43 protein-coding genes, 1 tRNA gene, 1 rRNA gene, 1 pseudogene and 1 riboswitch (1 of these 47 running past the window's edge) are annotated in these 57,671 nt (G+C 48.0%); of the genes and pseudogenes, 5 read left to right on the forward strand and 41 right to left on the reverse strand.

Features of this window, described 5'->3' with window-relative positions; genetic code table 11:
- The 22 genes from DW965_RS12265 to DW965_RS12375 all read right to left on the reverse strand — a co-directional run.
- Window positions 1-211: ribosomal RNA gene (locus DW965_RS12265) — 16S ribosomal RNA — on the reverse strand; the annotation flags it as partial.
- A 579-nt stretch (window positions 212-790) separates the two neighbouring features.
- Complete coding sequence (locus tag DW965_RS12270; RefSeq protein WP_118720701.1) at window positions 791-3,058, reverse strand: hypothetical protein; 2,268 nt, start codon at window positions 3,056-3,058, stop codon at window positions 791-793.
- Between the two features lie 212 nt (window positions 3,059-3,270).
- Window positions 3,271-4,095 carry a TolB family protein gene (locus tag DW965_RS12275; RefSeq protein ID WP_199681653.1) on the reverse strand — a complete coding sequence of 275 codons (825 nt, stop codon included), beginning with the start codon at window positions 4,093-4,095 and terminating at the stop codon, window positions 3,271-3,273.
- Window positions 4,050-4,910, reverse strand: a complete 861-nt coding sequence (locus DW965_RS12280; RefSeq protein WP_158582845.1) for a sugar phosphate isomerase/epimerase family protein — start codon at window positions 4,908-4,910, stop codon at window positions 4,050-4,052. The genes DW965_RS12275 and DW965_RS12280 overlap by 46 nt, the downstream gene beginning before the upstream one ends.
- A gap of 206 nt (window positions 4,911-5,116) precedes the next feature.
- Complete coding sequence (locus DW965_RS12285) at window positions 5,117-5,290, reverse strand: DUF4250 domain-containing protein (protein WP_022461670.1); 174 nt, start codon at window positions 5,288-5,290, stop codon at window positions 5,117-5,119.
- On the reverse strand, window positions 5,287-7,893 hold the full coding sequence (gene clpB, locus DW965_RS12290) for an ATP-dependent chaperone ClpB (RefSeq protein ID WP_117510089.1): 2,607 nt from the start codon (window positions 7,891-7,893) through the stop codon (window positions 5,287-5,289). The genes DW965_RS12285 and clpB overlap by 4 nt, the downstream gene beginning before the upstream one ends.
- Window positions 7,894-8,081: 188 nt before the next feature.
- Entirely contained in the window at window positions 8,082-9,164 is a 1,083-nt protein-coding gene (locus tag DW965_RS12300) for a hypothetical protein (protein ID WP_119198430.1), read from the reverse strand.
- Window positions 9,165-9,335: 171 nt separating this feature from the next.
- On the reverse strand, window positions 9,336-10,280 hold the full coding sequence (locus DW965_RS12305; RefSeq protein WP_118720199.1) for a CobW family GTP-binding protein: 945 nt from the start codon (window positions 10,278-10,280) through the stop codon (window positions 9,336-9,338).
- 32 nt (window positions 10,281-10,312) lie between these two features.
- Entirely contained in the window at window positions 10,313-11,374 is a 1,062-nt protein-coding gene (locus DW965_RS12310; protein ID WP_118720201.1) for an NAD(P)-dependent alcohol dehydrogenase, read from the reverse strand.
- Window positions 11,375-11,517: 143 nt separating this feature from the next.
- Window positions 11,518-11,937, reverse strand: a complete 420-nt coding sequence (locus DW965_RS12315) for a hypothetical protein (RefSeq protein WP_158582847.1) — start codon at window positions 11,935-11,937, stop codon at window positions 11,518-11,520.
- Window positions 11,862-12,203 (reverse strand): hypothetical protein, encoded by a 342-nt coding sequence (locus DW965_RS12320; protein WP_119198432.1) that lies wholly within the window; start codon window positions 12,201-12,203, stop codon window positions 11,862-11,864. Before DW965_RS12320 ends, DW965_RS12315 begins: the two co-directional genes overlap by 76 nt.
- Window positions 12,200-12,919, reverse strand: coding sequence for a GntR family transcriptional regulator (locus DW965_RS12325; RefSeq protein WP_022461676.1), 720 nt, complete (start codon window positions 12,917-12,919; stop codon window positions 12,200-12,202). Before DW965_RS12325 ends, DW965_RS12320 begins: the two co-directional genes overlap by 4 nt.
- Window positions 12,920-13,213: 294 nt before the next feature.
- Window positions 13,214-13,669: a hypothetical protein gene (locus tag DW965_RS12335; protein WP_119198433.1), complete on the reverse strand. Its 456-nt coding sequence runs from the start codon at window positions 13,667-13,669 to the stop codon at window positions 13,214-13,216.
- The gene (locus DW965_RS18960) at window positions 13,648-13,914 is read right to left on the reverse strand and encodes a hypothetical protein (RefSeq protein ID WP_147398790.1); all 267 of its coding nucleotides are present in this window, start codon (window positions 13,912-13,914) and stop codon (window positions 13,648-13,650) included. Before DW965_RS18960 ends, DW965_RS12335 begins: the two co-directional genes overlap by 22 nt.
- 240 nt (window positions 13,915-14,154) lie before the next feature.
- The gene (locus DW965_RS12340; protein WP_117510092.1) at window positions 14,155-15,510 is read right to left on the reverse strand and encodes a C40 family peptidase; all 1,356 of its coding nucleotides are present in this window, start codon (window positions 15,508-15,510) and stop codon (window positions 14,155-14,157) included.
- Between the two features lie 197 nt (window positions 15,511-15,707).
- Window positions 15,708-16,778, reverse strand: a complete 1,071-nt coding sequence (locus DW965_RS12345; protein ID WP_147398328.1) for a BMP family lipoprotein — start codon at window positions 16,776-16,778, stop codon at window positions 15,708-15,710.
- A gap of 165 nt (window positions 16,779-16,943) precedes the next feature.
- Window positions 16,944-19,688 (reverse strand): hypothetical protein, encoded by a 2,745-nt coding sequence (locus tag DW965_RS12350; protein ID WP_119198434.1) that lies wholly within the window; start codon window positions 19,686-19,688, stop codon window positions 16,944-16,946.
- A gap of 187 nt (window positions 19,689-19,875) precedes the next feature.
- Complete coding sequence (locus tag DW965_RS12355; protein ID WP_118595939.1) at window positions 19,876-21,561, reverse strand: formate--tetrahydrofolate ligase; 1,686 nt, start codon at window positions 21,559-21,561, stop codon at window positions 19,876-19,878.
- Window positions 21,562-21,800: 239 nt separating this feature from the next.
- Window positions 21,801-23,309, reverse strand: coding sequence for a carboxylesterase/lipase family protein (locus tag DW965_RS12360; RefSeq protein ID WP_055267694.1), 1,509 nt, complete (start codon window positions 23,307-23,309; stop codon window positions 21,801-21,803).
- Between the two features lie 11 nt (window positions 23,310-23,320).
- On the reverse strand, window positions 23,321-24,214 hold the full coding sequence (locus DW965_RS12365) for a carbohydrate ABC transporter permease (RefSeq protein WP_117801541.1): 894 nt from the start codon (window positions 24,212-24,214) through the stop codon (window positions 23,321-23,323).
- A gap of 11 nt (window positions 24,215-24,225) precedes the next feature.
- Entirely contained in the window at window positions 24,226-25,149 is a 924-nt protein-coding gene (locus tag DW965_RS12370) for an ABC transporter permease (protein WP_055267750.1), read from the reverse strand.
- 144 nt (window positions 25,150-25,293) lie between these two features.
- Window positions 25,294-27,570, reverse strand: coding sequence for a helix-turn-helix transcriptional regulator (locus tag DW965_RS12375; protein ID WP_158582849.1), 2,277 nt, complete (start codon window positions 27,568-27,570; stop codon window positions 25,294-25,296).
- Window positions 27,571-27,811: 241 nt separating this feature from the next.
- On the opposite strand from DW965_RS12375, the gene DW965_RS12380 reads away from it, so the two are divergent.
- Entirely contained in the window at window positions 27,812-29,476 is a 1,665-nt protein-coding gene (locus tag DW965_RS12380) for an extracellular solute-binding protein (RefSeq protein ID WP_119198436.1), read from the forward strand.
- Between the two features lie 118 nt (window positions 29,477-29,594).
- On the opposite strand, the gene DW965_RS12385 is transcribed toward DW965_RS12380, so the two are convergent.
- The 10 genes and pseudogenes from DW965_RS12385 to DW965_RS12430 form a co-directional block, all read right to left on the reverse strand.
- Entirely contained in the window at window positions 29,595-31,361 is a 1,767-nt protein-coding gene (locus DW965_RS12385; protein WP_118750398.1) for a sulfatase-like hydrolase/transferase, read from the reverse strand.
- Window positions 31,362-31,591: 230 nt separating this feature from the next.
- Entirely contained in the window at window positions 31,592-32,215 is a 624-nt protein-coding gene (locus DW965_RS12390) for a V-type ATP synthase subunit D (protein ID WP_117801544.1), read from the reverse strand.
- A gap of 20 nt (window positions 32,216-32,235) precedes the next feature.
- On the reverse strand, window positions 32,236-33,660 hold the full coding sequence (locus DW965_RS12395; protein WP_022461684.1) for a V-type ATP synthase subunit B: 1,425 nt from the start codon (window positions 33,658-33,660) through the stop codon (window positions 32,236-32,238).
- Window positions 33,661-33,674: 14 nt separating this feature from the next.
- On the reverse strand, window positions 33,675-35,441 hold the full coding sequence (locus DW965_RS12400; RefSeq protein ID WP_022461685.1) for a V-type ATP synthase subunit A: 1,767 nt from the start codon (window positions 35,439-35,441) through the stop codon (window positions 33,675-33,677).
- Window positions 35,434-36,021, reverse strand: coding sequence for a V-type ATP synthase subunit E (locus DW965_RS12405; RefSeq protein WP_158555012.1), 588 nt, complete (start codon window positions 36,019-36,021; stop codon window positions 35,434-35,436). Before DW965_RS12405 ends, DW965_RS12400 begins: the two co-directional genes overlap by 8 nt.
- Before the next feature lie 22 nt (window positions 36,022-36,043).
- Window positions 36,044-36,352, reverse strand: a complete 309-nt coding sequence (locus DW965_RS12410) for a V-type ATP synthase subunit F (RefSeq protein ID WP_055220228.1) — start codon at window positions 36,350-36,352, stop codon at window positions 36,044-36,046.
- 50 nt (window positions 36,353-36,402) lie between these two features.
- A complete protein-coding gene (locus DW965_RS12415) occupies window positions 36,403-36,837 on the reverse strand; it encodes an ATP synthase subunit C (RefSeq protein ID WP_022461688.1) in 435 nt (144 codons plus the stop codon).
- 127 nt (window positions 36,838-36,964) lie between these two features.
- Window positions 36,965-38,901 (reverse strand): annotated as a pseudogene (locus tag DW965_RS12420) (V-type ATP synthase subunit I).
- 20 nt (window positions 38,902-38,921) lie between these two features.
- Window positions 38,922-39,962 carry a V0D/AC39 family V-type ATPase subunit gene (locus tag DW965_RS12425; protein WP_022461690.1) on the reverse strand — a complete coding sequence of 347 codons (1,041 nt, stop codon included), beginning with the start codon at window positions 39,960-39,962 and terminating at the stop codon, window positions 38,922-38,924.
- A gap of 4 nt (window positions 39,963-39,966) precedes the next feature.
- Window positions 39,967-40,278, reverse strand: a complete 312-nt coding sequence (locus tag DW965_RS12430) for a hypothetical protein (RefSeq protein ID WP_022461691.1) — start codon at window positions 40,276-40,278, stop codon at window positions 39,967-39,969.
- A 414-nt stretch (window positions 40,279-40,692) separates the two neighbouring features.
- Here DW965_RS12430 and trmB point away from each other — a divergent pair, with 414 nt between their 5' ends.
- A complete protein-coding gene (trmB, locus tag DW965_RS12435) occupies window positions 40,693-41,343 on the forward strand; it encodes a tRNA (guanosine(46)-N7)-methyltransferase TrmB (protein WP_117761983.1) in 651 nt (216 codons plus the stop codon).
- 211 nt (window positions 41,344-41,554) lie between these two features.
- Here the strand turns inward: trmB and DW965_RS12440 are convergent.
- Both DW965_RS12440 and DW965_RS19140 read right to left on the reverse strand, forming a co-directional pair.
- A tRNA-Lys gene (locus DW965_RS12440) sits at window positions 41,555-41,627 on the reverse strand.
- Window positions 41,628-41,837: 210 nt separating this feature from the next.
- Window positions 41,838-41,987, reverse strand: a complete 150-nt coding sequence (locus DW965_RS19140) for a hypothetical protein (protein WP_156327623.1) — start codon at window positions 41,985-41,987, stop codon at window positions 41,838-41,840.
- Between the two features lie 177 nt (window positions 41,988-42,164).
- On the opposite strand from DW965_RS19140, the gene DW965_RS12445 reads away from it, so the two are divergent.
- Window positions 42,165-43,532: an MATE family efflux transporter gene (locus DW965_RS12445; RefSeq protein WP_119198437.1), complete on the forward strand. Its 1,368-nt coding sequence runs from the start codon at window positions 42,165-42,167 to the stop codon at window positions 43,530-43,532.
- Between the two features lie 97 nt (window positions 43,533-43,629).
- On the opposite strand, the gene nrdD is transcribed toward DW965_RS12445, so the two are convergent.
- The gene (gene nrdD, locus DW965_RS12450) at window positions 43,630-45,765 is read right to left on the reverse strand and encodes an anaerobic ribonucleoside-triphosphate reductase (RefSeq protein WP_022461695.1); all 2,136 of its coding nucleotides are present in this window, start codon (window positions 45,763-45,765) and stop codon (window positions 43,630-43,632) included.
- Between the two features lie 171 nt (window positions 45,766-45,936).
- Window positions 45,937-46,785 (reverse strand): diaminopimelate epimerase, encoded by an 849-nt coding sequence (dapF, locus tag DW965_RS12455; protein ID WP_117805222.1) that lies wholly within the window; start codon window positions 46,783-46,785, stop codon window positions 45,937-45,939.
- A 205-nt stretch (window positions 46,786-46,990) separates the two neighbouring features.
- On the opposite strand from dapF, the gene DW965_RS12460 reads away from it, so the two are divergent.
- On the forward strand, window positions 46,991-48,316 hold the full coding sequence (locus DW965_RS12460) for a hypothetical protein (protein ID WP_117801548.1): 1,326 nt from the start codon (window positions 46,991-46,993) through the stop codon (window positions 48,314-48,316).
- A 59-nt stretch (window positions 48,317-48,375) separates the two neighbouring features.
- Window positions 48,376-49,296, forward strand: coding sequence for a thioredoxin-disulfide reductase (gene trxB / locus DW965_RS12465; RefSeq protein ID WP_117510103.1), 921 nt, complete (start codon window positions 48,376-48,378; stop codon window positions 49,294-49,296).
- A gap of 573 nt (window positions 49,297-49,869) precedes the next feature.
- On the opposite strand, the gene DW965_RS12470 is transcribed toward trxB, so the two are convergent.
- The 5 genes from DW965_RS12470 to DW965_RS12490 all read right to left on the reverse strand — a co-directional run bounded on the left by DW965_RS12470 (window position 49,870) and on the right by DW965_RS12490 (window position 57,278).
- Window positions 49,870-50,967 (reverse strand): ABC transporter ATP-binding protein, encoded by a 1,098-nt coding sequence (locus DW965_RS12470; protein ID WP_055220215.1) that lies wholly within the window; start codon window positions 50,965-50,967, stop codon window positions 49,870-49,872.
- Between the two features lie 6 nt (window positions 50,968-50,973).
- The gene (locus DW965_RS12475; RefSeq protein WP_243001844.1) at window positions 50,974-52,035 is read right to left on the reverse strand and encodes a FecCD family ABC transporter permease; all 1,062 of its coding nucleotides are present in this window, start codon (window positions 52,033-52,035) and stop codon (window positions 50,974-50,976) included.
- Window positions 52,036-52,046: 11 nt separating this feature from the next.
- Window positions 52,047-53,411, reverse strand: a complete 1,365-nt coding sequence (locus DW965_RS12480; protein WP_243002113.1) for an ABC transporter substrate-binding protein — start codon at window positions 53,409-53,411, stop codon at window positions 52,047-52,049.
- Window positions 53,412-53,490: 79 nt separating this feature from the next.
- On the reverse strand, window positions 53,491-56,385 hold the full coding sequence (locus DW965_RS12485) for a hypothetical protein (RefSeq protein WP_119198438.1): 2,895 nt from the start codon (window positions 56,383-56,385) through the stop codon (window positions 53,491-53,493).
- On the reverse strand, window positions 56,334-57,278 hold the full coding sequence (locus DW965_RS12490) for a hypothetical protein (RefSeq protein WP_119198439.1): 945 nt from the start codon (window positions 57,276-57,278) through the stop codon (window positions 56,334-56,336). Before DW965_RS12490 ends, DW965_RS12485 begins: the two co-directional genes overlap by 52 nt.
- A gap of 279 nt (window positions 57,279-57,557) precedes the next feature.
- Window positions 57,558-57,671, reverse strand: a riboswitch (cobalamin riboswitch) (it continues 90 nt past the right edge of the window).

The following is a 57,671-nucleotide window of genomic DNA, read 5'->3' on the forward strand; positions in this document are numbered from 1 at the left end:
GCCATGCAGCTCTGTGCGCTTATGCGGTATTAGCAGCCGTTTCCAGCTGTTATCCCCCGGTATGGGGCAGGTCACCCACGCGTTACTCACCCGTCCGCCGCTCAGTCAATCAAGAATCATCCGAAGAATCTTCTTAACTGCTTCGCTCGACTTGCATGTGTTAAGCACGCCGCCAGCGTTCATCCTGAGCCAGGATCAAACTCTCTGATAAAAGATTTGTTCCAAGTTCAAAATCAACATACTAGCTAATTTATCCCTTTTACTGTTTTAAGGATCTTTCGATCGTTTTGAATTACTTATTCAGAACTTTCGAGGATGTGTTTCACTGTTTAATTATCAAGGATCTTTGCTGTTCCGACTCGGATCAGCTTGTTTATTTTATCACAGAACTTTTCGTTTGTCAAGAACTTTTTTTTAATTTATTTTTTGAAGCTCTTTCGAACTTCTTTGCTGTTCTCTCGATCAGCAACTCGTTTATTTTATCAAACTCATTTGCTTTTGTCAAGAACTTTTTTCAAGTTTTTTGAAGCAGTTTTTGCAACCCGCGGCAGCCACCCGGCTCCGAACTAGGTTTTTCTGTTTCAAAAGAACTCTTTTGCATCAGCTCTCGCTGACAGCTTAGTTATAATAACACCGCCCAAAGCAAAAGTCAACACCTTTTTTCGAATTTTCTTATTTTTAGAAAAATATAGTTAATTCTGCATATTTTGTATTTTATCTGACTATTTACAATCTATCCGAAACCGTCCAAAAGAAAAGGCGCCTTCCGGCGCCCTTTCCCTTTCAACTCTTATTTCTCACGTTTACGATAAACAACTGCTCCGACCACTGCTGCTGCAGAAACGCCGAGCAGGATCACCCACAGCATCACCTGTGTGCGGTCTCCCGTGTCCGGACTCTTTGTTGCTTTCTTCAGATAGAATACGGTATCCGCCTGGCCCTTGCTTGAAACGATCGAAATCGTATGCTTGCCTTCTGCCAGACTCTTTGTATACTCTGCCTTCAGCGTAACCTGCGTATTCTCTTTTCCAGCCGTCACATAATTCTTCGCATCAATCTCTTTCTGGTCGATGAGAACCTTTTTGAGATCCTTTGCTTCAAAATCTGCGGTGAAGGAAAGCTCCTTGCCCTGCATACCTGACTGATTGACTCCTTTGGTAATCTTCGGAAGATTCTGCGCAGTCATCGGTTTCTGTTTCAGGCCGGCAATCGCTTTTTCCAGCGCTGCCGCATAACCATCCACCGTCTTCTGCTCCGTGATATTCTTTCCGCGTACAATCGCTGCTTTTGCATCATTGACTGCTTTTACGCTCTCGTCCGTGTATTTCTTCAGATCGTTTGGAATCTTCTTCACTGCGACATCTACTTTGCTGTAGTCCGCATCTTTATACGTAAGGCCGGCAATCGCTGCCTCGATCTTTTTTGCGTAACCGTCTACGCTCTCCTGCTCTGTGACCGGCCGCTCGGTTACGACGCTGTTCTTTGCATCTTCCAGTGCTTTTACAGACGCATCGGTATACAGACGGAGGTCCGCCGGAATCTTTTTGATGGCTTCCTCTACTTTGGAATAATCTGCTTTCCGAACCTGCAGTCCTGCCAGTGCATTTTCAATTGCTGCTGCCCAGCCGTCTACTTCTGCCTGATCCAGAATGGTTTTTCCACTTTCTACGCTGTTGATCGCTGTCTGAAGCGGCTGAATGCTTTCTTCCGTATAAATACTCAGATCATTCGAAACTTTGGCAAGAGCCGCGTCTACGGCGCTGTAGTCCGCCGGTTTCAGGGTCAGTCCGTCAAGAGCTGCTTTCAGGTTCTCTGCAAACTGATCGACTTCCTCCTGCCTGCTGTCATCCAGATCCCATACAATGGCTTCTTTTGCCGCATTCAGTGCTTTTACACTCTTTTCGGTATAAATGGATAAGTCTTTCGGAATCTTTCCCAGGAGTTCTTCCACTCCCTGATAATCTGCCGGAACCGGTTTGCGTACCAGTGCTGCAATTGCATTCTCCAGTGCTTCCGCATAAGCATCAACTGCCTGCTGCTCTTCTATCGTTTTGGTGCGGTCGATGGATGCAATGACTGCATTCAGTGCTTCCACGCTCTCTTCCGTATAGATAGAAAGATCTCCCGGAACTTTGGCAAGTACTGCATCAACTTCTGTGTAATCTGCGCCAAGAAGCGTCAGTGTGTTTACTGCTGTCTGAATGGCTGCCGCATAACCATTTACGGTTTCCTGTTCAGCTGATGGCAGGTTCTCTTTTACCGCATCTTTTGCTTTCTGAACAGCTGCCGCGCTTTCTTCTGTATACCGGCCCATGTCCTCCGGTATCAGCGCCAGCGCTTCTGTTACTTTGGTGTAATCTGCGGCTTTTACAATCACAGTGAATTCCTGTGTGAAGTCAACGCCGGTTTTCTTTCCGTCTTTGATTGTCGCCAGAAGTTTTACGGTTCCGGCATTCGTTACTTTCAGGTTTGTGCCGTCTAAAACAGCACCTGTCATTCCGGCATCCGTGATTTCCCATGTGATCTGTTTCTGATCTGCATTTTCTGGAACTGCTTTGCCCGTCAGTGCGGTGGTTCCCGGGATTTCTTTCGGTATGCCCTGGATTTCTGTTACAGCTGCGTACTCATAGGTTCTTATCTGGATTTCAATGGCATCTTTTGTTTCCGTTTCTGCGATCTTTGTTACAATCCAGCTTCCGTTCCAGCTGTCTGCCTTTTTAAGCAGATAATCTGCCGGAGCCTTTTTGGCCTTTTCCGTAAGATCCTTCAGATTCCAGGAAGCCGCCGCTGCGATCACAGCCTCTTTTTCTGTTTTTATTCTTTCTTTGTCATCTTTCTTTTCATCCAGATTTGTTTTTTCTGAAAGTATTCGGATTTCTCTGTTCTCTGCATCATTTTTAATCTCCGTATCTTTGCCGAGAACGTCGCCTGCTTTCAGCGAAAGCTCTCCGAACTTCCACGTTTTGGCTTCCTCTTTTGCGAATGCCATGGTTGGGAACATCGTCACGATCAGAAGCATGGACAGTACAAACGAAAGCATTTTTTTCGTTTTCTTCATAACACAAATCCTCCTTTCCTTTTGATTGTTTTGCAGCCGCCAGGGGCCGCAGTTTCTCTTGTTACTTTCATTATACGTGTGTCAGAAAAAGAGTCAACGGGCCGTAAAAATTCGTAAGAATTCTTGTGCATTTCCGCTAAAATACTTTCAACGTTTTTTCACAATACTTCCATGAATTTTTACGGCCCGTCAGATTTTCTTAAGATATTCCTTTATTTGTGATGAAGCACATATTTCACATACGCAATTCTGCGGCTGTCCGGTGCCCAGGAGTTGACGTTGATACTGCCCTGGCCGCCGAAAAGATCCAGCACTTTTTTCTTATTCTGTCCGTCATAATCCATCATTCCAAGCGATACATACATGTTCGGCAGATGCTCATTCGGTTCCAGCTCACCTTTAGCGAAGGTCAGGTAAATGACGTGTTTTCCATCCGGCGAAACGTGGCCGAACCAGTTGTTGGCATCGAAATCGGTCATCTGGGTGAGACCGCTGCCGTCACGGTTCATCCGCCATACCTGCATCAGACCGCTTCTGGTGCTGTTGAACCAGATGTGCTTTCCGTCCGGTGAATACTCCGGACCGTCGTTGTAGCCTTTGCCGTCCGTCAGGCAGGTTTCCTCGCCGCCGTCTGATGGAATCGTACAGATCTCAATGCGCATAGTCTCCTCCTCCGGCTTTTTGCGGAAGGCACAGTACGCAAGCTCTTTTCCGTCCGGCGACCAGCCGTGCAGATAGCTGAGACCCGGTCCGGTGAGGTCTTTTGGTTCACCGCCTGTCATCGGGAGCACGTAGATGTGGGATTCATACGTTCCATCTGTGAGTTCCGGCGGCATGCAGCTTACCGCCAGCAGCTGGTTGTCCGGTGACGGAACGTGGTCATTGTTGCACTGCACGCAGAAACCGGTATCAACCTGCTCCACATGGTCTTTGTCGATCTCATAGCGGTAGATTTTTCCATCCGCATTATAAAGCAGGGTGTTTCCATCGTTCAGCCAGTTCGGTGCCTCGATGATTCCCGGAAACTCATGCAGCACGGTTTCTTCTCCGGTCTCCACATCCATCGTGCAGAGAATGCTGTCGGTGTTGTCTCTGTCCCCTGTCCATCCAGAGAGCATTTTCCGGCGCGGCAGGTATCCTCCAGTGTTGCCGCATCCATATCCACAATCTGCAGTGCACCGTTTGCGCGGGCGAACTGGAAGCAGGCTTTCAGATCAACCATGCCTTTTCCAAGCGGCGCTTCCTGGCCGGTGATTTTCATATCTTTATAATGAACGGCTTTGACTCGGTCCGCATGCGCCCAGAGGAACTCTTCCGGGTCGACGCCGCCGCAGTACATCCAGCCGACATCTACTTCTGCTCCGACTTTTTCACCGCAGGCTTCCAGGAGATATTCGTACGCTGTTTTTCCATTCACGCGGATACAGATATCTTCTTTTTCGTTGTGGATCAGAAGACCTGCTCCGGCTTTTTCCAGTTCTTCTGCCAGTTCGCGGTATCTTGCAGCGGTTTCGTCCAGAACATCTTTTGTCTGGCGTGCCGGGCTCTTTACGACAAACCAGGAAATGTGGTATTTCTGCGCCAGTTCTGTAAGAATGGCAAGTTCTCTTTCATAGTGGTATTCATCCAGGAAAATGTGGACCGCATGAACCTCAATGTGGTATTTTGCAAGCAGCGGCATTGCCTGCTCCAGATCCTCCGGGATCCAGAAACCGTAGTCCCTGGCATCAACACGGAATCCGAGACACGGCTCGATCTGGCGGTAGCCTGCCTCATAGATTTTCTTTAAAAATCCTTCGGGATCCTGTTTCCATTCTTTGGATACCCCATACATCTGTACACCAAAATACATATTTGTTTCCTCCTTCTCCAGATCCGCTGTTTCCCCATTTTCAGCGGATTTTCTTTTCCTCCATTTTACCACATTTCTTCTATTATAGATATGATTTTTCCTGTCAGTTATAAGAAACACGCTTTGCGTAAAAAAGGCGCCCCGTATGTGTTTTTTCCACATACGGAACGCCTTTTTCCGCCATTTTTTTCAGGGCCTGGTTATTCTTATACAAACTGGTTCGTTTTCTCATCGTACTCATAGTCGATGAGCGCCAGTTTTTCCCGCAGATCGGATTCCTCTGTCTGCATGGCCGCGCAGAATTCTGCGAGCGACGGGTAAAAATCTCTTAACTGCGTATTGACATAGCTCAGCAGCATTACGGGATCTTTCGGCATCATTCGTCTACTACCTCCACACCTGGTTTGATCATTGCCTTCAGGCCGCCGTTTTCCACATCCAGAAGGATCGTATCGCCCTCGCTGACCTGACCGCCAAGGATCAGTTTTGCGGTGCTGGTTTCTACCTCTTTCTGTACGAAACGTTTCAATGGACGGGCGCCGTAAACAGGGTCGTAGCCGCCCTCAATGACAAACTGTTTTGCAGCCGGGCTCAGTTCGACGGTAAGCTCCTGGTCTGCCAGACGTTTGTTCAGTCCTTTCAGCAACAGATCTACGATATGACCAATGTTGTCTTTTGTCAATGGTTTGAACATAATTGTTTCATCCAGACGGTTCAGGAACTCCGGACGGAAGTGTGCACGCAGATCCTGCATGACCAGGTTTCTCGCCTCTTCGGAGATGCTGCCGTCGTCCTGAATGCCGTCCAGCAGATACTGGGATCCGATATTGGAGGTCATGATCAGGATCGTATTTTTAAAGTCTACGGTACGGCCCTGGGAGTCGGTGATACGGCCGTCATCGAGTACCTGCAGCAGAACGTTGAAGACGTCCGGATGCGCTTTCTCGATCTCATCGAACAGAACAACAGAATATGGTTTTCTGCGCACTGCCTCGGTCAGCTGGCCGCCCTCCTCGTAGCCTACATATCCCGGAGGCGCTCCGATCAGACGGGAGACGGAGTATTTCTCCATGTATTCACTCATATCGATTCGAACCATGTTGTTCTCATCATCAAACAGCTTTTCTGCCAACGTTTTCGCAAGCTCTGTTTTACCGACACCGGTAGGTCCAAGGAACAGGAACGAACCGATCGGTTTTGTCGGATCCTTGATTCCGGCTTTGGAACGGATGATCGCATCCGAAACCTTGGTGACTGCCTCATTCTGGCCGATAACTCTCGTGTGAAGTTCATCTTCCAGGCCGAGGATCTTAGTTCTCTCGCCTTCGGTCAGTTTTGCAACCGGGATTCCAGTCCAGCGGGAGACAATTCTGGCAATCTCTTCATCCGTTACACTCTCGTGTACCAGGGAGAGATCTTCATTTTTAACTTTTTTCTCTTCTGCTTCCAGCATCTGCTGTAATTTCGGGAGTTCACCGTACTGCAGTTCAGCGGCGCGGTTCAGATCGTAATCATTCTTTGCTTTCTGGATCTGGCGGTTCATGTCCTCGATCTGCTCACGCAGTTTGGACAGTTTCTCAACGGAACTCTTTTCATTTTCCCACTGTGCCTTTGCAGAATTGAAGGTATCCTTTAACTCAGCCAGCTCTTTCTGCAATGTTTCCAGACGCTCGCGGCTCAGATTGTCGGTCTCTTTTTTCAGTGCGGCTTCCTCGATCTGCATCTGCAGAATCTTACGGCGCTGCTCATCCAGCTCGGCCGGCATGGAATCCAGTTCTGTCTTGATCAGAGCGCATGCCTCGTCGACCAGGTCGATTGCTTTATCCGGCAGGAAACGGTCGCTGATGTAACGGTTCGAAAGGGTTGCGGCTGCAACGAGGGCACCGTCGGTGATTTTTACGCCGTGATAAACTTCGTAGCGCTCTTTTAAGCCACGCAGGATGGAAATCGTATCCTCTACGGTCGGCTCATCAACCTGAACCGGCTGGAAACGGCGCTCCAGGGCGGCATCTTTTTCGATGTACTGGCGGTACTCATCCAGCGTTGTGGCACCGATGCAGTGCAGTTCGCCTCGTGCCAGCATAGGTTTCAGCATGTTTCCGGCATCCATCGCGCCGTCGGTCTTTCCGGCGCCGACGATCAGATGCAGCTCATCGATGAACAGAATGATTTTTCCGTCGCTCTTTCTGACTTCCTCCAGAACAGCTTTCAGACGCTCCTCGAATTCGCCGCGGTATTTTGCTCCGGCTACCAGGGCTCCCATATCGAGGGAGAAAATGGTTTTATCTTTCAGGCTCTCCGGTACATCGCCGTTGGCGATTCGCTGGGCCAGGCCTTCTACGACTGCGGTTTTACCAACACCAGGCTCACCGATCAGAACCGGATTGTTTTTTGTCTTACGGGACAGGATACGGACAACGTTCCGAATTTCGGTATCACGGCCGATAACCGGGTCCATTTTCTGGTTTCTGGCTTTTTCTACGATATCCTGGCCATATTTTTCCAGGGTGTCGTATGTTGCCTCCGGGTTGTCGGTGGTAACTCTCTGGTTTCCGCGCACGGTGCTTAATGCCTGCAGGAAACGTTCTCTTGTGATGCCGTACTCCTGAAACAGTTTTTTCATGGACGGGCTTGGATTTTTCAGCATTGCCAGGAAGAGGTGTTCTACGGAAACATACTCGTCTCCCATGGCTTTCGCCTCATCCTCAGCATTTACCAGTGCTTTATTCAGATACTGACCGATATACGGCTGACCGCCGGATACTTTGACGCGGTCGTTCAGTGCCGTCTCGACACGGTTCAGAAAATGTTCTTTGTTGATTTCCATCTTTTCGATCATTTTCAGAATCAGGCTGTCGTCCTGATGCAGGAGATTATACAACAGATGCTCCTGCTCTATTTCCTGGTTGCCGAAATCGTATGCGGTCTTTTCCAGGTCCTGTACAGCCTGCAGCGATTTTTGTGTGAATTTACTAATATTCATAATCGGCTTCCTCCTTATCTATTTGGGTGCTAACATTCGCTCCGAACAAAAAGAGCGTTGATGTGAATTTTCTTTTCTTTCTTTGTTCTAGTCGTACTATAACACTAGTTATTAGCACTGTCAAGAGGTGAGTGCTAATTTTTTTATTTTTCCCGACGCTCCTTTTCTCCCTCCCCCCTAAAAGATTTTTATTCATCGCCGTACACAGCAATAAAATGAATCAGTGCCTCTGTTTCGGAACTGGCATACTTTTTGGCAGATGCTTCCAGCGGCTGTGATTGATATGCTTCAAACGAATCGCCCTCGTCGCGTCCAGATATGTAGCGATTATCATTTAGTTTCCACTTCCTCATTTCTTCAAAATAAGCAGTATTCGCCATTTCCGAATTCCAGTCCATTCGCTCCAGCAGATAATACTCCATTCCATGATAACATTCTTCGCAAATTCCCGTAAAAAATTCTTCTGCTGTCTGAGATGTTAAATGCTCTGGAGCATACCATATTTCGTTCTCTTCATTATTATATAATGCAACGCAATTCGATGATCCTGTCTCTTTCACATACAGCGGAATTTCGGGAATTCCAAGTCGTTCTGTTTCAAGCCATACCATCTTCTGCGCTGCAATTGTTCTTTCTTCCAGTGTTTTTTGCCTCCATTCGCTCTCCTTTAAGCTCAGCAGAAATTCTTTATTTTCCTGAAAAATGTTCTCCTGATTCTGGACGAGATTATAGTCCTTTTTTCGTTCGTAAAGTTCTGCCACTCCGGACGGAGACTCAAGCTTCCAATATATCATCATACAAGTCGGTACCATACTCACGCATACTGAAACAAACAGAAATGCGTTTAAGTCACTTCTTTTTAATCTCCAGAATTTTTTCGGAGAATATTTTCGTTTTTTTCTATGTAAATCTCTTAAAACCGTAACAAGAAATATCCCATCCAGCACTGCAAGAAACAACACAATTTTCAGTGAATATTGGGCAAATAAAAACAGCATCAGTATGCTCGGCGGAAATGTATAGAATAAAACTTCATTTGCAGTTCCATCTGCGCAGTAGCTTCGAATGGGTGAGGCCAGCCACAAAATCAGGCACAGCGCATAGGCAAAAAGCATTGTCCCCGACGAAATATGGACGGAACATTCTGTAATATATACCTCAACCTGTTTCACATACATCACATACAAGATACAGATCGGATATAAAATCGAGCTTTTGCTCAACCAGTATGCCGCTGATTTTCTTTCCCGTCTTCTTTTCTGTTCCTCCATATCAGATCCCCCTGATTTTTCTTTTGTTTTATTTGAAATACTTGTATGTTTATTTTAGCGTAATTTTTCGTTTTTGCCTATCCTTCGTTTTTCAGTTGAATCTTTCTGTAAAAACCAAAATTGCGAAACCCTGTTTTGGCAGGACTCCGCAATCTCTTTTTCCTATTTACTTTATGATACATGACGGGCAGCATATTTCATTTTCTGGTTTCCGGCGCATTTCTTAAAATACTGCCGGATCGCATCTTCGTTCATATCGTTTCCGATAAACACAGCCTGGCCGGCGTTTTTCTGTTCTGTGCCGGTGATGCTGTAGCGGTGATCGGCGACATCAAATTGGAGAAACTGGTCTCCGGCTGCGAACTGTCCTTTTGCACGGATGATATTTCCAAACGCTCCGCGAATGATCTGTTCCAGAAAACACCACAGGGTTTCCGGTGCCTCCATTCGGATATTTTCGAAGGAGAAGGTCTCCGGCATCTTTTCGCCGCTCTGCGTATCCTGTACTTCTTTCTCATATCGGCCGCCCAGCAGCAGGCTCTGGTAATCTTCCCGTGTCATCGTGGATGCATAATCCGTGATGATTTTTGCCTGCGGGTTAATTTCCTGCAGAAATTTCTGGATGCGCTGTTTTTCTTCCGCCTGGCATGCTTCTGTTTTGGAAACAATGATCGTATCCGCGCTTCGGATCTGATCCTGATACAGCTCGGGATATTCCGCCATATAGCGGCGGTAACTGTAAACATCCACAATAGTGACCGGCGAGAGAAGCTGAATTCTCTCGTACTCGATCTGACGCAGATTTTCTATAATCCGGGCGAGACTTCCGACACCTGTCGGTTCTACGATCAGGTATTCCGGGTCTACCACATTGGCAATGGTCAGCACGGATGCTGCAAAATCCTTTTTCCCGATGCAGCAGATGCACTGCTCTGTCATTTCCCATACATTTTTCTGCGTTCCCTGCCGGTTCTGGCCAAGACGTACGCCGTCGATTCCTGCGGCTCCATATTCATTTTCCAGTATGGCAAACCGCTGATCGACGTTCCTGGCCAGCCGTTTGATAAATGTTGTTTTTCCCGCGCCCAAAAAGCCGGATACGATCAATATTTTCATACGTTTCCTTTTTCAGTCAAATTTTCAAATCATCAGTCAGCCAATTTAACGACTGGTTTGATTAAATCCTTCGGTTTATCTCTCATGAGGAACAGTGCTCCTTCCAGATGATCCCATCCATCAAACACATGTGTGGACAGCGGGCTGACATCCAGCTTGCCTGCCGAAACAAGAGCTCCCAGTTTTTCCATGCGGAGTCTTCCGCCAGGCATCAGGCCTCCGTTAATCTGTTTGTGACCCATTCCAACGCCCCACTCTACACGCGGAATATCAATGTTGTCACCGGATCCAAGATAGTTTACATTTCCGATCTTTCCGCCCGGTTTCAGGCATTTTACTGCTTCTGCAAAGGTTTCTACACCACCGCCGGCGATGACTACTTTATCAACACCTTTTCCATCTGTCATATCAAGTACCTGCTGGAAAATCGGTCCGTTCTTGTAGCTGACAAAATCCGTTGCGCCGTATTTTTTTGCCGCTTCTACGCAGACCGGTCTCGTTCCGACAGCAATGATTCTCGATGCGCCGCGCATATTCGTTCCGGCTACCGACATCAGACCAACTGGTCCGATTCCGATGACAAGAACTGTATCACCAAACTGTACATCGGCAAGCTCTACGCCGTGGAATCCGGTCGGCACCATATCGGAAAGCATGCACGCGTCGACAACATTGATGTTTTTCGGAAGCAGCGCAAGGTTTCCATCGGCATCATTTACATGAAAGAATTCAGAAAAGACACCATCTTTGAAGTTGGAGAATTTCCAGCCTGCCAGCATTCCGCCGGAGTGCATGGAATAACCAGCCTGTGCTTCCAGAGAATTCCAGTCCGGAGTGATGGCCGGCACAAGAACCCGGTCTCCCGGTTTGAAATCTTTTACGAGCTCTCCGACTTCCACAACCTCTGCACAGCACTCATGGCCCAGAATCATGTTATGACGGTCACCGATGGCCCCTTCCCATAAAGTGTGGACATCTGATGTGCAGATGGCAACTGCCAGTGGACGGCAAATGGCATCCATCGGCCCGCATTTCGGGCGTTCTTTCTCGATCCATCCGGATTCACCGATTTTCAGCATTGCATAACCTTTCATATCTTTTGCTCTCCTTTCAGATTGTTAATGATTTATCGATTCCTATGATTCGAATATATCACTAATAGGTTACTAATTCAACAGAAAAGTCACGGAATATCGTAGAATATTCCGTGACTTTTTTATAGCTTTTGCACAATAGATTACTTATAGATACTTTTTATCAAATTCTGTACCGACCGCATTCCCATACCGAAACGGCTACAGCCGGCTTTCTGCATTTCCTGTATAGTTTCCAGACTGCGGATTCCACCGGCGGCCTTGATCTGAATGCGACCGGCGGCTTCACGGCTCATGATTCGAACCTGCTCCACGGTGGAAGGACAGCCGGGATACCATCCGGTGCTCGTCTTTACATAATCCGCACGGCCTTCCACACACAGATCCACTGCCTGGCAGATTTCCTGCTCCGTCAGCTGCGGTGCCTCGATGATCACCTTAAAAATCGCCGAAGGCACCTGCTCCCGGATGGCCAGAAGTTCTTCTTTTACATAAGAAAATTCGTGCTTCTGAACGCCGTAAGATTCATCACCATGTCGATTTCCCGGCAGCCAGCCTCCCACAGTTCTTTTGCCTGCCGCTTCTTCTGTCCGGTCGTATCTCCGCCGCCCGGAAAGCTTACCACGCCTCCCGCATGGATTTCTCTGGTGTCCTGCAGCCGTTCTGCCACATGGGCGCTGAACGCCGGCAAGGTAAACACAGCAGCCAGACGATATTTCTTTGCCAGCTCCACCATCGCATCAATTTCATCCATTGTATGAAATGCCTGTACACAGCTGATATCAATCTGCCGCATCAGTTTCTTCTGTTCTTCTGTCTCATCGCTCATTTACTCCGTCCTTTTCCCGAAATCTCCACCTCGTACTTGCTTCCGATGATCCGCACGTGGTCAATGCTCACCGGCCGGTTCTGCCAGTAGGTGACTCTGTGCACCACAAGAAGCGCATCCTTCGGCTCCGTTTTCAGAACCTGGGCTTCCATAAAGGTCGCGGATTTCGCTGAAATTCTGTCTCGTGTCTCATCAATCTGCAAGCCGAATTTCTCCTCCAGAAACTGATACAGCGCTACAAACTGATTCTCATACGCCTCGATGCCAGGGACTTTCGCATATTCGATATAATTTTCCATCAGCGTAACAGGCTCTTCATCCGCAAGCTGCAGCCGCTGAATCCTCGCCACGCTGGTTCCCTCCGGAATTTCCAGTTCATCGGCGAGCTGTTTGTCCGCCGAAATGATGTCGATCATCATATCTGACGTCGTTACCCGATATCCTTTTTTCATCAGGGATTCCGTGACCGATGTGACCTTGTTATAATTCTGAATTGCCTTATGATTCAGCACCCTCGTTCCAGAACCCTGGCGAACCTCAACCAGTCCCTCCTGCACCAGTATCTTTACTGCATTCCGTACCGTAGTACGGCTGACCTGATAGATTTTCTCCAGTTCACACTCCTTCGGCAGAAATCCCCCGACAGGATATGTTCCCTTATTGATCTCGTTTTTCAGTCTGCTGTAAACCTTCACATAAGCCGGTGCATTTTTCATCTTCTTCCCCTCCCGTGAAATATCAATATCCGCTTTTTGATCCTTTTTGCAGTATACCATATTTTGACGGCACAATCGAGTCCCAAAGAAGAGTTCCTGTTTTCTGCTTTGTCACCGACACATACTCTGCCAGACGCACAGAAAAAAGGCAGACGCATGTCATTTCTTTATGACTCACGTCTGCTCTGCATGAATCTTCTTTTTTCTGCTGTCTGCGAAATACTTCCATTCTCCAGAAGCAAATCTCTCTTTCTGCGGTGTAAATTTTTGTTACAAATTTTTTATTGTTCTTTTCTATTTTTTCGTATCAAACCGCATCACCGCCATGTGCACCACGTACGGCACCAAGATGACCGGGATTGCCAGGTATGCCAGGATGCTGTACGCCTTCTGGATCAGCGTCAGCAGACCAAACTGTGCGATGAGGAAGTCTGCGATGCAGCAAGCGAGGGCGGCGAGGATCTGGGTGCGGCTGATTTTGCCTGCGGTTTCTGTTCTGCTGCTTCGTTCAGCGAGACCGGCGTGGATTCGTTTGACCATGGCGGCAACCATGTTGACGGCTGTGGATACGGCACCGAGGATGATCAGTACGGAAATCAGCGGTGTCATGAATTTACTGCCGACGCCCTGCTGAACCATAAATAATGTCGGGACGCTCTGCTGGATCATTTCCGGGTTCTGGTATACGGTCATGATTCCGAGGACGACCATGATCATCAGAAGGGCATTTAATACGGCACCGACTGCCATGCTCTTTCCGGCATCCTGCGGTTCTTCGAAGGACTTGGCATGCTGGACGAAGACTGCGACATTGGCAAGCTGGAAGGTTCCGTAGAGGAATGCGGCGTACAGGCTTTGCCGAATGGGAGGTCTGCGGTTTTCATGGTGTTTACAGTATCGCCGATCTTTCCGGCTCCGGCGATGATGTTCGGGACGTAGACGATCAGCAGACCGGCAATAATGCAGATGGACAGCACTGACGCTACTTTCCGCACCAGATCCGTTCCGAATACCGAAACGACGAAAATAATTTTCCAGTTTCATAACGATTCTCCCTTCTTCCTAACAAGCAAAAGGGCATACTGACCTTCTGTTGGTCAATACGCCCTTGTATCTCCGATGTGCTTTAGTATATCACAGTTTTAACGCGAATGCACTCAATTTTAAGCAAAACGCAAAAAATCCCGGGATTTTTCTCTCCCGGGATCTGAAAATTCTTACTATGTAATTCTTTTTTAAACCACACGTCTTACCGCAAGAATCGTGGTATACGCTGCGTTGCTACTGATCTTGATACCGTCGCGCTCATTGCTTGCGTGTACGATTGCACCGCCGCCGATGTAGATGGCTACGTGGCCGCTGTAGCAGATAATATCGCCCGGCTGAGCCTCTGCATAAGATACACCGCGTCCTACACCACGCAGTGCACTGGAGGAATGCGGAAGGTCGTATCCGAAGTGTGCGTAAACGCTCATGATAAAACCAGAGCAGTCAGCTCCGTTGGTAAGGCTTGTGCCGCCCCATACGTATGGATTTCCAATAAACTGTGTTGCATAGGATACGATGGCACTTCCGGTTGCGCTTCCGGTGCTGCTGGAGCTGCTGGAATCATCCGAGCTGCTGGTATCGCTGGACGAAGAATCATCGTAAGAGCTTCCTCCGTTAGACGGTGTTGTTGTCGTGGTGGAGCTTCCTGTGCTGGACGGTGTGTTGTCTGCCGTTGTTGTATTATTTGCAGCACTGCTTGCGGCTGCTTCTGCTGCTGCCTGTCTTGCTGCTTCTGCCTGGCGGGCTGCCTCGGCTGCTTCTGCTGCCTGACGGGCCTCTTCGGCTTTTCTTGCTGCCTCTTCGGCTGCAATCTCCTCCTGGATCTGCTGGATCTTTGCGTTCTGCTCTGCCAGTACTGCGTTGTACTGTGCAGCCATGTCGTTCAGGTCTGCGATCTGGTTTTCGTAGTCATCGGAAACGGCTTTTTTCTGCTCAAGCATTGCCTCAAGGGACTGCTGCTGTGCTTCCTGCTCTGCCTCACTAGCTTCGAGATCTGCTTTTTCATCTGCAAGCTGATTGCTGTAGTCTGTTACCTGCTGTACAAGATCCATGTACTCCTGCAGACACTCTCTGTCGTATTTGTATAACTTCTGGGTGTACTCAGCCTGGTTGAGAATGCTGCTTAAATCTTTTCCCTCCAGAAGAAGTGCTGCCCAGCCGTTGTCTCCGCCGCTCTCATAAAGGAACTGGATTCGTTTTTTCATCAGCTCGTACTGCTCGTCCTCTTCAGCCTGGGACTGTGCCAGTTTTTCCTGTGTTGTTTCAATTTCTGTCTGTTTCTCTGCAATTTCATTTTTCAGATTTTCCACGGATGCCATGGTTACGACAAGCTGTGCGTCCAGGTCATCAATCTCGCCGGTAATCTGATTCTTTTTGGTTTCCAGATCGTCGATTTCTGCTTTTGCGTTGTCAAGCTGTGCGCTGGTCTCTGCCTGTGCTGCCTGCTGCTGCTGTAACTGCTCCTGTTTCGAGGCGCTTACTGTCATTACCTGAGCTGCACTTACGATCACTGCTAAACTTAAGGCAAGAAATTTTTTTCTCATTCTTTCACTCCCAAATTGATTCGTTGTATGTAGGTTTCTTTGTTTCAGGTTTCCCTGTTTCTTAGAAATTCAATTATTCTGTAACAATTTTGAAATATTTTTCCCAATTCTTTTACATAATATCACAATTCACAAATGGATGCAAGGAAAAATATCCCGACTTTTTGTAAACAATTCGTGAACAGTAACGATACATGTTATTTTACCTTCTGTACACTCACACAACTCAATTTGTATTGATCCGGCGAGGAAAGCGCATCGCCGTCAGGGATTGAAAAGTCCTCTGCGGAGAATTTCGCACAGAGTGCCCGGTACTGATCCTCTGTAAAGTACGGCACCGCATCCTGATTCCATTCCAGACTGATTTCCTGATCGGTCACGCCGCGCGTTACAATTTTCCCGCCTTCAAAATCCTTTTGTTTCATTTCTTTTAACGCATTGTAAACTGCAGTTCCATAATCCAGACGTACTTTCAACACGGCATTGGCGTACTCCTCCACGCCGCCGTTTGCGATCAGTGCTCCGCCTGCCGCAGATGCTGCTGCGCCAAGTACATTCTGATACGATGCACCGTCCGAGAAGAGAATCTGTCCGCCCTCACCATACCAGCTTTTGATTTTTTCCAAATACGACGGTGATACGCTGCTGCTTTTCCGATACGTATAATCCAGCGTGATGCTGTTTTCTCCAAGTCCCAGATCCGCAGCGGCCGTCTCTGCACCGAGTGCATAACCTGTCCCGTACTTTGTTCCGTTCTCTTCGTTTTTCTGTCCGATATAGCCCAGGTGCGTGTAGCCGGCCTGTACTGCCGCATATCCTGCCAGGTAGCCGGCCTCTGATACATCAATTTCCAGGCTTTCTGTATTTCCGCGGAGACGGCTGCGGCCGCTCTCACTGACCGGTTCTGCCTCCAGCAGCAGAAAACGGACATCCTTCCAGTCGCGCTGTGCATCGTAAACGGCGCGGCTCATGCTCGTTCCGGCACAGACGATAACGGATGCTCCCTTCTGCGCCGCCTCTTTGATGGTGTTTTCATAGTCCTCTGTTGTCCGTCCTGCCGGAACACTTGCTTCATATTTCAGACCGCTCTCGTCTCCATACTGCGCAAGACCGTTCCATGCTGACTGATACACGGCATCGGAAGCTACCTCACTGCCGTCGGTTACCAGCACCAGATCCACTGGTTCCGTCTTTTCTTTTCCGCAGCCGCCCAGCAGCAGCAACGACACTACGCCAAGACAGAGCGCCCATTTCCAGCTCTTTCGCATGTTTACTCCCCTTGTATTTTTATTTTCCAAATTTTTTCTTTTGTATTTCTGATCTGCGTCTTTCACGCACCTTCTAGTATAGACAATTCCAGCGCAAAAAGAAAGAGAGAATACACGAACTACAAAGTTTTTTTGTATTCTCTCTTATTTTTTATAGAAGATATTTTACTGGAACAGATCGTTCAGGATTTCTGCCGGTTTCTTCCTGCGGTAGCCTTCACTGTCACTTAAGATACTGCTGCTCCAGGTGAAATGATTCACACCGGTCAGATAGGACCGGTCAAGAACTTTTACACCATACCGCTCATACGCAACCGGATAATACATTTTCATGTATTCATTTGCCAGCTCAATAGCTTCACTGTTAATGCTTCCTGTTGAAGAAACGGTTCCGCCAAGCTGAATATACGGCGGTGTCGCATGAATGACAACCACGCTGCCGTCCGAGCACTGGCCAATGACAATCCAGACATGACCGCTCTTGCTGACCACATCACCCGGCGTAAATTTCTGGGATGTATCGCCTGTCACGCAGGTTCCCCAGCCTTTTCTTGCAAAGTAGGCCGGCATTCCAGTGGAGGTTGTCGTTGCATACTCTTTCGTCACCTGATGTGCGGTCCATCCGACATAGCCGGAACAGTCAAGACCTTTTCCGTACTCATACAGATGATCGGAATAGTTGTAGGTGGAATTCTGTGTATTGAAGAATTGTTTCCACTGCGCATTGACGCCGTAACTCTCTGCCTCTGCGTCTGTGTGGCCGCCTCCCCAGATATACAGGGTGTTTCCAAGCGGAAGCAGTGCATTTTTCAGAAAGTTCCGTACGGTGCGGACACCGATCTGCGCGGACGGTTCAAATCCGTCCGGACTCTGTACCAGCTTGCCGTCCTCATCGAACACATACGTTTTTCCGTCGATCACCTGTTTTCCGGTTATCATGCCGCCCCAGTTTCGGAAATAGTATGTATTTCCGCCAATCGACTGCCAGCCGATTGCCATTTTCGAGTCAGATCCAAGGTAATAGAGGTTATTATCATAGGTAATAAACGCATTCTTGTACATGCCGCCCCAGCTTCTCGGATAATAATAGTTATAATCCCAGTATACCCAGCCGCTTGTCGCCATAACGCCGTTTTTGTCTACATAATAATAGTTTCCGTCGTACTGAAACAGCTCGTCATCTCTTCTGGTTCCATTGGCATTGATCCAGTAATGCGTTCCGTCCAGAAGCAGCCAGCCCGTATGGCTTGTGCCGTCCTCATCGAAATAATACGTTTTTCCGCCGTTCTGCACCCAGCCGGTGGCAAATGTTCCATCTGAATTGGCATAGTATGTTTTACCGCCGATGGTAAATGTCTGATCATGGTACAGACCGCCCCAGCTCTGGAATGCGTATTTTGTTCCGCCGATGGTATGAATTCCGGTGTACATGCCGCCCCAGCTTCGGAAATAGTAGCGGTTTTTGTCGTAGGTGATCCATTCAGACGATGCCATCGTACCGTCTTCTTTCATCCAGTACCAGTTGTTGTCATATTTCACCCAGCCGGTCTGAAGCGACGTATCCTTGTTGATCCAGTAATACGTTCCGTTGGTCAGATACCAGCCCTCTTTTGTAATCTGCTCGCCGTCTTCCAGAAAATAGTATTTCTTTCCATTGATATCGCAGACACCTGTATAGAAGGTTCCGTCATCCTTTGCCCAGTATTTCTTTCCCTGCCAGGTAAAAGATTCGTTATGGTAAACGCCGCCCCAGCTGTGGAAATAATATCTTGCTCCGTCAACCTCTTTCATTCCGGTGTACATCACACCGTCACCATCAAAATAGTATCGGTTGTTGTCATACGTGATCCATTCAGATGCAGCACGTGTGCCGTCCGCTTTCAGCCAGTACCATTTGCCTTCCAGCTTCAGCCAGCCGGTCTGAACAGAACCATCCTGATTAATCCAGTAAGTCTGATCTCCCAGCTGAACCCAGCCGGTCTGGCTGGCATGATAGATCGATCCGTCATTCTGCGCTATGTAGGTTTTCCCTTTTACGGTAAAGAAGGTGTTTCGATATACACCACCCCAGCTCTGGAAATAATACTCGTTTCCTCCGATGCTCTGGAAACCGTTTTTATAAATGCCGCCCCAGCTCCGGAAGTAATACAGATTGTTGTTGATTTCTTTCCAGCCGGATGTCATCATGACACCATTATCATCAAACCAGTACCAGTTATCATCGTACAGCAGCCAGCCGGTCTGCAGGACGCCGTCTTCTCTTACCCAATAATATGATGTGCCTTTTTTCAGCCAGCCTTTTTGTGTGATCTGCGCTCCCGTAGTATCATCAAATGCGCAGAGATCACCATGTCCATTCATTGTTCTGACTATTCCACGGGCAACGATACCATTTTCCTGTACATAATACATTTTTCCGCTGATGCTGAGATACACATTTCTCTGAATGCCGCCCCAGCTCTGGAAATAATAAAGGTTTCCATCTACTTCCTGAAAACCATTTTTATAGATTGCTCCGTCTCCCTTGGCATAATAAAGATTATTATCGTATGTGAACCAGCTGTTTTCTGCCATGCGGCCGTTCCGGTCCGGATCCAGCCAGTACCAGTTTCCATTCCGGTAAAGCCATCCTGTTTTCAGCTGTCCGTTCTCATAAAAATACCAGCCGCTGTCGCCTGCCTTAACCCAGCCATTCTGACTGGCCCGCACAGCAGCACCGCTGTCCTGTGAAGCCTGTGTCTGCGTTTCACTCTGTATCCCGCTCTGCTGATCCTCTGTCTCCACAGACTGGTCCATCACCGTGCTGCTCCCCACAGCACTCGCGGAAACAGTCGTCGGATGTACGCTGAGCATCAGCGCCATAAAAAGTGTACCGCCCAGAAGACTTCTCAATTTTTTCTTCGATGTCATTGGCAAGTAACTCCCTTACTATATTATATCTGCTTTTCTCTCCATGTTATCATTAGAAATTATATTATCTTTTGTAATATTTTGCAATAAAAACGTAAAAAAAGAGACATTCACGAAGGAATGTCTCTTTTTTTCTGTGTTTTATTTCACGCTTTATTCTGTCTTTTCAAGACAATATCCTGTGTTATTAGAACAATCCTGTAATCTTTCCAGTAGCGTCTACATCGATACGCTCTGCTGCCGGAACTTTCGGCAGACCTGGCATGGTCATGATGTCACCGGTCAGGGCTACGATGAAGCCTGCACCAGCGGAGATTTTCAGGTTACGTACGGTAACTTCGAATCCGGTCGGTGCGCCGAGTTTGGTCTGATCATCGGTCAGGCTGTACTGGGTTTTTGCCATACAGATCGGGCAGTTGCCAAATCCGAGAGCCTCTAACTGTTTTGCCTGTTTCTGTGCATTTGCGGTCAGGACAACTCTGCTTCCGCCGTAGATCTTCTGAACGATGGCGTTCAGTTTCTCTTCGATGGAGCCTTCCAGATCGTATGCATAGGTGAAATCGTTCGGCTGCTCGCAAAGACGGACAACTTCTTCTGCCAGGGCTACGCCGCCCTCGCCGCCTTTTGCCCATACCTCGGACAGAACAACGTTGACACCGAGCTCTTTGCATTTCTCCTCAACCAGCTTCAGCTCTGCTTCGGTATCGGTCGGGAATGCGTTGATAGCAACGACACATGGCAGTTTGTATACGTTTGTGATGTTGCTTACGTGTTTCAGAAGGTTCGGCATACCTTTCTCCAGAGCTTCCAGGTTCTCGCCGTTCAGTTCTGCTTTCGGAACGCCGCCGTTGTATTTCAGGGCACGAACAGTTGCTACGACTACAACTGCATTCGGTTTCAGGCCTGCCATACGGCATTTGATGTCGAGGAATTTCTCAGCACCAAGGTCAGCACCGAAGCCTGCCTCTGTGATAGTGTAATCTGCTAATTTCAGGCACATTTTGGTTGCTGTTACAGAGTTGCAGCCGTGTGCGATGTTTGCGAATGGTCCGCCGTGAACGATAGCCGGAGTTCCTTCCAGAGTCTGTACCAGGTTTGGTTTCAGGGCATCCTTCAAGAGTGCTGCCATAGCGCCCTGCGCATGCAGATCTCCTGCTGTTACCGGTTTCTGCTCGGATACTTTTCCGTAGGTATATCCGATGATAATTCTGGAAAGTCTTTCTTTCAGATCTGAGATGTCGCTTGCCAGACACAGAACTGCCATGATCTCAGATGCTACCGTGATATCGTAGCCGTCTTCTCTCGGCATTCCGTTTGTCTTTCCGCCAAGGCCGTCTACTACATTACGAAGCTGACGGTCATTCATATCTACGCATCGTTTCCAGGTGATCTTTCTCGGATCGATATTCAGAGCGTTTCCCTGGAAAATGTGGTTGTCGATCATAGCTGCCAGCAGGTTGTTTGCTGCACCGATTGCATGGAAGTCACCGGTGAAGTGAAGGTTGATATCTTCCATTGGAACAACCTGTGCGTATCCGCCGCCTGCTGCTCCGCCTTTTACACCGAAGACCGGTCCAAGAGATGGCTCGCGAAGTGCAACCATTGCTTTTTTACCGATTCTGGAAAGTCCGTCTACCAGACCTACAGAAGTTGTTGTTTTTCCTTCTCCTGCCGGTGTCGGGTTGATGGCTGTAACGAGGATCAGTTTTCCATCCTCCGCATTGGTGTCTTTTAACAGGTTGTAATCAATTTTTGCTTTGTACTTTCCGTACTGCTCCAGATATTTGTCATCAATACCTGCTTTTTCTGCGATCGCTGTGATCGGCTGCATGGTACATTCCTGTGCAATTTCAATGTCTGATTTGTAACCCATTGTTTTAAAATCCCCTTTCTTTTTTCCGCTTTGTCCGCCGATTGATAGCCATATTTTACCATGTTTTGTAAGATGATTCAATTGATAATTATTTATTTCACAATCTTTATACGTTTTGTACCAAAAAATGCAGAAAATTCCGCCAAAAGGCGGAGCGGCACAATTTTTCCCTGGAATTTGTCTTTTTATGTAGAAAAGGAACCTGCTTTTTCTGCCCAGGTTCCTTTTCTTTCAGCCTTTTATGCATGTTCCAGCATAATTTCTTTTAAATACCGCTGTACTTCCAGTTCTTTGATTTCTTTGCATTCTGTCTTTTCCGAAAATACCATGTTCTGAGGATTCTCCGGCTGATATGGCTTCCATTCCGGTACACCCTCTCCATTTGGATTTTTCTGTTTTGCAAAATTCGCCCAGCTTTTTGTCATAACTCTGGAAATATCATAATCCGTTCCCGTCATTGGACGCCAGCAGCGTGCAACAGTTCCAAATACATACCACAGCTCGGAGGAATGGAAGGATCCTGCCTCGTTCCCTGGAAGATCGTGGTCAAACAGATACAGATAGCACGGTTTATGATCATGTCTGATATTCAGCTCACACAATACTCTGTTTTTTACCATCCAGGAATGGCTTTCCTGAATCGCGCGCATAATGTCTTCTTTTTTCTCTACCTGCAGCAGTTCCAGGTATTTTTCCGCTGCAGGTCCCATCATCTGACGCTGCTGTTCTTTCCAGACTTCCGGGTCTTCCGGTACGCCGAATACCAGAGTCCATTCCCCGGCGGTGTTTCCAATCATCATCGGCAGATCCGGGTAATTTCCCTGATAATAACTGTCGGATACTGCCTCATCCAGCAGATAATGATCGATCACCGTTCCCATCGGATATTTCATAAATCCCTTCATCATAACTGCCATTAGCTCATCTGCACTCTTGCCGCGCAGTTCGTCTATGGAATGGCATCCTGCATCTTTCATAAATTCAGCGCCCTGTTTTTCTGCTGTTTCCATCGGTTTCTGCCCCATGCCTGGATCCGGCCAGTTGATATCCGCACAGCTCATAATAATACTTCCGGCAATATCTCCTCTGGTAAGCGGTGACACAAGCATTGTCTGCACACTGAATGCACCCGCAGACTGTCCAAAAATTGTAATATTATCCGGATCTCCGCCAAACGCACCAATGTTTTTTCTTACCCATTTGAGTGCGGCAATCTGGTCAAGATGACCATAGTTTCCAGAAACACCATGCTCACTTTCTTTTGCCAGATCCTCGTGGCAGAGGAATCCAAGAACGCCCAGACGATAATTAAACGTTACCAGAATCACGCCTTCTTTGCAAAAAGCTTCTCCGTCAAACTCCGGTTCAAATCCATATCCACCTGTGAGTCCGCCGCCATGTACCCAGAACAGAACCGGCAGTTTTTTCTCCTCCTTCACTTCCGGCGTCCAGATGTTCAGGTACAGACAGTCTTCACTCATATCTTCTGCGGACTGGAAAAATTCATCACCATACAAACTGCCTTTCGGGTGGCGCATCTGCGGCGCAATCGGTCCGAAATGATCTGCATGATAAACGCCTTCCCACTTTTCTGTTTCCTGCGGCTCTCTCCAGCGGAGCTCTCCAACTGGGGCTTTTGCATAAGGAATCCCTTTAAATACCGTATACTGTGGAATATTTCCCGGAATCCCCTCAATTTCTCCTTTTTCTGTTTTCGCAATTCGATTGACTTTTTCGTAAAATTCCATGATCTTCCTCCTTAGCCTTTGATTGATCCTACCATAACACCCTTTTTAAAATACTTCATAACAAACGGATAAAAACATAAAATTGGAACAGATGCCACCATAATGGTGCAGTATTTTATAATTTGCTTATAAGAATCCGCAAGTCCTGCAAGTTCTCCTGAAGATGCGGATGTTGCCGAACTTGTATCGTTTCGGATCAGTACTTCCCGCAGAATCAGCTGCAGTGGATATTTGTCCCGGTCTGTCAGGAAAATGGATGCATTGAACCAGGAATTCCAGTTTGCAACTACATAGTACAGCGTTACTGTTGCAAGCGTTGCTTTTATCAATGGAAGAACAATCTTAAAAAGTACAGCAATTGGTCCTGCCCCATCCAGACGCGCAGATTCTTCCAGTTCTTTCGGAAGCGTTGCCATTGCCGTTCTGACCAGAATAAGGTTAAATGCGCTGACACACGTCGGAAGAATAACCGCAAGGCGGGTATTGTACATTCCAAGGCTTCTTACTACCATATAGAACGTGATAATTCCTCCGCTGAACATCATGGTAAAGGAAATAATCAGCATCAGTGCATTCGACCAGAGCAGATCGCTTTTCGAAAGCGGATACGCTCCCAATACAGTAATCAGCATTCCAAGTGCTGTCGATGCAAACACATAAAAAAGAGTATTTCCATAGCTTCCCATCAACTGTCTTGTCTGAAATACCAGCTTATATCCCTCCAGCGTAAAACCATGTGATTTTAAAATCAATCCGCTCTGGTTCATGACCCAGTTGGGATCAGAAACCGATGCAAACGCCACATGAAGAATCGGCAGCAAACATACAACTGCAAGAAAAATTAGAACCAGATAGTCAAATACAATAAATATTTTTCGCGCCAGAGACGTTTTTGTTTTTTTCATGTTTTTTCCTCCTAAAACAGACTTGTTTCCGAGTACTTCCGGCTGATAACATTTGCACTTACAAGCATAATGAAGTTAATCACAGAGTTGAACAGACTGACAGCCGTACTGTATCCATAGTTAAACTCTTCCAGACCTTTTCGGTAAACAAAACTGGAAATAATATCTGCGGTTTCATAAACCTGAGGGTTATATAAAAGAATGGTCTTCTCATATCCAACCGACATGATGGAACCGATTCGCAGAATCAACATAATAATAATGGTGGAGGAAATTCCAGGCAGTGTTACATGCAGTGTCTGTTTCCAGCGGTTTGCTCCGTCAATTTTTGCTGCCTCATACAGTTCCTGATCCACGCCGGAAAGTGCTGCTACATAAATAATACTTCCAAAGCCAAGTCCCTGCCATAAATCCGAAACAATGTACAAAGGACGCCAGCACGCCGGATCGGATAACAGATTTACCTGTTTTCCACTAAAAAAGGTAACGATCTGCGACAGGACACCTGTACTTTTGGTAAAGTCTACAATGATACCTGCCAGAACGACCATGGAAATAAAATACGGCATATAGGTAATCATCTGTACACCTTTTTTGAAAATGGAATCCTTCAGTTCATTCAGAAGCAGCGCAAAAATGATCGTGAGCGGAAACTCAATGATCAGCTGCAACATACTCAGCACAACCGTATTCCGAATGACACGCCACGCAAATACCGATTGAAAAAAGTCTTTAAAATTTTCCAGACCTACCCATTGGCTTCTGAGAATTCCAAGTTTTGGCTTGTAATTTTCAAATGCCATCAGGATGCCTCCCATTGGAAGATATGCAAATACGATAAAAAATGCAATCAACGGAACCGCCATAAGATACAGCAGTTTGTTTTTCTTCCAGTCTTTTACGATTTCCTTCCTTGTAAATTTTTTTGTTTTCATATGTGCTCCTTTCTTCCCGCCGGACTTATCATTAATCTGATTGTATCGTCTTCCCTGCCGGTTCGAAAGAACCACTTTTTGTGGCTTCCCTCCTTTTTCTGCTGCTTTTTTATGGCCTTTTCTTGTGGTGGTACTCATTTTCTGCTATTTCTGCACCATAGTTTCCCGATATTGGCCCGGAGTCACTCCTTCATACCGTTTAAACGTACGAATCAATGCTCTGGATTCCACATATCCTACCTTTTCCGCAATTTCCTGCACGCTCATTCCCTGCATCAAAAGTTCTTTTGCCTTCGCAATCCGCACGATATGAATGTTGTCTCTCACACCAATTGACGTTACTTTTTTATAGTTTCTGCTCAGATGTGATGTTGACAGATGGAACTTTTCCGCCAGATACTGCACATCCATCTGCGGGTCTGCATAGTTTTTCTCAATGTAACTCTGCACTTCCCATACCCATGGAAAGCCTTCTTTCTCCGTTCCCTTCTGATAGGAAAGAATTTTTTCAAACAGAAGATCAATTTTTTCCCTGATCTCCTGCAGTGATCTTACATTAGAAAGTGATTCCAGAATCTCACCGATCTGTCTTGCTTCTTCCGTGCTGTTTTTCTCGAGCTGATCCACATGTGGAATTCCTTCCAACAGATTGCTTACCAAACCATAAATTTTGTATCGCTCCAACTGAAAGTTTTTGATTTCTCCCTGTTCCACCATATTTAACTGTTCTGTCAGCAGTTCATACGCATTCGTGTAGTCTTTGATGGACAGCAGATTTAAAAAGCGTTTCTGAATATCCAGCGAAATAGAATCTTCTTCCAGCGCTTTCCTGGATTTGCTGTCACGATAGTCTAAAATATTCGGAATATCCTTTTCCCAGAAAGTCTTATAGTTTGCCATTTCCTCCGCATTTAAAAACAGCTCTGGAATATCGCTTAGCTCACTGCCCTGGCCTCCGCGGAACACACACAGTTCTGCATGAATAACATCCTTGTGGAAATCAACGATCTGGTTCAGCAGCTGATTGAGTACATCAGCCTCTTCCACCGGCTGACAGATACACAAGATCATTCTGTCATGACGAAATGCAGCCCCTCCGTTCTTACAAAGCAACTCCTCAATAACATTTTGACTTACAAACAACAGCAGATCATAATCTACCGTACCATTCACACAAAATGTAGATTCTTCGATCTCCCTGTATTGGAACATCATAAATTCGAACGGAGCATTTTTTAATGAAATCTCATATTTACTCAGTTTTTCCTGTACTTTTTTCTCATTGATATTACCTCTGCACATGGAAAACAGAAACTCATCTTTTTGCTGCTGCATACTTCCTCTTAACTGTTTCTGTATGTCATGCAGCCTATACTCATAGACAAGCATTGTTTTTTCCAAGGATTTCATCATTTCAGGATAACTGTCTGCTCCATCCATCCGAAACGTATCCAGAATCTCCTGGATTGGTTCTGAAAATGCTTTACTGTAATGCCATGCCAGAAAAACGCCTGCCAACAGGCTCATCAGAACAGCACCCGCAATAATGATAAAATATGTTCTGTTCTGCTGATAAAAAATCGACATTGGAATAGAAAAATAATAGTTCCATACTCCGCTTTGGGAAGATATTCCCATTGTAATATATCGTTTTCCCTGTATTTCCTGCATCACAGGTTCGGAATTGCACACAATCTCTTCATAACTGTTCTGCTGCAGCACATCCTGTCCCTCCGGAACGGTACCAATCATCAGGGAGCGATCTCCGTTTGCCATGCAGCAAATACTCTGCTCAATATAGTCACTCAGGTTTAATATTTTTTCAAACTCTCTGACAGAAACAAACGTAATAACTACACCAGCCCGATGATAGCTTTTATCCAAAATTGGGTTTAAATGGATCAGTACCGCACTTTTTGTGCCCGATTTTAAAATCTGATATGCTCCCTTATTTCTTTCCAGGGAAACCAGATTCTGAAATTCTTCTTCAGAAATTCCTTTCTTTTTCAAAAATGCATCCAAATTTTCGTCCTGGTACCGATAGTTTCCAGTAAACACAGCGTTGCTGTTTTTAAAATACAATACCGTTTCTGCTTCACTTTGCTGCATCGTATTTTCATTGCGCAGAACCTGATTCAATTCTGTATACTTCAGCTGATACTCCGGCTGCTCATCTTCCAGTTCCGCTATTTCCTGAACAATCGGATGATCCGCCAGAAGCTGGCTGATCTTTGAAATATTTTCCAGCCGAATGTCCATCTCATGCTGTACCTGATTTAATAATGCAACCTGCGCATTTTTCGTATTGCTCTTAAAACTCTGATAGGAATAAAAAGAACAGCCAATCAGTACAATCAACAGGATCATCACCAACACCAGATACGTTTTCATCACGGATAAAAATATTTTTTTCTCTTTCATCTTTTGCATCCCCCATGCATTTTCTTCCTTAAATTATAGCACGCACCCCCGGAAAAGTCTCAAAATTGCCCAAGGATCACGCAAAACGGCAATCAAAACACATTCTGGCAATTCTGATTCTGACGGCAAACTGCACCTGACGCAAAAACTGGTTCTTTTCTTTTTTCCCACCTTTCTCTTATAATACAGGTAACGTGCACGAACATTAGAACGAAAATCAAAAGAAAAGGAGATTTCAAGTATGAAAAAAAGAATACGACAGGCTATACGCATGGGCGCCTTATTACAGAGCGTTGTTCTTCTGGCAGGATGCGGTGCTAACGGCAGCACTTCTTCCGGCAGTTCCACCTCTGCTTCTTCTAATACTTCTTCTGCAGCTTCTTCTGTAAGTTCTGACACTTCTGCTGCAGATACTGAAGTTTCTCTTCCATTAGTGGATGAGAAAACAACATTAACTCTCTGGACTCCTATGGATGCCAATGCTGCAAGTATTGTAGATTCTCTCGGTGATACAGAATTTTTTCAAAAGCTGGAAGAAAAAACGAATGTACATATTGAATTTCAGCATCCCGCCATTGGAGACGAAGCATCTGCTTACAATCTTATGATCGCAGGCGGCGAACTGCCGGATATGATCAAAAACAGTGGCCCTTCCTATGTTTATCCTGACGGTCTTGATGCCGCTGTAGACGATGGCTATTATATGGACCTGACAGATCTCATCCAGAAGTATGCTCCTCATTATATGGCTGCTCTCGAAAAGGCCGGAGAAGAAGATGAAAATCTGAAGCGCAGTGCTTATACCAATGACGGACGTATGGTCGGTATCTATCAGATCATGTCAGAACAGCAGGGACCATATGCCGGCATGTATGTCCGCAAAGACTGGCTCGATGACCTCGGTATGGATACTCCGGTCACCTACGATGACTGGGAAACCATGCTTACTGCTTTTAAAGACCAGGAAGGTGCAACTGCTCCGCTGACGCTTTCTTATACTGGATATGATGCATTTGCCAATGCCTTAAATGCCGGTTATGGAGTTTCCAATACTTTCTATCAGGAAAACGGCGTTGTTAAATACGGACCGATTGAAAGCGGCTGGAAAGATTATGTTGAAATGATGCATCGCTGGTACAGTGAGGGATTAATTGATCCTGACTTTATGTCTACAAACGCAGTCCTTCCGGACAATGCAATGGTTACCACAGGAAAAACCGGTGCATTTTGCTCTATTTACACATTAATCGCAGCATACGAAGGTGCAAACTCAGATCCAAATGCCGAGTACGTTCCTGTTCCTGCCCCGAAAGTAAATGCTGAAGATACTGTAAAATTAAATATGTATTATCTGCTCGGTCCGTGCATCACAGTTTCCGCAGATTCTCCAAATGCCGAGCTCTGTGTAAAATGGCTGGATTATCTCTTCAGCGAGGAAGGTGCTCTTTTAGCCAACTATGGTACCGAGGGCGATACTTTTGAATATCAGGAAGACGGAACTCCAGTTTTCACCTCCAAAGTAACTGCCAACGAAGATTATACTTTTGCACAGGCAATGGCTTATTTCACTATGCCACCTTCCCGTGTCTGCCTGCAGGACTGGAAACGTGAGCTTGCCGCCGTTCCGGAAAAAGATCTTGTTTCCTATGATATCTGGGCAGAAGCTGGCACCGAAAACTGTCTGCCTGATGTCAGTGCTATGGGTATTTCTTCAGACGAAAACAAAGAATACAGCAAAATCATGACTGATGTTACGACAATTGTAAACGAAAAAACATCTCAGTTTATCACAGGTGTTATTTCTATGGATGAATATGATGATTTTATCGCTCAGCTGAAGCAGATGAATGTTGATCGTGCAGTAGAAATTGTGCAAACCGTTTATGACCGTTTCCAGGCAAGATAATCGAATCATACATCACTCTTTTGTAGTCTCTCTCTGAATTAACAAAAAACACCGGCCTTCTCCGGAAACAGATTTTTATCTGTCTCCGGGAAGCCGGTGTTTTTATATGTTCTATTTTTTAAGAATACTGCGACTCATCCACATCAAACGGTTCGTCGCAAGGTCCTTCAAGGAGGCGGTAGCTTCCCTTGACGGAGAAGTAGTACCACTTTCCGTCGATCAGCTTCCATCCCTTGACAGCATAGCCGTTTGCATCGATGTAGTATCTCTGCTCGGTGTCATTCGCATAGCGGTGCGGGTTCAGGGATACCCATTCGCCTTTGGCCCAGCGGTCTTCGTCTTCGATGTAGAACTTCCAGCCCTCATCGGTTTTGGTCCAGATGGAGGTTACCTGCTCTTCCATTTTCTCGAAGAATTTGGATTTCTGGGAGAGGTCATCATTGAACTGGTCAAAGGTCAGCTTCTCAGCAAGTGTCTGCTCGCCGGAGAACAGGTTGGTTCCAAGGCCGAGGCGGTCGCCCTCGATGGTGGCGCCGAGGCTGGCAAGCGTGGTCGGGAACATGTCCATGGTGGTGAAACTTCTGTTTTTCTCCTGCTGCGGCTGGATCGGAGAGTTGATGATCACGTTGTATACGGTTCTGGTGTAGTCCGGATCAATGTTCTCACAGAAATCGGAATCCATCGTCAGATGGTCGCCAGAAATTACGATCGTTGTGTTCTCGTAGAAATCCTGCTGCTGAATCCAGGAAACGAACTCGGTGACCTGCTTGCTGGAGCAGTGCAGAACCATTCCGTACTGGTTGTCACCGTCGTTTTCTTCATCGCAGAGCTCACACGGATATCCATCCTCAAAATGGGTGTCTGCGGTCAGCATGGTGAAGTTGAACGGCTCTCCCTCTGCTGCGATTTCGGTCAGGCGGTCTTTGGCAAAGGAAAAGAGTTTTTCATCCTCATAGCCCCACCATTCGTAATATCCTTCCGGGATCAGGCCTTTTTCCATAGCCCAGCTGTAATCGTCTACTTCGTAGTCACCGTGCTCTTTAAAGTACTCTTCCCGGCCGCCGAACTGTCCGATTGAACCGATGAAGAAATACTGCTTGTAGCCTTCATCCGCCAGGACATCACCCAGGGTATTGATTTCCGGGAAGAAGCTGGTCTGATATGCCATCTCATTTCGCTGGATTCCGATGCTGAGAGGCAGACCGGAGGTCTGTGCGAAAATTCCGGCAATGGTCCAGGTTGCGTTTACGGTAGGCTGGCCGCCGCCAAGCAGCTCCGTGTTGGAAAAGCTGATGTTGTCTGCGGCAAGCTGGGTCAGCTCCGGGATATAGTTTTTATCGAATGCTCCGCCGGAGGCTTTGTCTGCGTAGGTGCTCTCCATGGATTCCAGATAGAGATAGATCAGATTTCGTTTCTGTTCCGGGAACGTGATATTCACGCGGTCCGGATCTACGTAGTTGTCTTCTACCACGGTATTGTACGTGCTCTGATTTTTCAGATAATCTTTTACGTCCAGTGCTGCCCACACGTCATTGATGGAATAGACGATGCTGGCGGCTCCTGCCGCGATACAGATCATCCCGAACGCCACATGGGCTTTGCGTTTTTCCCGAAGAAAAATGCTGACCAGAATCAGAAGGATGAGTGCTGCCGCTGCGATCAGCGCACTTGAGCAGACATAACTCATCAGAAGATCATGGCTGGTTCCGGCAATCGGGGCCTTTAACTGGTAAACAAGCTCTTCCATGCTCAGATTCGGCCATGTTTTCCGCATCCAGCGCTCGGACGTAAACAGCAGCACGCCAAGCGTTCCGATCAACACTGCAAACACAGCCAGCAGAATGCGCCCTGCTTTTTTCGTTTTTTTCTGTTTCTTGTGTTTCATCTTCCTGCCTCCAAAAAGCATTACAGCTTACAAAATCTTAACTTTTTTTACAATCGCCTTACGTATTATAGCAAAGACCGTTTTAAAAAGATAGAAAATTTTTATAAAATTTTTGCACAAAAAGTACAGCCAAAAACATATTTTTTGCATGACACATAAAAACCCGCCCGGCACCGCAAATCTCTTCGCGGCCCAAGCGGGTTTTTCATCTCTATTCCGGGAAAGCCTTATCAGCTTGCCTTGTTCTTTCTCTGTTTGATGACCTTCAGTCGTGTGAACTCCTCGCGCTCCTTCTCCTCCAGTGCGTCCGCGATATCCTTGGACAGCTGGGTGTAATGCGGAATCGTGATGTTCTTCAGCGCGTTGGCACGCTTCTGTGTTTTCTTGATTGCCGCAGCAAGGCGGTACGCCGAGTTCTCTATCATGGAAAGGTTTAAGGTCAGGTCTTTTACTTTTTCAAAGGCCTGTCTTGCCTGATCCAGGGACTCCTTCGTGCTGTAGTAAGCATACGTCGGGGCCTGTCCGGACGTATCAGCCTCTACCAGCGGAATTTCCACGCCCATGATACTCCTTGTCTTGATCCGGATGGATTCCTCCACCGGAACGGTATAGGACACGGTCTGTACGTTGGTGATACCGATCTCCATGTTAGCAATCTGCAGCGCCGCATATGCTTCGCGGAACGTCACATCAATCTGACGCTGAATATCCTTCGCCTCATCGATCAGGCCCATGAGCTCGCGGATCAGAATATTCCGCTTCTTGTCCATCAGCTCGTAACCCATGTGGGCAAGTTTCAGAGAGTTCTTTGCAAGAATCAGGTTTCCCTTGGTAGGAAAGGTATTCGGGTCCATTCCGATCTCACTCCTCTCGCTTACTCATTCATGGCATCGGCTTCTGCCTTTGCTTTTGCTACTGCATCAATGGTGGTCGGATGATAATACTGATCCAGAACCTTGGTGTTGACACGGTCGAGCTCTTCTCTCGGAAGCAGTCCAAGAAGCTCCCATGCCTTGTTCAGCGTATCTTCCATGGAACGGTTTTCATCCATTCCCTGGCCGATGAATTCATGCTCGAATTCATTACCGAATACCAGGTACTGTTTATCGATCGGAGAAAGCTCATCCTCACCGATAACGGATGCCAGGGAACGCGCATCTCCTACCTTTGCATAGCAGGAGAACAGCTGGTTCGCTACGTCCTGATGATCGGCTCTTGTGTAGCCCTCACCGATACCGTCCTTCATCAGACGGGAAAGACTCGGCAGCACGCTGATTGGCGGGTAAATAGACTGGCCGTGAAGCTGGCGGTCCAGTACGATCTGACCCTCGGTGATGTAACCGGTCAGGTCAGGGATCGGGTGCGTGATATCATCGTTTGGCATGGTCAGGATCGGAATCTGTGTTACGGATCCCTCTACGCCCTGTACGATTCCGGCGCGCTCATACAGCGTAGCCAGCTCACTGTACAAGTATCCAGGATAACCTTTACGGGAAGGAATCTCTCCACGGGAGGAGGAAACCTCACGCATAGCCTCGCAGAAGGATGTGATATCGGTCAGGATAACCAGGATATGCATGCCTTTCTCGAATGCAAGGTACTCGGCAGCTGTCAGCGCTACCTTCGGAGTGATCAGACGCTCTACAACCGGGTCATTTGCCAGGTTCAGGAACATAACAACGTGGTCAGATACACCGCTTTCCTCGAAGGTCCGGCGGAAGAACTCTGCTACGTCGTATTTAACACCCATAGCGGCAAATACGATTGCGAACTTTTCATCAGAATCTCCCAGGGATGCCTGCTGTACGATCTGTGCTGCCAGCTGGTCGTGCGGAAGTCCGTTTCCGGAGAAAATCGGCAGCTTCTGTCCACGAATCAGGGTGGTCAGACCGTCGATTGCAGAGATACCGGTATGGATATAGTTTCTTGGGTATTTACGGGTAACCGGGTTCAGCGGCAGGCCGTTGACGTTTCTTCTTACCTCTGCGTCAATCGGTCCCATGCGGTCGATCGGTTTTCCGATACCGTCAAAGGTACGTCCCAGGATTTCCTCGGAAAGTCCGATCTCCATCGGATGTCCGGTCAGACGGGTATGGGTATTGGTAAGAGACATGCTTGAAGTTCCCTCAAATACCTGAATAACGGCTTTATCTTCGTATACAGCAACGATACGTCCCAGTTTTTTCTCATTGCCGTCTACGGTAAATTCTACGATTTCCTCGTAGGAAGCATTTTTTACACCTTCCAGAACAACCAGAGGGCCATTGACCTCACTAAGGCCTAAATATTCAATTGCCATGATGAATTCCCTCCTTAACCATTCTTCTCGAGTACCTTATCGTAGAAGGTGTCGATATCTTTTTTGTATGTGTCAAACAGATCCAGACGGTCATTCGGTACATCGTATTTAATAGAAACGACGCGGTCGAAGATCTTGTCCTCTTTCAGTACGGACATTGGCATGCCCATCGTCACGAGCGCTTTGGATTTCTTGTACAGATAAAGAATAACTTCCATCATCTTGTACTGTTTTTCCAAGGATACGCAGGTGTCATCCGGATGGAATGCGTTCTGCTGCAGGAAGCCCAGTCGAATAACTCTGGCGATTTCCAGGGTCAGCTTCTGGTCATCCGGAAGAACATCGCTACCGATCAGTTTTACAATTTCCATCAGGGAGCTCTCGGAGTTCAGGATTCCCATTAACTGGTTCCGCATATCTACAAAGTTTTTGTTTACGTGATCTTTGTACCACGGCGACAGATCCTGCAGGTATTCACTGTAGCTGGTCAGCCAGTGGATCGCCGGGAAATGACGGGCGTAAGCCAGAGATTTGTCCAGTCCCCAGAAGCAGCGGACGAAACGTTTGGTGTTCATGGTAACAGGCTCGGAGAAGTCACCACCCTGCGGAGATACGGCTCCGATGATGGATACGCTTCCCTCTGCGCCGCAAAGGGTCTGCATCATGCCGGCACGCTCATAGAAAGCGGACAGACGGGATGCCAGGTATGCCGGGAAACCTTCCTCGGCAGGCATTTCCTCCAGACGGCCGGACAGCTCACGGAGTGCCTCTGCCCAACGGGATGTAGAGTCTGCCATGATTGCTACATCATAGCCCATATCGCGGTAATACTCAGCCAGTGTCAGTCCGGAATACAGAGATGCCTCACGGGCTGCAACAGGCATGTTGGATGTGTTGGCGATCAGGGTGGTACGATCCATCAGCGGGTTGCCGCTCTTCGGGTCGATCAGTTCCTGGAACTCCTCCAGAACCTGTGTCATCTCGTTTCCACGCTCTCCACATCCGATATAGATGATGATATCGGCATCAGACCATTTTGCGATCTGGTGCTGGGTCATGGTTTTTCCGGTACCGAATCCGCCAGGGATGGCTGCTGTGCCGCCTTTTGCGATCGGGAACATCGTATCCAGGATACGCTGTCCTGTGATCAGCGGAACGGATGCCGGATATCTTTTCAGGGTTGGACGCGGTACACGGATCGGCCATTTCTGTGCCAGTGTGATCTCTTTTTCGGTGCCGTCTTCCAGTTTCAGTTTTACAATCGGGTCAAGGATGGTATACTTTCCGTCTTTGGCAGCCCAGATAACCGTGCCGTTGACATCCGGCGGAACCATCGATTTGTGAACGATGGAACGGGTTTCCTGTGTTTCTGCAATGATTGCGCCGCCCATCAGCTCTTCGCCTTCCGAAACAGTTACATGGACATCCCATTTTTTCTCTGTATCCAGAGAATCTACGGTAAGGCCGCGGCTGATGTATTTACCGGACTGCTTTGCAATCTCGGACAGCGGACGCTCAATACCGTCAAAAATGTTGTTCAGGATTCCAGGTCCCAATGTAACAGAGAGGGCATCTCCGGATGCGGTAACTGTTTCGCCTGGTTTCAGTCCTGTGGTTTCCTCGAAAACCTGTACTGTAGTGGTATCCTTTGTCAGGGCAATAACCTCGCCGACCAGACGTTCTTTACCAACGTAAACCATCTCGGACATTTTAAATCCGGTGTTTCCTTTCAGATATACGACCGGACCGTTGATTCCATAGATAACTCCGGTTTTATTCATGCTCTACACCTCCGTGAAAGATGAAATTCTCCCGCTCTTCGTTCAGAAGGGTCTCGAAGGAATTATCGATCAGAATATTTTTCTCCGGAATGACCGCGCGCACGCCGCCAAGGAACGGCATGGCCGAAATGGTAAGGGTTACGGAGAGTTTCTGCTCCAGGGAAGCCTTATGAGCTTCGTCTGACGGATCCAGATATAAGGTCAGTTTGTCATTTCCGGCAAACGTAACGGCTTCACGGATTTTGCGCTCCAGATACTCCTCATAGGATGGATCCTTTTTATAAGCGGTAAGTTTTTCACGAACTTCTTTAAACAGTTTTTCTTTTAATTCCAGATTTTTACGGGACAGCTTCCGTCTGATATGAAGCTGATCCGCTGACAGTGTCTTATTGACATCACGTTTTGCTTTCTCGGTCTCGGCAGCAATTTCTTCTTCTGCCTGACGTCTTGCAGTTGCTTTATGCTCCTCGAAGATCTTATCCAGAGCTTTCTGGTGATCGCCGATCACACGTTCTGCTTCACGGTTTGCACTGTCCAGGGAATGATTATAAAAATTCTGAAGTTTCTCCTCAGTAGTCAATTGTGTCACCTCCAGGGCATTCTTACAGTTTTAATCCAATAGATTCATTTACAAAGGAAGTGATAAAGTCCGGCGCTCTTCCGGTACCGTGACGGTCCGGAATTTCAATGAGCAGCGGAAGCTTATGGTTGAGGCGGACATCCTCCAGAATGTCCGGGAATTCCTTCCCGAACTTTTCTGTAAGGAGAATAATTCCGATCTCTTTGTCTGCCAGTGTTTTCTGCAGTGTATCATAAAGCTCCTCGCGCTCATGAACGACAACGCCTTCCACTCCGGCCAGGCGCATGCCCGTCTGAGTGTCTACGTTATCACTGATCAAGAACATTTTCATTTATGATTCCTCCAACTTAAGGTGAAGATCAATACCTTCCGGTTTTGGAATCAAAGTTTACCAAGAATCATGAAGGAGATGATCAGACCATACAGAGCGATACCTTCGGCCATAGCTACGAAGATCATGGATTTACCAAAGATGCTGCCGTCTTCGCTGATTGCTCCAAGAGCTGCGCTTGCGGAAGATGCAACGGCGATACCGGAACCAATACCGGAAAGACCTGTAACAAGAGCTGCACCGATGTAACCAAGACCGGTTGCAAGACCAGCGCCTGCTTCTGTTGCAGCAGATGCAGTTGTTGCGCCTGCGAAGGAAACAACGGTTGCGATCAGCAGAAGGCCGAAGAAGCCGCTTACATTGGCTGCCAGAGATTTTTTGTAACGATTTTTGTTGTGCTCACCTTTGAAGTAATAAGTCATAGGAACAACGATGGTTAATACCATTGCGATTGCAGTAAGTACCTGTACAAATGCTGAGTTCATAATAGTTTTCCTCCTGAAGTTAATTCATTAAATTTACTCTTTGCTGCGATCCGGAGCCATTTTCACTTTTTCCCGATACAGCTTCCCGCCATATTCACTTCCATTTCGCATGGCTCTGAATCCTCTTTTATTTCTCGCCTTTTTTCAAAAACGGAACAAACGGTTTTCCGTCTCCTTCATAGAACCGGCTGAACATCTCGTAATACTCCAGACGCAGTACCTGGATCGCTACCAGCAGTGCCTCAAGGCAGGCAACGAAGACATTTCCGAGAACAATAACCGGCCAGCTGATGCTGCCGCCGCCTGTTGCTCCGCCGAGCATCAGGACAACCTCCATCATAGCCGCATGGCTGACTGCATATGCGCCGACACGGACAAAGGAAATTGTGTTGGAGAAGTAGCTCAAAAGCACATCGAAGAGTTCGAAGAATGCCTGTACAAAGAACATTCCCTTTCCGGTCTCCGGAAATGCATTGCCCTTCTTCTCTACCATACGCTCCAGTGGCTCTTTTAAGAAGATCGCAAGAAGCGGAATACCGAACATGACTACCATCACGCCGACAGCCGGAGCTTTATGGCCGCTGAACAGGAGAACGAGTGTAACGGCAAGGGCTCCGTAGAAAATGAAGCCTGCCAGGGAGTTCTGGCTGAACAGAAGCTCGCCGAGCTTATGGTTTCTTGCTGCATTAATCATATGCAGAACCATTCCTGTCAGAATCATGAACATACCAAATGCAACCGCTGCGACAAATACGGTGTTCATCGAACCGATGAACGGAAGCGTTGTCATCGCTTCCTTCGGATGCAGCCAGAGGGCCGGTATGACATTCTCAAATCCGAAGAAGCTGCCGAACAAGAATCCGAAGATCACAGAGAATACCGCGCAGGTACTCATGATCGCTGCCAGATCCATCTTCTTGTAGTGGTACAGCAGTGCGCCGCCAATCAGCAGACACAATCCCTGTCCTACATCGGCAAACATGATTCCGAAAATAAAGGCATAGGTGAGTCCTACGATAATCGTAGGGTCAATTTCATTGTAATTTGGCAGTCCGTACATCTTCACGTACATCTCAAACGGACGGAAGATTTTCGGATTTTTCAGCTTTGTCGGCGGCTGACGCAGAACGTTGTTTGCATCATCCTCGATGAAGCAGAAGAGATTTGTGTCATTTTCGATGTCCTTCTGGAAGGAAGCGGCATCTTTTTCCGACATCCAGCCGCACAGAATATAGAAGGTTTCCTTCTTGGATTTCGTGCAGGCTGCCAGGCGACGGACATCAAAGTTGCCGGAGAGCTGCTCTAGCTGCTCTTTTGCTGCAACCAGATCCTCTGCGGAATCCGAAAGGCATTTTGCCAGTTTCCGTGAGCACTCGCTGAGTGCATCGTCTGTCTTTTTGATTTCTGCCTGAAGTGCTGCGTAAGCATCCTCCGGCGTTCCGCTGTACTCGTCCGGAACGTAGATTCTTTCGAAGTGCAGGGATGAGAATACGGCGTCCACTTTCGTGACCTGATCTCTTGGGCAGAAGTAAATGCCCCATACATACTGCTCATCGGAATGGCAGCGGTAGAATACCGTATCGCTGTTCTCATAGCAGTAGCTCTCAAATTTGTTGTAATACTCTTTGTGATCTTTCCGAATCTGAATTTAATAAAGTGGAAATCCAGAATGGAGGAAAGATTGCAGTGCAGATCCTGGAACGGCTCGATTTTCTGTGCTTTTTCCATCAAGTCTTTCTTTTTTGCTTCCAGTTCTGTACGCTCCTGGTTCAACTGGCCAAGGGTGTGATCCAAACCATGGACACAGTTGATGGCATCTTCCAGGGAAAGTCTTTTCGTGGTGGTACGCTTCTCTTCCGGCAGAAGTGCTGTAAAATCTTCCGCCTGTTTTAAGGTCTCTTTGTATGGGTTGATCTGGATATACGGTGTGATATTCTGCATCGTAGACAGCTCCGTCAGAGCGTTTTCCAGATGTATCTCATATTTTGAGAGATAAGTGTTGACCACACGGTCAATGTCGGCTTTCGGCCCGGTGATGCTCAAAAATTTCATCTTGACAATCAATGAGTACACCTCCCCGTGTATTAAGTTTTTGCGATATGCTGCATTGCCTCGTCAGCGCTGATACGGTAACGTACGCACTCGAGTGCAATAATAAGCCGGTTTACCTCGTGCTCTTTGTGATAGAGGTATGAGTATATTGTGGCAACGGAATAAGGATCCTGTCTGGATTCACTGGAAAGTATGTGCTTCATAATGGCTGCATACATGGATTCCAGCGTATCGACCTTGAAGGAATCATACCGTTTCGCATAATAGGTTTGTTCCAGCAGCTGGGAAAATGCACTCATATTCTCGGCTTCTACCAGTGCCTTTACCACATCCTTTTTCAGCCGGTGATGAACCGGAATCAGCAGGGCGTAGATTTGTGCGCTGGTCATGTGATAATAGCGTTTGGAACGGTAGATCCACTGAAGGTTCAGCATGTCAAACTTGCTTCCCCATGCAGCGGTCAGCTCTTCCAGATCCCGCTTTGTCACTACTTTTGATCTGTCTTTCCACATCTGTGCAAAGTAATACAGATCCAGGGTCATCTCATAGTCGAACAGGGTCGGACGCTCGATATCCGCGAGCTGCGACAACGGGGCATAATATTCTGTCCCTTTCAGGTTCGCAATCAGTTCTTCGATCGTCCTGGAGGACGCCAGAAGATTGATGTCCAGCTGGGAATGCTTGTTAAAGAACTCGTCGAATATGGACAGGTTCAATACCACATCACGGTGATCAAATACCGTGTTCAGGCATTCTTTGATAACGGACACTTCGTATCGTTTAAAGTAGAGCGCAAGGAACTTTCTCTGCTCCACATTTGCAAAACGGTACAGCTTGGAAAAATCCCGGTATACCGTCAGGCGCAGCATTTTCTCGATCTGACCTCGGTGAAGGTCAGCTTCGTTGTAGCCCTCAAACAGATCCTCATAGCCTTTATGCTGCTTGAGGTAAGAAACTGCCTGCGGTACACTCTCCAGTTCCACGATTTCCCGAAAATTCTGGTCGTTTAAAAGATGGCTCTGCATGGCTCTTATCTTTGTGGTAAGGCCGCTGTAGGATAATAGACCGCTCATCGTTTCACTTCCTTATAATGTTTTCGTAAATCTGCGTGGACAGTGTTCCGTGATTCTGTTCGTAATAAGCGTCCAGTGAAGATAGAAGTTCGGCGGCAGAGTCCCGCTGCTTTTTCTGATCCGCATCTGTAGTAGAATGAAGTTTTGTTGTGATCTCTTCAATCCGCTTTGCCGTTTCCGCTTCCAGATCTGCATCGAATTTTGCAATCCGCTCTTCCTGCTGCTCGTCCTGGAGCTTCTTCTGATTCTCGGCAGCCTGCATAATCTTAGTAGCAGCCGTTTCGATCTCTGCAAGTTTGTTAATTACAGATTCCATAGCATCGCTTTCCCTCCTTATTTATTTAAAAGACAACAAAGACGAGGAAAACTCCCCGCATCTTTGCTGTTAGTATTCTACACCTTTTTTTCCAAAGTTGACATATTGAAATCGTAAAAAAAAGTGGGATTTCGATCGACTTTTTAATTAAAAATAGACAATGGGTCATATTTTTTCTTCCAATCTCAATAGCCAAAAGATGGTCCCTCATATAATTTCGATATGGTTCCAATCCGATTGTCATATTGCTGATAAGAAATGCCATGTGCAGGTTGATATTGTATACAGTATTTTGAAAACTTTGAAAATTTGAAAACGGGATTTTTCTGTTTTGCTTTTTCGGGAGCTATGATATACTGGATATGATTGGCTTTTATTCTAATATTTATCACTTAAGAAAGGAATTTTACGCATATGCGCCTTAGAAATATCAGAGGATCAAAAGATGTGATTGCTTCCTGTCCGTTCGTTGTGCAGGAGCCGGAGAGCTGCCGGGGACGGTGGGCTGAAATTTTTGGAAATGAAAATCCGATTCATATTGAGGTCGGTATGGGAAAGGGCCGCTTTTTGATGGATATGGCGGTTCTGCATCCGGAAATCAACTACGTCGGCATTGAAATGTACGACAGCGTGCTGCTCCGCGCAGTACAGAAACGGGAAAAACTGGAGACGGAAATCAAAAACCTGTTCTTTATCCGCATGGATGCACGCCAGCTTCCGGAAGTGTTTGCTGAGGGCGAGGTAGACCGCATTTACCTCAACTTCTCCGATCCGTGGCCGAAAGACCGCCATGCGAAACGGAGACTGACGTCGCATGAGTTTCTTGCACGGTACGAGAAGATTTTAAAGAAGGACGGAACACTGGAATTCAAAACCGATAATAAAGATCTGTTTGACTACTCTCTTGAAGAGATGAAAAATGCAGAGGGATGGGAACTCACTGCATTCACATACGATCTGCACCACGATGTGGTTCTCTCAGAAGGAAATGTAATGACGGAATATGAGGAGAAGTTTTCCTCAATTGGAAACCCGATCTGTAAGATGGAGGCACGGTTTCTGTAGCGGAATGCTTTCGCAAATGATTTGATTCCCATCCAAAATACAAACCGGCAGCAGAACGGTCTCTTGAAAAGTAAGACCGCTCCGCTGCCGGTTTTTCTCTGTTTCTATCGCAATGTAAAAAAGTTGATACACAGACTTTTGGTATTTTGCTTGTAAAACAAGAAAAACACCGTCCCCGCAGCTCTCAGGTCTGCAAAAACAGTGCTTTCGATGCGCCTTCAGGGACTCGAACCCTGGACAAATAGATTAAGAGTCTACTGCTCTACCAACTGAGCTAAAGGCGCTTACTTTTGTTTTTCTGTGTTTCATTGGATGATCCACTCGCTGAACACAAATAAGATTATAAAGGATTCTGCCGAAAAAAGCAACCTTTTTTTCACTGTTTCTTTACTTTTGTTAAAAACAGCGAAAACAGGTCTTATAATTCCATTAAATTTCACAATTTTTTCGTATATTTCCGTTTGTTTCGACGACGGCTCCAATGGCAGCCGAACCTACTTCCGTTTCTTATCTTTCTTTTTCAAAAGCTTCTCCAGCTCCTGCATGGATTTCTGGATTTTATAAAGACAGCCGCTGCCGGCATATTTATTCTGATAGCAGAAATCCTGGAGTTTCTGCTGAAGGAAACCTGATTTTCTGATCAAACTTCTTCTCCGCTTTCCGGCGTACCGGACACGGGCACCGGAAAAGTTCTTTTTCTTCTATATTATACAGGGAATGTCAACATTGACCAGAAAATAGCTTGTTTTAGCCATTGTTTTCCCATTTTCTTTCCGCTATAATACAGCAAAAACTACTATTTATACTTTGGGGGAATTTTTATGAAAACACGAATGAATTTTAAGGATGAATTTTACCAGAAACTAAAACTCCTCGTCCTTCCGATTGCGATCCAGAATTTTATGCTGGCTCTCGTCAGCGCAACGGATGCGATCATGCTGGGCTGGATTGATCAGACTTCGTTGTCTGCTGTTTCACTGGCCGGACAGGTGCAGTTTGTTTTGAGCCTTTTTATCTCAGGCATCGCGGCGGGCGCCGGTATTATGGCAGCGCAGTACTGGGGGAAACAGGATGCCGCTTCGATCGAAAAAGTGATTCCGATCGCACTTCGCACCAACCTGCTGTTCTCCGGCCTGTTTACCATCCTTGCCGGTTTCTGTCCCGAAATGCTGATGCGCATCTTTACAAATGATGCGGCCCTGGTTGCAAGCGGAAGCCAGTATTTACGCGCTGTTGCACTCTCCTACGTACTCTGCGGTATTTCGCAGGTCTATCTGATCCTGCTGAAAAACACCGGTCATGCAGCAGTCAGCTCCCGCATCAGTTCCACTGCGGTTGTACTGAACATCATTTTAAATGCCATCCTCATCTACGGTCTTTGCGGTGCTCCGGCACTTGGGATCCGCGGAGCAGCTTATGCAACGGTAGCTGCCCGCGTTGTGGAACTGATCTGGGCTTATCTCGAGACAAAGAAACCGGAGCGTGTACGGATTCTCTGGAACCGCCTCTTCTCTTCCGCAGGGAAAATACTTTCAGAAGACTTCTGGCGCTACACGCTTCCCGTGCTTGCGGCCTCCCTCGTCTGGGGAATTGCCTACGTTCTGTACTCCGTTATCATGGGACATATGGGAAGCGATGCCGTTGCGGCAAACTCCATCACCTCGATTGCCAAGAGCCTTCTCTCCTGCCTGATCCGCGGTGTGAGCGGTGGTGCCGGGGTTCTGATCGGAAATCTGCTCGGCGCGAACGAGCTGGAAAAAGCCCGTGAGTATGGAGGACGTTTAAGCCATCTCTCCATTGCCATCGGCATTGTGACCGGCGGCCTGCTGATGCTTATTTCCCCAGCCATCGTTCATTTTGCCCCACTTTCCGATACCGCAGCCGAGTACCTGCAGTACATGCTTCTCTTCTGCGGTCTGAACCTGATGGCACAATCGGTCAACACCACCGTTCTCGACGGTATCTTTTGTGCCGGAGGCGATGCGAAATTTGATATGCAGGGAAATATCGGCGCGATGTGGTGCTTTTCCGTACCGCTTGGTTTCCTCGCCGCGTTCTGGCTGAAGCTGCCGGTCATGGTTGTCTACTGTATCGTAAACCTCGATGAGATCGTGAAACTGCCTGCGGTTTATCTTCATTATAAAAAATACGTCTGGGTACGCAACATCACCCGCGATATCGAAGAATAATTGCCGAACTATAAAATCCCCTGCGGAAAATCCAAACCGAATGGATTTCCCGCAGGGGATTTCGTTCTTTTATCGTATTACAAATATCGCAATGATTTTACATCGATTTTCTCTCTGCAATTTCCGCCATCTTTGCTTCATTCAGACGTGTGTCGCCATGGACACGGCTGTAGGAAAGATAGCCGTTCATACGGTCGATCTTTGTCAGGTTCTTGGAACCGCAGACCGGGCAGACATCCATGTCGAGTTCCTGGTGGCCGCAGTCATCGCAGTAAGCCAGGGACAGGTTGACGCCCTCGTAGTAGCCAAGCTCCATCGCACGCTCGATCAGTGTCTTGATCGCGCCTTTGTTGTAGCCGACCGGATAGCGCACGTACTGGATTTTTCCGCCGTTGCAGAGCTCCCAGAAACGTCCCTCGAGATCCTGTTTCTGGATCGGGGTAATGTCCTCGGTTACGTGGCAGTGGAAACTGTTGCTCACATACGGGCGGTCCGAAACGTTGCGGACGATGCCGTACTGTTTGCGGAACTGCTCTATCTGCAGGCCGCACAGGGATTCTGCCGGTGTGCCGTAGATCGCATAGAGGATGCCGTCCTCTTTCTTAAACTCGGCAACCTTGTCGTTGATATATTTCAGCGTGTCAAGTGCGAACTGTCCGTCCTCAACAAGAGATTTTCCGTTGTACAGCTCCTGCAGCTCGTTCAGCGCCGTGATACCGAACGATGCGGTCATCGGCTTTAACAGCGGGCGGATCTTGTCGGACGGTTTTAAGTGACCGCCGTAGAAACCTCCCTCACAGTAAGCCAGCGGGTTCGTGGATGCACGCATCTCGCCGAGGTAATCGTAGGTCCGTTTGTGCAGATCGCGGATCATCTCGAGGTAGAAATCAAGCACTTCGTGGAAATCGCGGTTCTCGGAACGGGATTTTGCCAGGATCATCGGAAGATGAAGGGAAACGGCTCCGATGTTGAAACGTCCGACAAAGACCGGTTTGTCGTTCTCATCTGCCGGCTCCATGCCTCCGCGCTCGTACCACGGGCTAAGGAAAGCACGGCATCCCATCGGGCTGATGACTCTCTTGTATTTCTTGTACATCTCGGCGATGTAGCCCTCGCCGCTCATCGACAGCCAGTCCGGATACATGGTTTTAGAGGAACAGTCAAGTCCTGCCTCAAAGACATCTTCTGCGATGCCGCCCTCTCCGTGAATTGCCTTGTCATATAAGAAGACGATTTTCGGGAAGAGCACCGGCTTTTTGTGGCCTTTCTTGCCCTGTCCGTTTTTGTGGACCTCAAGAAGGGAGATGGAAATCATCTTCTCGAACATGCTCGTTCCAAGGCCGAGGGTCACGGTAACGAACGGATAATCACCGCGGGAAGATCCAACAGTGTTCAGTTTATACTCAATTCCCTGCCATCCCTGATCGCACTCTCTTCTTACTTTGTCGATCGCATACTCGATGGCTTTCTCCTGTGCACCCTCCCAGGATGCGTCGGTATATTTCAGGAACTCTTTTACGTAGTAATCGTAGCTCTTCTGTGCGTACGGAGCAAGGATCTTGTCCACCTCCGGCACGGTAAAGCCGCCGTACTGCTGTGCAGCGGTGCTGAGGACGATATCGCCCATGACATCAAATGCGGTGTCGAGTGTCTTCGGCTCGTTGTACCAGACATTTCCCATCTCGAAACCGCCTTTTAAAACGTTTCCGACATCGAACAGACAGCAGTTCATGGTATCGAGACGTGCGGACTGGTCGTGGATGTAGATGTAACCGTCCTTACAGGCCTGCAGCTCGTTGCGGTTCATGAAGAACTTGCGGTACAGCTCTTTGTTCAGCTCGTTGAAAATCAGGCTTCGCTTCGTTGCAACGAGGGCGCTGTCGGTGTTGGCATTGCTCTTGTCGCCGATGTAGCGGATGGACTGGCTCTTCGTGTAGACCTCGTCCATCATATGGATAAAATCAGTTTTGTAATTGCGGTAATCGCGGTAGCTTTTTGCCACAGCCGGGTTTACTTTTTCGAGTGCTCCCTCCACGATATTGTGCATATCGCTGATCGGAATTTCGGTCTTTCCAAGGGAATATACGTGCTCGGTTGCGAACTTACAGATAAAGTCAATCTCCTGCTGTGAGAAGGTATACAGGATTCTCTGTGCGGATTTATTTACGGCACGGACGATCTTCTGCGCGTCGAATTCTTCTTTGGTGCCGTCCTTTTTGATAATATAAACCATTGTGGTGTCCTCCAATTCAAACACTATATCTTGTGTGTCCCCCACCCTTTTCTTGTAGCGGGCACCACATATTGTAGCATGTTTCTTTTGAAAAGAAAAGGCATTTCCTGTAAGTTTTTATTTTCAGAATATTGCATACTGCTCTTTCGTGCAGACAGAAATCTGCATTTTTCAAATTCGTTCTGCAAGCGTTCCTTCAAAAACGGTCTCGGCCGGGCCGGTCAGAAGGACCTTATTTTTCGTCCGGTCCCATGTAACGAAAAGCCTGCCGCCGCGCAGTTCTACGGCAGTTTCTCCCTCCGAAACACAGCCGGAAAGCATCGCCGCGACGGCTGCCGCACACGCTCCCGTTCCGCAGGACAGCGTTTCACCGCTCCCACGTTCCCAGACTCTCATTTTTATTGTGTGTTGATCTAAAGTCTGGATAAACTCTGTATTGATACGGTCCGGGAAGCAGGAAAGGTGTTCAAAAGCGGAACCGGTCTTTGCAATGGATATTTTTTCCACATCTTCCACCGGAATCACCGCATGCGGATTTCCCATCGAAAGGCAGGTCATCGTATAATTTTCCCCGCACACGGTAATTTTATGCTCCAGCACATATTCCCCCAGAGAAACAACGGGGATCTGTGCGGCGCGGAATTCCGGCGTTCCCATCTCCACTGTCACCTGACAGATCTTATTCGGATTCTCCCCCGTCTGCAGATGAATCACACGGTTTCCGCTGCCGGTTTCGATAGTCAGCGTCGTTTTTCTCGTCAGCCCATGCTCGTACACGTATTTTCCCACACAGCGGATGCCGTTGCCGCACATCGCGCCCTTCGAGCCGTCGGCGTTGTACATTTCCATCGAAAAATCTGCTGTTTTGGATGCCCCGATCAGAATCAGCCCGTCCGCGCCGATGCCGAAATGGCGGTCACTTACCGCTTTTGCCAGCCGTCCCGGACTCTCCACCCGCTCCTCCATGGCATTTACATAGATATAATCATTTCCGCAGCCCTGCATTTTTGTAAAACGCATACACAGCCTCCTCCCAGACTTCTGCCCTTTCCAGTTCCTTACTAAATATGTATTCCGTACCGCGCTTTTGAAAAACCATTTTTCTCAAATCCGCTTCAGACATTGGAAAACGAAGCGGAATGTGATAGAATAGGGGGAACTGATATCGTTACTTACATGAAGTAACTCTCAAATATTTTTAACCATTTATTATGAGGAGGTTTTGATGAAAAAATACCGTTGGGTTTTAACAGCAGTATTTGCCGCTTTCCTCGTGGGAACGAGCGGCTGCGGAAAGAAAACAGAAACGATTCCGATCACAACCATCAGTCAGAGTACCGACGATGACGACCCCAAAGACAATCTGGCGGCCTCCGGCGATTCCGATGAGATTCCGGAATACGATGTGGATCTCTCGAAGAACCTGAACAGTTTTCAGCTTGCCATCTGGGGCGATACATACGAAGTTCCGGAATCCTACGCGGATTTTACAGCGCTTGGCTGGGTCTACAGCGGCGACGACACAAAGGAAATCCAGCCGGAATCCTTCTCAGAGGGCGAAAGCTTTGAAAAGGACGGAAACCAGATTACCGTCGATATTGCCAATCCGGACACCACGGCAAAGCCAGTGGCGGAATGCCTGATCGGAGGCATTCACATCGATACCTCGACCGCTGAGGGTCAGAATATCTATGTCGGCCTGCCGAACGGCGTCACCCTGCAGCAGTCGCTGATGGAGGATGTGGAAAGCATCTACGGTGCGCCAAAGGACCGTTATGAGGCCGATACCTCTGTGCAGTTCACGTATGAGTACGGGCTGTACCAGACGATCACGCTCGGCTTCGATAACGAAACGGGAATTCTGTATTCCCTCGATATGCAGAACTTTACGACCACGGCTGATGCAGAAGCGCTCGATGGTGTCAGCGATGCCACAACACCGGAAGTGGAGGCCTACCAGGCACCGGAAGCCGACAGCAGTAAAATCAACGACTGGACCGTCCGCTTTGACGATGTACTCTATCATCTTCCCGTTCCGGTCAGTGAACTTCTGGACCACGACTGGACCGTCAATACGAAAGAGTCCGATACGGCCGTTTTAAACGGAAAATACGGCTACGTCACGCTGGAAAAGGGCGGTCAGAAGCTTTACTGCACCGTACATAATTACGGCGCGGAGGCGACGACAGTACGCAACTGTTTTGTTACTTCGCTGTACGGCGATCTCGATACGACAAAGATTCCGATTTCAATCACAAACGGCATCACGCTCGGCACTTCCGAGAGCGATTTTCTGGCGAAGGCAGGGGATGCCAAATCAGAAAAAACGGAAAAAGAGGATAGTAACCTGACACTCTACACATTCTATAGTGATGACGAAAAGCTGGACTACACTGAAATCGGCATCGACAACGATCTGAAGCTGGTACGCAGCATCAAGGTGGTTCACAACCAGCCGGAAGCGCCGGAAGAAGAAGCCAAAAAAACTTCCGCGGAAGATTCATCTTCCGTTTCCGACAGTCAGGAACCGTCCGAAACACCGGCTCCGTAACGATACTTTCAGAAAAATGGCTGCATGGCAGCTTACTACAGACGAAAACGAGGATTTTTATGGAAAACTTATACGACGTTATCATCATCGGCTCCGGCCCGGCGGGTCTTTCTGCCGCGATTTATGCGAAACGCGCAAAGCTCTCCTCTCTTACGATTGAGGCAAACTTTGCAAGCGGCGGCCAGGTGCTGAATACCTATGAAGTAGACAACTATCCCGGCCTTCCGGGCATCAGCGGCATGGATCTCGGAAGCACGCTGCGCGCACACGCTGAAAAAATGGGCGCGGAATTTTCCCGTGAGCGTGTGAAGGAGCTTGTTCTTGACGAAGAGATCAAGATTGTCCGCACGAGAAAAAATGAGTATCATGCCAAAACGGTCATTCTTGCAACCGGTGCGGAGCACCGCGCGTTAAATGTACCTGGTGAAAAGGAGCTCTCCGGCATGGGCGTCTCTTACTGTGCAACGTGTGACGGCGCATTTTTCAAAGACAAAACCGTTGCCGTTATCGGCGGCGGCGATGTCGCCGTGGAGGATGCGATTTTCCTTGCCAGAACGTGCAAAAAGGTTTACGTGATCCACCGCCGCGATGAACTGCGGGCAGCCGGTGTTCTCCAGGATGCACTGCTGGCACTGCCGAATGTGGAAATGGTGTGGGATACGGTTGTGGATTCCATCGAAGGAAACGAGATGGTGTCCGGCGTGAAGGTAACGAACAAAAAGGCAGGGGAAGCCGGTGTGATCACGGTAGACGGCGTGTTTATTGCCGTCGGCATCGTTCCGGTCTCCGCACTGATCGCAGGCATCGTAGAAACCGATGAGGCTGGCTACATCAAAGCCGGCGAAGACGGTGTGACGAGCGTGCCGGGCGTGTTCGCCGCAGGCGATGTCCGCACGAAGCAGCTCCGTCAGATCATCACTGCAGCCGCCGACGGCGCGAACTGTGTGACTTCGGTAGAGAAATATCTGATCAGCCACTGATGGCTTCTTTCGAATAGAATACGGCAAAAGCAGGCATTCTTCGTATTGTACGGAGAACTGCCTGCTTTTTTCTGTTTTTCCGTAGTTTCTGAAATCTGAAAAACCTTTCATGTCAGTCGTGTAAAACTTTAAAACCTCTTTTTGTCGAAATTGCACAAAGAAACCGGTTTTTTCCCACACGGGCCAATTTTATAAACATCCCGTCCACAAGTTATCCACATAGTTAACCACCGAAAACATGCCTAAAAACAAGTTATACACCGAGTTATCCACATTATCCACGAAAAACGGTGTGGAAAGCATGTGTTTAAATCTTGCGAAATCAGAACGCGTGTTTTGGTCATAACAGAGAAAACCGTTATTTCGCCAAAAGATTTTATAAAGCACTTGACTTTTTAAGTGTCAATCTCTGTTGGTTTTTGACTTGAATTGTGTGAATTTTTCGTACAATTTAATATTACATTTTTCGTGTTCTTTTGCTGTTTTTACAATGGCTGCAAAAAGAAAATCTCCTGTTCGGAAAACGATTGTTTCGTTCCCAGACAGGAGATTTTGATTGGATTTTTCTTTGTTTTACTCTGCCAGCTTTCCAAGCCGCTTTGCTTCTGCCCTCAGCTCTTCGATCCGGCGGTTGCACATGCCCACCGGGACGCCGGTGTCGATGACACGTTCACAGCTCTTCATCAGCTCGCAGGCGCGGGCAAATGCCTCGTCGCTGATCTCCTGGAACGGTGCTTCGGTTACCGTCTCCATCGCCAGAATGCGGGCGAGCTGGTAATCGATATCGTTCGTATACAGGACGCCTGCCGCAAACGGGACATTTTCCTTCTGCAGTTTCCGGAACACCGGGATTCCCGTTCCGCCGCCTGCGAGGACAAAGACGCGCGGTGTTCCCTCCGGCCGCGGCAGCTCGATGCTTCCGAAGCACGGGTCAAACGAACCATTGTCAATCTCGTATAGTTCGCGGATGATATCCTCGCGGAAAATTGTCTCCGGTGCGCCGAAATGGGAAATAGCATCGCCCTTGACGCAGATGATCTTATCTGAAATTTTCTGTGCCAGATCGATCTCATGCAGCGACATGATGACGGTGATGCCCTTCTCCTTTGCCATGCGGCGCAGAATCGCGAGCAGTTCCAGCTTGTGGCGGATATCGAGGAAAGAAGTTGGCTCGTCGAGGATGATGACCTCCGGCTCCTGACAGATCGCACGCGCAAGAAGCACTCTCTGGCGCTGGCCGTCGCTGATGGCGTTGAAATCGCGGCCGCCGAGCTCTTCGGCATGAACGGCGCGCATCGCCTTCTCGACCTTCTCCTCATCCTCGCGGGTCAGCATGCCGAGCCGTCCGGTGTACGGATAGCGGCCCGTTGCCACAATATCGTGGCAGGTCATCAGCTCCGGCTTCATGCGCTCCGTCAGCACAACGGCCATCTTCGTGGACAACTCGCGGAACGAAAGCTCATGCAGGTTTTTCCCGTCAAACTCCACATTTCCGCCGACCAGCTTTAACTGGCGGGTGATGCTTTTCAGAATCGTTGATTTACCGGAACCGTTCGGTCCGATCAGCGTAACGATCTCGCCTTTTTCGATGCCGATGCAGATATCTTTGATCAGCGGCTTCTTATCATAGCCGACCGTCAGGTGGTCCAGATGAAAATAATATTCATTCATATTCTCTTACCCCCTTTTCCGGCGCAGCATCATGAAAATGACGACCGGCGCACCAAAGATTGATGTGACCGTACTGATGGACAGCTCCAGCGGTGCAAACGCCATACGCGCGATCAGGTCGCACATCATACAGAAGACGGCTCCGCCGAGGAACGTTCCCGGGATTACGACGAGCGGACGCGATGTGCCGAGGCTCTGTTTAACGAGGAACGGGACGGCAATGCCGACAAACGAAATCGGACCGGCAAATGCGGTGACGCATGCGGAGAGAATACTCGAAAGCAGAATCAGCGCGATGCGGAATACTTTGATGTTGACACCCATGCTCTGCGCATACGCCTCACCGAGCTGATATGCACCGATCGGTTTTGCCATCAGGAACGTGATGACAAAGGTGATGCCGATCACAGCCGCAGAGATCGCTACGTTGCTCCAGCTCATGCCGGAGAAGCTTCCCTGTGACCAGCCGTGGAGGTTGACGATATCGGAATCCTCCGCGAAGGTGACAACAAAATCCGTGACCGCCGAGCAGATGTAACCGATCATAATACCGCCGACGAGAAGTCCTGCCATATTTTTGATCCGCCGGGACATCAGCAGAATGAAGCTGACGGAGAGAAGGGATCCTAAGAATGCTGCAACAATCATCGTGTAAGATGTGATATTGCGCGCCCGCTCCAGATAAAAGATCATGGTCAGCGCCACGACCATTTTGGCTCCCGAGGAAATTCCAAGAACAAACGGACCGGCAATCGGGTTTTCAAAGAAAGTCTGTAAAAGGAAGCCCGACAGGGACAGAGCACCGCCCAGGATTGCCGCCATCAGAATACGCGGAAGGCGGATTTTCCAGATAATATTGTACGCTTTCCCCTCTCCGGTCCGCCGCAGCAGAATCCGGAAAATTTCCGGAATCGAAATATTTACGTTTCCGGAATTGATATTCAGCACGGTGATGGCGGCGAACGCCAGAATCAGCACCAGGAACACAGCGGCATACCGCGAACGGCGCCGGAAGTTTTCCATATGGAAACTGTTCTCTTTTCCTGTCATATTTTTTTTCTCTGACATACGTTCCTCCATCAGGATAATTTTCTTAAGAATACCATCTGATCCGGATCGCCGCCCGTTACCAGAAGGTTAATGTCGTTGGTAAACTGTGCAATTTTATCGGTTGCCTGATACATGGATTTCTCGGTTGTCCAGACGTTGCCCTCTTTGACTGCTTTGTAATCGGCAAACATGGAATCCTTTGCCAGCAGGTCGTCCAGGGTTTTGACGGTGGAATCGATGCTTGCGTTGTAGATCAGGTAGTCCGCATCTTCGGCCGTATCGTAGAACTGCTCCATCGTGATCGGCACGGATGTTTTTCCGCTGTCGTCCTGGAGATCACGGAAGGCGTTGCGCGCACCGCCAAGCTCGATCATGTTGGAAATGTAGTCCTCCGGGTTCCGCACAACGGCAGCTCCGCTCGTATTAATATAGAAGAAAGCGACCGTTTTTTCGGTATTCTGGAAATCCTTCAGATTTTCCACAACACTTGCCTGATTTGCAAAGAAGTCGGCTGCCTCCTCCTCTTTGTCCAGCATGGCACCGTAGAGTTTGATCCATTCGGTTCTGCCAAGAGGCTGGGATTCGTAGCTGGAACGGTCGATGAAGACCGGAATATCGAGCATCTCGATCATCTCCTGTACCTTCGGGGAATGGAGGATCATCGTGGATTCAATGGCCAGATCACAGTTCTCACTGACCAGAAGTTCGTAATCCGGCTCACTGTATTTTCCGGCGAAGATCATCGTTCCGGCATTCATCGCGTCAACGGCATCCTGTACGTACCAGTTGTCTGCGGTTTCACCGGAGAGACGAATCGTATCGAGGGAGTCGATGGCATCGAACAGCGCCATCGGAGAGGTTGCTGCCATGTAGATGCGTTCCAGCGGCTGATGGATTACAATTACGTCGGAATCGAGGTCATCCGGCGCCTCTTTTCCGTCCGGGACGAGCAGATACTGCGCGCCGTCTTTGACATCGATCAGTTTATAGCCGTCTGTGCAGTAGTATACGTTAAAGCACTCCGCGTAATTCAGGACCATCTTGCTCTCGATGGTGATTCCGGTGATGTCCGGTGCGTCGCTGACATCGTCTGTCGTTGCGAAACCATCCGCGGATGCGGTATCACTCCCGGAGGTGCTGCTCGCAGCAGTGGCTTCGGAGGTGCTTTCACTTTCAGCCGTACTTTCCGAGACGGATGTGCTCTCCGTCTGGCTTTCGGAAACGTCTGCTGCGGATGCTGTGGATGTGCTGCTCTCAGAAACTGCCGAAGTGCCCGACGCGGACGATGTGCTGCTTCCCGTTGATGCGGTGCTGCCGCAGGCCGTCAGTGACATCGCTGCTGCAAGAAAAAGTGCGGCCCATTTTTTCAGCTTTCTTTCGTTTTTTCCTGTCATTTGATATTCCTTTCTGAAAGAAAAAGCCGCTGCCATACGGCAGCAGCCCTTTCTCATTTTTTGCTGCAAATTATTGTACTTATTTATTCTCTTCTGCCTTTACCATCTGCTGGAACAGCTCGTTTGCCTGATCCTCGCATCCGAAGATCACGCCGTAGACTTTCAGCCACTCTGCTTTCGCAAGATCGGTCTTCTCGTCTGCGGAACGGTCAACCAGCATCGGAATGGTCAGGGTTGCCAGACGCTCTGCGGTGTCGGACAGACGCTCATTTTCCTCTTTCAGAAGTTCTTCCGTAGTCTTGTCTTCGTCTGCTTTCTCATCCGTTGTCTTATCGTCTTTATCGTCCTTCTGATCCTCAGCTTTGGTATCTGCGGTCTCGTCGGCTGCATCAGCATCTTCCTCATCTTTTGCATTTCCCGGAAGGAACTCAGACGGAAGAATTGCAAAATCGATTTCGTCTTTTACCAGAGCTTTGTAGTCCAGATCATCGAATGCTCCGTCGAAGGAGATTTTTTTGTCTTCCATTGCTTTTGCAATGTTTTCGATCTGGCAGTCTTTCTGCTCCATGCCGACTGCTTTGATGCTCTCTGCTGCGTCTAACTGCTCATCGAGAAGTTTCAGGGCATCCTCAGATGCTACGTATGTTTTCTCAACCGGAAGCTGGATCACGATCATATCTTTGTCCAGTCCTGCCGGAATCTCAACATCTTTCGGAACGATCAGATATTTGACAACATTGCCTTCGTACAGCTCTTTTGTCTTTTCGGTCAGATCTTTCGCTTTCTCAGTGCTGGTCTTTTTGGAATCGGATGCTGCTGCCGCTTCTTCCTCGTCGGTTGCTGCTGCGGTATCCTCCGCTGCTGCGGTATCGGTATCTTCTGCTTTCTTGTCGTCCTCGTTCTGTTTCTCCGGATCACGCTCGGTATCTTTTGTCATATCGATCTCCAGCAGGGTGATGCCTTCGTCGTAATGATACATCTTGAAGTACTCTGCGTAAGCAAGTTTTGTCTCTGCTTTGTATTCCAGTCCCATGATCTCTGGAGCGGTGGTATCCAACTTGGAGTTATCGGTGCTGATCGTGGAGATTGTTCCGTCTGCTTTTACAAATCCTGTGCTGGAAGAAGTGCTGCCGCCCTTCTTTGCTGCTGCCAAGGAGATGAAGATGTTGTAGGAAATCTCATGGGCAACGGACATTCTGGTGGTCATACCGATGATGGTATTGTTCTTGTTCAGCTCAACCGGAATGGTGAAGATGCTGCTTCCGCCGCTGACATTTGCCATGTATTTATTTCCGTTTGCTTTTACATATCCGTAGTACGGACTGCTGAATGCGATCGTTGCATAAGCCTGTCCGTTCGTTACAGTAATCTTGCTGCAGGAGATGGTTACCTTTCCGGATCCGCCGGAGAAGGAGAATCCGTCTGGTGTGTAAACGCCGTCTGCCAGTGTGGTTGCACTGTCTACTTTGGATGTGCCGCCGCTTAAGTCAGACTCATATTTGGATTCCTGCTCCGGTTTGGTATCGGCCGGTTTCTGGGTCGGTGCCGGAGTCGGGGTGCTGGTGGGTTTTACAACCGGTGTCTCAGATGGAGATACGGTTGGGGTATTGGTCGGAACGAGGGTTGGTTTCGGAGTATCGCCCTTGTTGTCATCCGACGGAAGGTCTCCGGTCTTTTTCAGGCTGGAAGATGCAATCGTGATGGCTCTGTCGTACCATTTGCCGCTCTTTACTGCATGAGCTGCTACAGCAAATTCCTGATCAAGTGCCTCTACCGGGATTTCAAACTGCATTCCGGTTTTGGTTTCACCGTCTAAGGTGTAGTCCACTTTTCCGGTGGAAGCGATCCATGCGCCGCTCTCTGCTGCCGCATCTTTTCCGGTTCCCATATACAGATAATCATAGCCGCTTCCGCTTAAGGTGATAACTGCTGTCATTTTTCCGTTTTTCGCGGTCAGTTTTACGCCGACTACCTTGAACATTGCTGCATTAGTTGTTGCCTCTGCACTGTAAATACCATCTGCTACTTTATTGGTCTCATCTGCCGGAAGATCTGCGGTCTTTTTCAGACTGGAAGATGCAATAGTAATGGTTCTTGCATACCATTTATCCCGTTTTGCAGAATGGGAAGAAACAACAAGTGCCTGATCGAGTGCTGCTACCGGAATATCATACTGCATTCCTGTTTTCGTCTCGCCGTCTGCTGTTGTGTAATCAACGGTGCCGACGCCTGCAATCCATGCACTCTTGTCTGTGGCAGCTGCCTCTTCCGGTGTTCCCATGTACAGATAATCGTAGGCAACACCACTTAACGTGATGCGTGCTTTCATGTCGCCGTCTTTTACGGTCAGCTCTACGCCGACTACTTTGAACATAGCTGCGCCGGTCTCCGCGGTTCCGCTGTAGATACCGTTTTCTACTTTCGCCGGTTCCGGAGTTGGAGTTGCGGTTGGAACCGGAGTCTCACTCGGAGTCGGGGTTGCAGTCGGGACCGGAGTCTCGGTCGGCTCCGGTATCGGAGTTACTTCCGGTGTTTTGCTTCCCGGAACTGCAAGATAAAGCTGCTGTTTGGTGTACCAGGTTCCGTCTTTCTTTCCAAGAACGATCGGAACGGTTGTGCCGGCTTTGTCCGCATCTACTTCAAATGTAAAGGAATAACCGCCGTTTGCTTCCTGCATTCCCTGGATAGCCGGTGTTTTTGCAAGGTCATCGTTCTTTCCAAGATACAGTTTATCAAATGATACGTTGTTTGTTTTCAGTGTAAGAACGAGTTTATCGCCCTTGTTGATCATTGTTGCCTCGGAGATGACGAACATTTTGAATACGCTGCCGTCCTCTTTGGTAACCGGTGCTTCTACACTGGCTGGCTTATTCGAGGAATCCTCACCTGGATTTTCGCTTGGAGTCTCGGTTGGTTCCGGTGTTACCGTCGGGATTGCATCGGTGCTGTGGATCGTAACGGTTTTATCAGCCATGTTTTTTTCTTGGCTGAGCGAACGGCAACATCCATCTGTTTGTCAAGCTCTTCCACCGGAATTTCAAAACGATATCCGGTCTTTTCTGCACCAGTCTTCGTATCCGTATAGGTTTCGCTTCCTGTCGGAGCAATCCAGCTCTTTTCATCTGCTGCGGCAGCTTCTGCTGCTGTTCCCGTATACAGGTAATCATAGCCGGTTCCACTCAGCAGAATGGATGCTTTCAGTTTTCCATCTTTTACGATGAGTCTGGAAGAAATCACACGGAACATGCTTCCGGTTGCTTCTGCAGAAGTCTCATACTCACCATCTGCCGGTTTTGCTGCTTCCGCTGCTTTTGTTTCTTTCTCCTCGGCTGTATTGGATGCCTCATTTTTGGTTGTTTCTTTTACTTCCGTTTTCGGCTGTTCTGCCGCCGGACTGGTATTCTCTTTTACAGCATCTTTGGTTTCTTCTTTTGCCAGTGTTTCTTTTTCAGCATCTTGGGAAGTCTCATCTGCTGCTTCCGGCTCTTTTTCTGTGGTATCGGCAGTCTCTTCACCGTCTTTTGCAGTGTCCTCTGCAGTATCTTCCGAAGCATCCTCATCTGCGGATGGTGTCTCGGTCTCGTCAGATCCTGCCAGTGTCTGATCCTCTGCAGGCGCGGCCGGTGTTTCCGTCGGCTCTTCTGCCGGAGTCTCTGCAGTGCTTTCACTGCTCTCGGTTTCTGCCGGTGTTGTTTCCGGTTCTGCCGTCTCTGCTGTTTCTTCGCTCTGCGGCGCTTCCTCTGCGGCTGCGCTGCTTTCTGTCTGTGCTGCTTTTTCCTGCGTATCTGCTAATACGCTGGCAGTCGGGCTCATGATCATGGACGCCGACAGCAGCAGTGCCAGAAATTTGCTTGAATTTCCTTTCATAACTTCTCCTTTTCTTCGGATCTCCTTCGCGCATCTGCTCCGGATTCCGTCTGACTTTTTCAGGCAACTGGGCGGTGCCTGTCCCCGTCAATGATGTCTCCCTGCAAGTAATCTTGTTTTTGAGGACACATTTTTTCTGCGAAAAGACAAACAGACATCTGCTTTTTCTGCAAAAGAGTTTCTCCACCGGAGCTCTTTTTCGGACGCATGGCGACAAAAAAGCAGATGTCCGATTTTACTTCGTACATCTTTCCATGAATATATGCTTTCATCGGAAGCGATTCACTAACCTTTCCAGCAGGTTTCCTGACTCGCAGATCTTCACGGCAGCCGCGCCTTCTCATGCGTTTCGCACAATGGCATTTCTGCAGCTAACACTCCCTGCTTACAGTG

The organism is Blautia sp. AM47-4, assembly GCF_003479865.1.
Taxonomy (GTDB): Bacteria; Bacillota; Clostridia; order Lachnospirales; family Lachnospiraceae; genus Fusicatenibacter; species Fusicatenibacter saccharivorans.

What these genes read in the sequence shown, in the direction of transcription:
- DW965_RS12460 (WP_117801548.1), top strand. Translation starts at nt 46,991, where the DNA reads ATGAAAAAATACCGTTGGGTTTTAACAGCAGTATTTGCCGCTTTCCTC.
- DW965_RS12390 (WP_117801544.1), bottom strand. Translation starts at nt 32,215, where the DNA reads ATGGACCCGAATACCTTTCCTACCAAGGGAAACCTGATTCTTGCAAAG.
- DW965_RS12445 (WP_119198437.1), top strand. Translation starts at nt 42,165, where the DNA reads ATGAAAACACGAATGAATTTTAAGGATGAATTTTACCAGAAACTAAAA.
- DW965_RS12480 (WP_243002113.1), bottom strand. Translation starts at nt 53,411, where the DNA reads ATGACAGGAAAAAACGAAAGAAAGCTGAAAAAATGGGCCGCACTTTTT.
- clpB (WP_117510089.1), bottom strand. Translation starts at nt 7,893, where the DNA reads ATGAATATTAGTAAATTCACACAAAAATCGCTGCAGGCTGTACAGGAC.
- DW965_RS12485 (WP_119198438.1), bottom strand. Translation starts at nt 56,385, where the DNA reads ATGGCTGATAAAACCGTTACGATCCACAGCACCGATGCAATCCCGACG.
- DW965_RS12360 (WP_055267694.1), bottom strand. Translation starts at nt 23,309, where the DNA reads ATGGAATTTTACGAAAAAGTCAATCGAATTGCGAAAACAGAAAAAGGA.
- DW965_RS12375 (WP_158582849.1), bottom strand. Translation starts at nt 27,570, where the DNA reads ATGAAAGAGAAAAAAATATTTTTATCCGTGATGAAAACGTATCTGGTG.
- trxB (WP_117510103.1), top strand. Translation starts at nt 48,376, where the DNA reads ATGGAAAACTTATACGACGTTATCATCATCGGCTCCGGCCCGGCGGGT.
- DW965_RS12345 (WP_147398328.1), bottom strand. Translation starts at nt 16,778, where the DNA reads ATGCGAAAGAGCTGGAAATGGGCGCTCTGTCTTGGCGTAGTGTCGTTG.
- DW965_RS12370 (WP_055267750.1), bottom strand. Translation starts at nt 25,149, where the DNA reads ATGAAAACAAAAAAATTTACAAGGAAGGAAATCGTAAAAGACTGGAAG.
- DW965_RS12380 (WP_119198436.1), top strand. Translation starts at nt 27,812, where the DNA reads ATGAAAAAAAGAATACGACAGGCTATACGCATGGGCGCCTTATTACAG.
- DW965_RS12395 (WP_022461684.1), bottom strand. Translation starts at nt 33,660, where the DNA reads ATGGCAATTGAATATTTAGGCCTTAGTGAGGTCAATGGCCCTCTGGTT.
- trmB (WP_117761983.1), top strand. Translation starts at nt 40,693, where the DNA reads ATGCGCCTTAGAAATATCAGAGGATCAAAAGATGTGATTGCTTCCTGT.
- DW965_RS12400 (WP_022461685.1), bottom strand. Translation starts at nt 35,441, where the DNA reads ATGAATAAAACCGGAGTTATCTATGGAATCAACGGTCCGGTCGTATAT.
- DW965_RS12320 (WP_119198432.1), bottom strand. Translation starts at nt 12,203, where the DNA reads ATGAGCGATGAGACAGAAGAACAGAAGAAACTGATGCGGCAGATTGAT.
- DW965_RS12490 (WP_119198439.1), bottom strand. Translation starts at nt 57,278, where the DNA reads ATGAAAGGAAATTCAAGCAAATTTCTGGCACTGCTGCTGTCGGCGTCC.
- DW965_RS12415 (WP_022461688.1), bottom strand. Translation starts at nt 36,837, where the DNA reads ATGAACTCAGCATTTGTACAGGTACTTACTGCAATCGCAATGGTATTA.
- DW965_RS12305 (WP_118720199.1), bottom strand. Translation starts at nt 10,280, where the DNA reads ATGAAAATATTGATCGTATCCGGCTTTTTGGGCGCGGGAAAAACAACA.
- DW965_RS12280 (WP_158582845.1), bottom strand. Translation starts at nt 4,910, where the DNA reads ATGTATTTTGGTGTACAGATGTATGGGGTATCCAAAGAATGGAAACAG.
- DW965_RS12335 (WP_119198433.1), bottom strand. Translation starts at nt 13,669, where the DNA reads ATGGCAGTCGGTGCCGTATTAAATGCCCTTCTGATGATCATGGTCGTC.
- DW965_RS12325 (WP_022461676.1), bottom strand. Translation starts at nt 12,919, where the DNA reads ATGAAAAATGCACCGGCTTATGTGAAGGTTTACAGCAGACTGAAAAAC.
- DW965_RS12340 (WP_117510092.1), bottom strand. Translation starts at nt 15,510, where the DNA reads ATGAGAAAAAAATTTCTTGCCTTAAGTTTAGCAGTGATCGTAAGTGCA.
- DW965_RS12285 (WP_022461670.1), bottom strand. Translation starts at nt 5,290, where the DNA reads ATGATGCCGAAAGATCCCGTAATGCTGCTGAGCTATGTCAATACGCAG.
- DW965_RS12410 (WP_055220228.1), bottom strand. Translation starts at nt 36,352, where the DNA reads ATGAAAATGTTCTTGATCAGTGATAACGTAGACACTCAGACGGGCATG.
- DW965_RS12425 (WP_022461690.1), bottom strand. Translation starts at nt 39,962, where the DNA reads ATGAGCGGTCTATTATCCTACAGCGGCCTTACCACAAAGATAAGAGCC.
- DW965_RS12270 (WP_118720701.1), bottom strand. Translation starts at nt 3,058, where the DNA reads ATGAAGAAAACGAAAAAAATGCTTTCGTTTGTACTGTCCATGCTTCTG.
- dapF (WP_117805222.1), bottom strand. Translation starts at nt 46,785, where the DNA reads ATGCGTTTTACAAAAATGCAGGGCTGCGGAAATGATTATATCTATGTA.
- DW965_RS12470 (WP_055220215.1), bottom strand. Translation starts at nt 50,967, where the DNA reads ATGAATGAATATTATTTTCATCTGGACCACCTGACGGTCGGCTATGAT.
- DW965_RS12475 (WP_243001844.1), bottom strand. Translation starts at nt 52,035, where the DNA reads ATGTCAGAGAAAAAAAATATGACAGGAAAAGAGAACAGTTTCCATATG.
- nrdD (WP_022461695.1), bottom strand. Translation starts at nt 45,765, where the DNA reads ATGGTTTATATTATCAAAAAGGACGGCACCAAAGAAGAATTCGACGCG.
- DW965_RS12300 (WP_119198430.1), bottom strand. Translation starts at nt 9,164, where the DNA reads ATGGAGGAACAGAAAAGAAGACGGGAAAGAAAATCAGCGGCATACTGG.
- DW965_RS12365 (WP_117801541.1), bottom strand. Translation starts at nt 24,214, where the DNA reads ATGAAAAAAACAAAAACGTCTCTGGCGCGAAAAATATTTATTGTATTT.
- DW965_RS12350 (WP_119198434.1), bottom strand. Translation starts at nt 19,688, where the DNA reads ATGACATCGAAGAAAAAATTGAGAAGTCTTCTGGGCGGTACACTTTTT.
- DW965_RS12385 (WP_118750398.1), bottom strand. Translation starts at nt 31,361, where the DNA reads ATGAAACACAAGAAACAGAAAAAAACGAAAAAAGCAGGGCGCATTCTG.
- DW965_RS12355 (WP_118595939.1), bottom strand. Translation starts at nt 21,561, where the DNA reads ATGGGTTACAAATCAGACATTGAAATTGCACAGGAATGTACCATGCAG.
- DW965_RS12310 (WP_118720201.1), bottom strand. Translation starts at nt 11,374, where the DNA reads ATGAAAGGTTATGCAATGCTGAAAATCGGTGAATCCGGATGGATCGAG.
- DW965_RS12430 (WP_022461691.1), bottom strand. Translation starts at nt 40,278, where the DNA reads ATGGAATCTGTAATTAACAAACTTGCAGAGATCGAAACGGCTGCTACT.